Source organism: Acinetobacter sp. B51(2017) (genome assembly GCF_003711395.1).
GTDB lineage: Bacteria > Pseudomonadota > Gammaproteobacteria > Pseudomonadales > Moraxellaceae > Acinetobacter.
Genome location: NZ_PJRJ01000006.1, coordinates 1 through 57,671, shown reverse-complemented (window position 1 = coordinate 57,671; position 57,671 = coordinate 1). Strand labels below are relative to the sequence as shown.

The window sequence follows — 57,671 nt, the reverse complement described above, 5'->3', positions numbered from 1 at the left end:
CAACGTCCATGATGAAATCTGGTCCATTATTTTTGGCATTGTGTTTAAGTTTGACCGCTGTTGTGAGCTCTGCCAAAACAGCAGTGGCGCAGGTGCAACCGAATCGTATTGATTTTCATAAATTAAAACAGACCGAAAAACGCCCGATTGTCGCCTTAGTATTAGGCAGTGGTGGTGCGCGCGGTTATGCCCATATTGGAGCGATTGAGGTACTAGAACGCGAGGGGATTCGACCTGACTTTATTGTGGGTACCAGTGCGGGCAGTTTAGTGGGGGCTTTATATGCCCAAGGCAAAAATGCTGCACAATTACGTGATATTGCCCTTAATATGAAAGCCAATGATGTACGCGATATTCGCTTAGACAAAAAAGGTTTTTTTGACGGTAAAAAAATTGAAGATTATGTGAATCAGTTAGTGCATAACACCCCTCTACATCAGCTTAAAACACCCATGTACGTGGTGGCTACTCAATTACAGCATGGTCAAAAAGTGGTGTTTAATTATGGCGATACTGGGCAAGCTGTGCGTGCTTCAGTATCTATTCCAAGTATGTTTATCCCCACCAATATTGCGGGGATGGAATACGTTGATGGCGGGTTGGTCAGTCCTGTACCTGTTAAAGTAGCGCGTGATTTAGGCGCCGATGTGGTGATTGCGGTAGATATTTTAGCGCAGCCTGCTTATACCGAAACCAATAACGTCTGGGGACTATTTAATCAAAATATTAATATTATGCAGCAACAGCTGGCCCAGCAAGAATTGCAGTATGCAGATATTGTGATTCAGCCTGATGTACGTGAGAAAGCCCATATTTTTGATGTACGTGGACGAGAAGTCACTATGCAAGCGGGGAGTGAGGCAGCTGAGCAACAATTGACCAACTTACAGCAAGTCCTCAACACAAAAAAACAGCAAAGTCTGCAACAGTTTCAAGTTCAATATTGAGTTGTATCACAACACCTAGCCAAGTTTGACTTGGCTTTTTTTGTAACTGAAAAGTCGCACAGCTAACAAAAAAGAGCTGAAAAAATAAACCCTAAAATGCTAATACCTTGATGTATATATATAAATAAAAAAAGATTAAGATTTAATTTGAATCAGTTTATATTTTTAATTTATTAATATATGTCTTTTAATTCAGTGGCTTATATTTACCGTTTACTTAAAAATACTTATACTAAAAATCGATAAAACGTCAAAATATAACGAGGGAAATACGATGACGATGCAAGTCGGAGAGCAAGTCAAACTTGCAAGCATGCCTAATGTGATTTTTAAAATTATTAAAAAAAATACCGATGGATCATTTGAGGTAGAAGCGAAATTGGGTAATCAGCACATTAGCTATGGCCATATTGCCCCTGAAATGCTGCGTCGAGTGCAGTCACCTCATTAAAATTGGTTTTGCGCTTGTTGATCTACGACAGGTGCAACCCTCGTTGCGGTGTAATTATATATTTAACTAAATGATGACATAATTAATATAAATAATGATGATGGTATTTTAGGCAAATTTACCTGATATTTCTGTCAAAGCAGGTATAATGGCCTACAACTAATCTGATTCATCCTTTGTCTTGAGAACATGATGTCCCCACTTGACCAAATTGCTCCAATGTTAGATGACCAATCTGAACTGACCATGACTGTATTAATGACCCCTGATATGGCGAATTTTTCTGGCAATGTGCATGGGGGTACAATTTTAAAGTTACTGGACCAAGTGGCTTATGCGTGTGCAAGTCGCTATTCGGGCAGTTATGTGGTGACCTTATCGGTGGATAAAGTGACCTTTAAAGAAGCTATTCATGTGGGTGAGCTGGTGACATTCTTAGCCAGTGTCAACCATGTTGGGCGTACCTCGATGGAAATTGGTATTCGTGTAGAGGCACAAAATATTCAAAAACGTACCGTGCGTCATACCAATAGCTGTTACTTTACTATGGTCGCAGTAGATGATCAGGGTAAGCCAAAACAAATTCCACCATTAAATTTAGATAATGATTGGAAACGTTGCCGCTTTGAAGCAGCAGAACAGCGTAAGGTGGCACGCTTACAAGAGAATCACCATCCCTCATGTAGTATCTATAAAAAAACAGATCGCTAAACCAAAAAGACCTCTGAAGAGGTCTTTTTTTATGGTAACTGCTGTTTTGTTAGGTTACAATAAAACGATACGTAGCGTTTCGTTTTTGGGGTCAGCATGGACTTAGAAAAAACCAGTCGCCGTGAACTGTGTATTTTAACCGCTGTGGCGGCGGCCTTAAATGAGCATGATTATGCGCAGTTGACCATTGAAAATATTGCCAGTCGTGCTGGGGTAGGTAAATCGACGATTTATCGCTGGTGGAAACATAAGTCTGACTTGGTGTTGGATTGTTTTAAATTACACACCGCTTCTGTGTTTGAACTGGATTTTTCCCAGTCCTTAAGTTTTAATTTACAACAACAATTAATCAAATTAGCCAGTGCCTTACAACATCCTATTGGTCGTGCTGTACTGGCGGTGATGGCACAAAATCGTGAAGCTGCCACTGAATTTTTTAAACAATATTTATTACCACGCCGTGAACAAACCCGTGAGTTAATTGCGCTGGCGATTGCACGCGGTGAAATTGCTGCAGATTATCCATTTGAATTGATGCTTGATACTTTATATGCACCGATTCATTATCAAATTATCTTTTTTAATACCGTTCCTGATCAGCGCTATATTGAAAATTTAGTACATTTGGTCTTAGCGCCAATCCAATTGCCAAAGGCTACAGCAGATGAGTGAGTCACTGTGGAATCGCGCCTTTATTTTATGCCTGTGCAATAACTTATTTTTATTTATTTATTATTTTGCCACCTTAACTATTTTACCCATTTATATCTTGCAGGATTTGGGTGGTACGGTCAAAGATGCTGGTTTAGCACTGACCTTATTTTTACTGTCTTCGATTGCGATTCGACCATTTTCAGGTTTAATTGTTGAAAAATTAGGCAAAAAAATTGCGTTACGTGGTGCGGGCATTTTATTTTTACTGTTTGCCTTTAGTTATCTGTTGATTGATAGCTTATGGTCATTGCTTTTAGTACGTTTTTTACATGGTTTTTGGTTTAGTATTTTAACGACCGTTAATGTACCTGTGGTCAATGAGTTTATTCCCGAAAACCGTAAAGGCGAGGGTATGGGCTATTTTGTCATGTCAACCAATCTTGGCGTGGTGTTTGGCCCACTTTTGGCTTTAACGGCAATTCAATCGATGAGTTTCAATGCCTTATTTGGTCTACTCAGCCTTGTCACCACTATTGGATATGTATTTACTTTAACATTAAAAGTACCTGAACAGAGGCAAGTGACCAAAATCCCTCACAAGCGATTCAGTGTGCATGATGTCGTAGAACTTAAAGTGCTGAGTATTAGTATGGTGGCTTTACTGACTGCTTTTGCCTATTCAAGTATTACCAGTTTTATTACCGCTTTTGCACAAAGTCAGAATTTGCTGCCCTATGCCAGTGTATTCTTTATTGTTTTTGCTGCTTCTATGATTTTGGTGCGACCTTGGGTGGGGAAATTCTACGACCAAAAAGGCCCAAGCTTTGTGATTTATCCATCGTTTATTGCTTTTGCCATAGGTTTAGTCGTGGTGAGTTTTGTGCAAAATCAGTGGGTTTTGTGGCTATCTGCGGTGTTTATTGGGCTTGGCTATGGCTCATTATTTCCTTGTTTACAAACGCTTGCCATTCAGTCGGTCGACAAAGCGCGGATGGGGCATGCCATTTCGACTTTCTTTACCTTATTTGATGTGGGGCTAGCGCTTGGCTCGGTGGTGATGGGCTATTGCATTGCCTATTTTGATTATCAATTGACTTATTTAGCTTGTGCGGTGATTGTGTTGGCCACGTTGTTATTTTACAAGGCCAAAGTTGCTGTCAAACTTTATTTATCTTAAGGGCATACGGCTATGGAATTACGCCATTTACGCTATTTTGTTGCAGTGGCTGAAGAGCTGAATTTTACCAAGGCGGCACAGCGCATGTGTACCGTGCAACCCTCGCTCAGCCAGCAAATTAAAGACTTAGAAACAGAAGTAGGCGTGCAACTGCTGATTCGCTCCAATCGCAAAGTAGAATTGACCGAAGAAGGTAAAGCCTTTTTAAAACAGGCTCTACTGAGCTTAGAGCATGCCGAACTGGCGATTCAGGATGCACGTAAAGTCGCCAATTTACAAAAAGATCAGCTCAATATTGGTTTTGTGCCTGTGGCAGAGATGAAGATCTTTCCCTACATCATGCCCAATATTCGTGCACATTTTCCTGAACTTAAAATTCATTTTCATAGCTTTACTGATGCAGACCAATTTAGAGCCTTAAAGAAAGGTGAGTTGGATATCGCTTTTACCCGCTATCAAGATGAATCCAGTGAAATTGAATGTGTGCAAATTTTTAGTGAGCCATTGGCATTAATTGTGCCCAAAGATGACCCAATTACGCAGCAGCGCCATGTCAGCATTAAAAGTTTTAATGGGCAGAATTTTGTGATTAGTGATGAAGATGCTTCACCACAATTGCATAAATTAATTACCAATTATTTTAAAGATGCCAAACTCAATGTTAATGTGGTGCAGCATTCCACCAATATTTTACTCAATGTCAATTTAGTGGGCATGGGCGTGGGCTGGAGTATTGTGCCTGCTTATGTGATTCCATTATTGGGCGATAAAATTGTGGTGAAAAATACCATAGAGCCTTTACCGATGATTGGTTTGTATGCCAGCTATCGTAAAGAGCATAAAAATGATGCCATTGAACTGATTTTAAAGATCTTAAAAGAGCAATTTTATATGGGCTTCTTCTAACAACAATGAAGCAGATGTCAGCCTAAGCTGCATCTGCTTTTTTAATTTTAAAGCAAAAAAAACCACGCATTGCGCGTGGTTTTTTCGGTTTAACAATTATTTAACATGTAGTTTTGCAAATAATTGTTGGCTGACATGATCTAAAGTCTGTGGAATCGCAAGTGCTGCCACGAAACGGTCTGGACGTAAGATCACGACAGATTCAGTCGTCTTACCAAACCAAGTACGGATGTCTGTACCAATATCACCAACAGTGATTACACCTTCGTAATGCTTACGTTTGTTATTGGGTAACTGTACCGCAGGAATCACTTGGATAAATTTAACACCAAGCTGTTGCCATTTTTGCATTGATGCTTCAGATAGACCCCATTTTGGATCTACGCCCCAAGCGACAATAGCAAAGTCATTGCCAATCACTTCATCAAGCAAGACCTGTTCGCCTGATTCAAGCTGCACTTTTGGCTGAATAAACATTTTGCCTACAGGTGTTTGCTTTTGACCATTATTGATCAAGGCACCATCATGATACTGTGGCATTGGTTTAAAACGCATCTCTAACAGATACTGTTTAATTGGTTTAATGTAGTTCAGCGCATAAGCAATACCGTCACGTACTACACCGTGCCATTTTTTCGGTGGCGCAAGCACGTTACCTGCCATAACTGACAAATCAATCATTGCTTTAGCGTGGTCTTTACGTTCAATTTGGTATGAATCAAGAAGATCAGCACCTACTTTACCTTGTACAACTAACGCCACTTTCCACGCTAAGTTGAAGGCATCACGCATACCACTGTTATAACCTTGACCCTGCCATACTGGCATGATGTGCGCAGCATCACCAGCAAGTAAGATGCGGTCAACACGGAATTTATCCGCAATACGCGCGTTATGTGTATAAACACGTTGACGAATCACTTCGATACCGTCTGTTGTTGGTAATACTTTAGACAGTAATTTGGCAATGTTTTCTGGTTTGCTAAGTTCTTCTTGAGTTTCACCTGGCATGACCATGAATTCGAAACGGCGGATACCATGTGGTAGCGCTGCTGAAACATAAGGACGCACAGGGTCACAGCATAAGTAAATATGTGGTGTTGCCAGTGGGTCGTTATCAATATCAATCACGATCCATTGGTTAGGTGCAGTTTTACCATCAAAACCAATCCCTAAGGTACGACGTACAATCGAGTTACCACCGTCACATGCAATTAAATATTGCGCGCGGATGCTTTCTTCGCTGCCATCTTTGGTTTTTACGTTTAAGGTCACGCCTGATGCATCTTGATTAAAATGCGTTAAGTGGCGTGAAAATAACACTTCAGTTTGTGGGTATTGCGCCAAGCCGTTTAATAAGATGCTATCTACTTGTGGCTGTACAAAGGCATTACGACGTGAGAAACCAAATTCACGCGTCATTGGCTGAATATCAGCAAAGCAATGTCCTTTTGGCGTTAAGAAGCGCATCGCATGATTAGGTGTGGTATGCGGTAGCACTTGATCCACTAATCCTAAAGATTGAATAGTACGTAAAGATTCATCATCAATACCAATCGCACGTGGATAGTCGATTAAGCTGTCCAGCTGCTCAACTACTTTGACTTTGATGCCTTGTTTGCTTAAGTAGTTAGCAATGGTTAAACCCACAGGACCTGCGCCTAAAATGGCAACTTCAGTCGTATATTCAGTTTTGTTTGTAGTCACAGCGAATATCCATTCAATCCATTCACGATGTTGCTATTAAGGGGCTAAAGCAAAAAATATACAAGCTATGCCATAGTGGATAGCTAGACTGGTACTCGTGCTTTTAAATTGATTTTATTTTAATAAGATATTGTTTTTGTGTGTTTTTTATTAAAATTTTATATATCGCTTTTTGATTTAATCATCATTATTTTCTATGGTGAAAAGTTTAAGTGGTTAAAAAGGTCAAATTGCAGAGCACAATTTGACCTTATGTTGAACGCCTTTTGGGGTTTAAGTCTTATTTACTTTGGAGTAAGTAGCGTTCAACTTAGCGCAGCACTTATTCTGCTTGTACTGGCTGTTCTTGCTCAACTGTAGGTGTAATGCTTTCAGGTTGCTCTTGATCAGACACCACGACAGGTGCTGCTGCTTCTGAAGCAGGTTGTTGGCTTTCATTGATTGTGACTTCAGCAAAGCTCATTGTGGTGGCACTTGCAAGTAAGGCTGTTAAAGTTAAGGTTTTGATATTCATGATTTGGCATCCTTGAAAATAAAAAAATAGACGTTGCACTTTATTGTGGGGGCAGCAGTGCAACGCCGCTCATACTACGAGCCTGTATGGGTATCGAGCAATACGAATCACAAAGTTGGTATTTAAGGATTACGTGAAAAATACAATAAAACGCCAGCTGTGTAGTTGTTGTAAATAATCATCATTTTCATCGTGCTAAAATGTATCAAAATATGAAATTTTGTTTAAAAATTAAACTTAAAATTTAATATAACTTAACAAATTACCCCTTTGTGACACTGTTTTGAGAGTATCTTGGTCTATTGAAAATGTAAGTAAATTTTACATGAGTCTGTGTGAGTTGGCATTTTTAGACCTGTATTGCAACTTGAATTAAGTTTGCATAGCATGGGGCAATTTTAAACTTGGGGTCGGGTATGCAAATCGTTGTTCCACAAGCAGTACCAACGCATGTGATATCGGGTTTTTTGGGGGCAGGCAAAACCACATTATTAACCGCATTGCTGCAACAAAAGCCTGAGGGCGAAACGTGGGCAGTGCTGATGAATGAATTTGGGCAAATTGGTGTCGATCAAGCCTTACTACCACAACAAGACGGTTATGCAGTCAAAGAGTTATTGGGCGGGTGTTTATGTTGTAGCAGTCAATTGCCTATGCAAATTGCGCTGTCACGTTTATTAAATGAAGAAAAACCTGATCGTTTATTTATCGAACCTACTGGTCTTGGTCATCCTGCTGAACTCTTAGAACAACTCAGCGAACCGCATTGGCAGGCGCATTTAGCAGTGCGTAGTCCAGTAACCGTTGTTGATGGTTCACGTTTGCATGATGCAACTTGGACTACGCAAAATTTATATCAAGATCAGCTCAAAGCCGCGCAGATTATTGTGATTTCGCATCGCGACCTGATGCGTGTCGAAGATCAAGGTGCGCTACAGGCATTACAACAAGAATATCAAGCTTATGGTCAAACATGGCTAATGGCAGACAAGGGGAATATTCAGTTGGCTGAAATTGATCAAGCTTATCGCGCTACTCAGCGTAAAGTGCAGCCTTTGCTTAAAATCCAAGCTACTTTAGATCCTCAAGCAATGCCTGAAATTAAACAATTGCCCTATCACTATATTGAACACGCACAGGGTTATTGTGTAGCAGGGTGGAAATTTTCTAAACGCTGGCAATTTAATTTTTATGATGTATTAGATTTACTCTGTGAGCAGCAAGATTGGCTCAGAATTAAAGCGATTTTTAACACCGATCAAGGTTGGAAAAGTTTTAACTTTAATCCTGAGCAATTTAATTATCAAAGCAGTGCCGAAAATGTGGATAACCGCATTGAAGTGATTTATCAAAATGAGCGTGACTGGCACAGGTTTGAAGCAGCACTATTGGCCTGCCGTGTCGATGATCAGGCTTAGTTTAATGTGGGATGTCTAATTTATGCCTAGATCACGCAAAAACTCTGCCAAAACGGAAGATTTAGGCCGAAATCGAGTATCCTAGCGGCAATAAAATCAGGAGATTTCGGCAATGGCTTTAAAAGCAACGATTTATAAAGCAGACTTAAATATCGCCAATATGGACGTGCACCAATATGGCGATTATCAACTTACCATGGCACTACATCCATCAGAAACCATTGAACGTTTAATGGTGCGTATTTTGGCCTATGCACGTTATGCCGATGAAGCTTTAGAATTTACTAAAGACTTATTTGAAACGGATGAACCAGCGCTGTGGCAAAAAGACTTAACGGGTCAATTGCAAAAATGGATTGAAGTCGGTTTGCCGGATGAAGATAAAGTCAAAAAAGCCAGTGCGCGCTGTGACCAAGTGGCGGTGATTGCTTATGGTTCATCGGTAGATGAATGGTACAAACGCAGCAGCAAAATCAAAACCTTAAAAAATGTTGAAGTGTGGCAATTGTCTGAAGCGACAACGACTGCGATTCAAGCCTTATGTGAACGCACCATGCAATTGCAATTAAACGTGATGGATGGCGAATGGACTTTAATTGGTGATAATGCCCAAGCCGTGATTGAATGGACACAGCTTAAATAATTTTTTGGCGTTAAGAGCAACTTGCATCTTAACGCCAAGCTTTGTATATCTAAGATAAGAATTAATATAAGAAGAATAATACAATGACAGATGCAGAAATGTATCGTTTACTGTTGGCCTTAGCCATTGGTGCAGTGATTGGCGCAGAGCGTGAATATCGCAGTAAATCGGCAGGGCTACGCACCATGATTATGGTCAGTGTCAGCTCGTGTTTATTTACCATGCTGTCGATAAAAATTGGCGTGGAAAACCCTGATCGTTTGGCGGCCAATATTTTAACTGGTTTAGGTTTTTTAGGCGCAGGGGTAATTTTTAAAGACGAAAATCGCATTTCAGGCATTACCACCGCTACCACCATTTGGATGACCGCAGCTTTAGGCATGGCTGTGGGTGCAGGTTATGAAGTTTTAAGTCTATTTAGCGCCGTGATTGTGATGATGGTATTGGCGATTTTAATTTATGTACAAGAACAAATTGAAGATTTAAACCAAGCGCGGCATTACCGTATCGTCTGTTTTTATAAACAAGAAACCTTAGATAAATACGAAGAATTATTTAAAACCTATCAACTTAAAGTGATTCGTAATACTCAGCATAAAAACCAAAATCGCATTAGTGGACGCTGGATTTTGATTGGCTCGGCAGCAAACCATCAACGCTTAACCGAATATTTACTCAATGATCCTGATATTCAAGAACTGAATTTCTAATCTTGTTTATACTAGACATTTTTATGAGGTGGCTATTATGAGCAACGAATTACAAATTATTGACTTAGTTGAAGGTACAGGTAAAGAAGCAGTGAAAGGCGCTTTAATTACCACGCATTACACGGGTTGGTTAGAAGATGGCACCAAGTTTGATTCATCACTGGATCGTGGTAACTACTTTGAATGCGTGATTGGTACAGGTCGTGTAATTAAGGGTTGGGATCAAGGCATTATGGGCATGAAAGTCGGTGGTAAACGTAAACTGATCGTGCCATCACACTTAGCCTATGGTGAGCGTAAAATGGGCAACGTGATTCCTGCTCACTCAAACTTAATTTTTGAAATTGAGTTATATGATGTAAAAACTCGCGACTAAATGCGTGTTCAGCTAAGGTTGCAGTCGCGATCTTAGCTGTTTTGACATGCGATTCAGTCTAAGATTTATTTAATGCGCGGGCGTAAATACACTTTATTTTGCGCTGTGAGAATCGTTATAGTATCGCCATAAAGTTTTGCGATAAACATAGGTTGCCCAATGGGTCATATGCTCTTGATTTTCGTTGTGATTGTGGTCTTGGCAGTATTTATCTATCACTACTTGCAATTGACCAGTCGTACAACGACCCAAGCACCCTATACACCGCCTTTAAACGCAGCACCTGCGCGTTTAATTACAGATGTTCTCGCGCAAATTTTGTTAGAAAAACAAATTTTATTTGATGATGTAGCCCGCCTGTTTATGCAGCAATGTATCGAACAACGTGATTCACGCGCAGTTTTTGCGATGCGCGATGATTTACTCAGTAAATTACCTAAAGATACACAACATGAAGTGCGGCGTTTAGACCTAGATGAATGGTCGATTTATCTGACTTTTTCCACGCAATCTTATGAATATTATATTGGGCGTTATGGTGTGTTTCAGTTGCATGTGGATCGTTTTGGCGAAGAGCATAAATTGAGTTTATGGAAACCAGAATTTCATCCTGAATACAGTCACCAGCATATGGATGAAAGCCTACAATTGCCCATGGCGCATTTAGAATGAGTGGTTTAGAAATTTTTGCCGTGATTTTAAGTGTGATCGCGGTGTCGTTAACGGTGAAAAAACATCTTTTATGTTGGTTATTTAACTTTATTGCAGCAGCCGTGTACGGCTATTTGTTTTATTGCTATCAACTGTATGCCGAAACGCTATTACAAGGCTTTTTTATGTTGATGGCGATTTATGGTTTCCTGACATGGCAAAAAAACCAACATCAGCCTATAGATGTGAGTCATATTAGTCGTAAAGCTGCCTTTTTACAGATGCTACTGACTGCAAGTTTAGGTTTGACCTTTGGCTTAAGTTTACACTTTTTTACTCAAGCTGCTTTGCCTATCTTAGATGCGCAGTTAGTCGCATTTAGCTTATTGGCTACCTATTGGGCGAGCCGTAAATATCTGGCAACATGGTGGTTGTGGATTGTCTTAGACATCATTTATGTGGGTATGTTTAGCTATAAAGCACTCTATTTAACTGCAATTTTATATGCCGCTTTTGTCGGGTTGGCAATTTGGGGATTAATACAGTGGCGACAAAGTCGCTTAAATTTAGCGCAAAATTAGCGTATATTTCGCGTGGGGAATAGACAACGTAGTTAGGTCATGGCCGAATTTATACCAAGTAACTTAAATCAAACAGATGCCACCAGTGGTGAAAAGAAAGTTTTTAAATTTTTACAACACTTGTTTAGTGATGATGATCGGGTGTGTATTTGGTATGAACCTGAAGCTTTAGGTCGTTATTCGGATTTTTTAATTTGGCATCCTGCTTGGGGCTTACTGGCCATAGAAGTCAAAGACTGGTCGAAAAGTCATTTTATTCACATTGATAAACTGTATTTTTCTGGTACTTTTTATAAAAATGGCCAAGTCACTTCGGTCGCGAATCCTAATGTGCAAGCACGCCAATTTAGCTTAAAACTGATCAATCAATGTAAGCAAAATGCAGCTTTTATTAATCCGCAAGGGCAATATCAAGGCAAATTGATTTTTCCAGTCACCTATGCGGTGTTTTATACCCATCTCACGCGCCATGATGCCAAGGAAATGGAATTACTCCATCCGAGTATTACCCCAGCTCAAAAAGCTTTGTTTAAAGATGAGCTAGAATTGGATCTCAATGATGCTGTGATCCGTGAACAAACTAAACAACGCTTACAGGCTGCTTTTGAAGGTTTTAGTTTTAACTTTCATCCTTTAAGCTATGCGCAAGAAAAAGCGCTGCGCTATATGATTTTCCCTGAAATTCGGGTCAATCATTTAACACAAGACGATTTATTTAAAGCACAAGCCCAAGATTTTAAGGCGCTCGATTTACAGCAAGAAAGTGTCGCTAAAAACATTGGCGAAGGGCATCGGATTTTAAAAGGCGTCGCAGGGAGTGGTAAATCTTTGGTTTTAGCCAGTCGCGCGCGTTATTTACGCCAAATTTATCCGGATTGGAAAATTTTGGTGGTGTGTTTTAACAACACTTTATGCAATCACATTAAAAATATGTTGGGCACAGTACAACATATTGATGTACAGAATTTTCATGGGGTGGTCAAAAGCATTACCCAAGCCAATGTTGGCTTTAAAATGGGCGAAAAATCAGAAGATTATGATCAACGTATTGTCGGTTTATTACAAGACTATTTAGATGAGCATCCTCATACCCATCCTTATGATGCGATCTTAATTGATGAGGGGCAGGATTTTTCTCAAGAATGGATTCAGTTGCTGACCAAGTTAGTCAATCCCAATACCAATAGTATTTTATTTTGCTATGACCCTGCGCAAAATATTTTTAACCGCACTAAGCCAAGTTGGAAGTCGGTGGGTTTGCAGGTGCAAGGTAAACGTCCGATTGAATTGCTAAAATGTTACCGTAATACCAAAGAAATTTTAGACATAGCGCGTGACTTTCTCAATCCTAAACAGATTGGCAGCCTACAAGGCCAAGATATTTATGATCGGGTGCTCAATCCAGATACGGGAGAGTGTCGCAAGGGGCACTATCCGATTAGCCATTATGAGCCTGTACGTGAAACACTACTCAATTCTATTGCCAAAAAAGTTGCGCGTTTAATTCAGCAAGGTACAGCGCCTAAAGAAGTTGCTATTTTAAGAGCCTATGATACCGCGCATAAACAGGATGAACAGTGGCTTAATCAAGCCTTTGCCGCGCATGCGCAGTCGGTGCAGTTAGAATGGGTGACCAGTTCAAGCGCTAAAAAGAAACTCAATTTAGACACAGATAGCGTCAAAGTTTTAAATTTAGAATCCTGTAAAGGCTTAGAGTTTAAACATGTATTTTGCTTAGGTTTAGAGCAGATGCCACGCGCCAAACGTGAAGCAGAAACCGAACGTAAATTGGCGTATGTTGCACTCACCCGCGCACAAGAATATTTATATCTTTTGGCTAGCCAAAAGCAAGGTTTTTATCAAGAGCTACACACTTTGCTAGAGCAGCATCAAAATTTACCTAGCGTGCCAGTACCCACCCAAGTGAAGCTCGACAGCACAGAAATTCAAAGTTCTAGCAAAACAGGCAAAGCTTATCAGCCTTGGGATGAAGATGAAGAAGTACGTTTAATTGATGCTTTTATGCTAGAACAATTGCCGTTAAAAGAGATTGCCAAGCGTCTAGAGCGTAGTGAAGGGGCGGTGTCATCACGCTTAAAGAAATTGCGTTTACTGGAATAAAATGCTTATTGATTTTTATCAAAAACCGATTGCACACTTTCTACAAGTGGCTGAGCGTATTAATCAATACAAAAGATTTAACGTTAGATTGTGTCGCTGACTTTTATGCAGCAACATGGTTGAATGATTTTCCACAAGGCACAACGTGGCATGCCAGTGGTTTAGATGACGGCGCAGAACAATTCTACGCCGTGATTGAATTTCGCGGTTATCGTTTAAGCTTTGACGTGGCTGAAACTACAGTGCTTCAGCTGCAACCGCCGCAGATTTTTCAAAGCGTTGACGATAAATTAAAGCAGTAAATACGCTGACCAAGCACACCACCCAAATGTAGTACATTGCGCCAATATTGCTATACAGGCTTAACCATTGCACCACTGGCAAGGTTAAACCGCCAGCAATGGCATACGCCAGATTATAAGAAAAAGAAATCCCTGAAAAACGAATATGAGCAGGGAACATTTTCACTAAGGCATAAGACACCATGCCCACCGTACCCGAAGCCAAACCTAGCAGCATATACAGCATAAAAATCATATTTGCACTGGCATGACCTAAACTTTGATAGAAAATACCGGCAATACTGGCGACAAAAATTGCGCCGACCAACAATACTCGGCCAGCACCAAAACGATCTGCCAAAATACCAGCAGCAACACAGCCTATCATTTGCATAACAATCGCTAAACTTTGCAAACTAAAGGCTTGGCTACGGCTATAACCAAAATGGGTGGTGAGTAAATGAGGCATGGTTAAAATCAGCACCACTACACAAGCGGTTAAAAACCAAGTCATTAACATACCAATGCCGACAGCAGTTTTATGGGTGGCCAATACTTGTTTGACTGGCAATTCTTTGGCCAATTGTTTTTTGGCTTGCATGGCTTGAAATACTGGGGTTTCTTTTAAATAGCTGCGTAAATACATGGCCAATAAACCAAATACTCCACCGACAATAAAGGGAATACGCCATGCCCAATCATAAATTTGGCTTTCGCTAAATTGCAGCGCAATCCATAACGACATTAATGCACCCAGTAAAATTCCTAAAGACAAACTGGCGGTTAAAATGCCATTGGCAAAACCAACTTTAGACGCAGGTACATGCTCTGACACAAAAGTCCAAGCCGCAGGAATTTCCCCGCCAATGGCAATGCCTTGTACCACACGCATGAGCAATAATAACAGCGGTGCTGCATAGCCAATACTTTCAAAAGTTGGCATGATTCCAATCATAAGCGTTGGTAAGGCCATAAGTAAAATAGATAAACTAAATAATTTTTTACGCCCCAGCAGATCACCACAATGGGCCATCACGACACCGCCTAAAGGACGGAAAAAATAACCTGCGGCAAAAATACCATAGGTATTGAGCATGGCCCAAAATGGGCTTAAGCCGTTGGGGAAAAACAACTCAGAAATAATCTTGGCGTAAAATACATAAATGACAAAGTCATAAAACTCTAAAGCGCCCCCTAAAGAGGATAAGCCAAGGGTGCGACGATCTTTTGCGTCCATGCAGATTCTCTAGCGATCATAGTGTTTGGCATCATGCTGGATTATTTTTTAGACGACAACTGTTTTTTTATGAGCTCGTCAATTGCCAAGCCACTTGATTACGGCCCAATTTTTTGGCTTGATACAGCAATAAATCAGCATCATGTAAAGCTGTGTCAAAATCATCGGTATGCTCAAAACAACACACGCCAATGCTGATACTCGTCTGAATGTGCTGTTCGGCAACAGATAAAGGCTGATGATAAATCATGCTGCGTAGGCGTTCTGCGGTATGTAAAGCAGCCTCATTAGGAGCAGCCAAAATCACTAAAAATTCTTCACCGCCTAAACGAATAATACGGTCGCTATGACGTAAGGTCATACGCATAATGTGACTAACATGCTGTAAAGTCAAATCACCTACCGCATGACCATATTGATCATTAATTTTTTTAAAATGATCTAAATCACACAATAATAGTGCATAGGGGGCAGGCGGCAGCTCCCGAAAGAGCTTATTGGGGTCATGCAGCGCACGGCGATTTAACAGACCTGTTAATGGATCAATATTACGTTCATATTTTAAGGCTCGCATGGAGTCATGTACTGCGCAGCCAGCCAATAATGAGAAAATCGCCATGCTAAAAAATAAAATAGTAAATTGTGTGCTGGACCAAAATAAGGGCAGGTAATTGCTCAACAAAGCGGTGGATGACATTAAGACTAAAAATATGATCTGTATACTTAAAACCACCAAGAGGACGATCATCACCATTTTTAACCAATGATCCAGCCAATTGCGTGACTGTGCGTGAACAAGTTCTTTTATGTTATTGGCGAAGATTAGAGTTGTTGCGATTGCTATGGCGATTAAACGGTATTGTAGGCTGTAATGTATGTAGTTGAAATATAAAAATATTGGGGTTGAAAGTACAATAATAATGCCAATAAAGGACCAACGAATGTTGATCTGAAAGCGCAGATAAATACTGTGCGTCATGAGAGCAATCATCAACAAAAACCAAGTACATAACCAAGGTAAAACGTGAATCATTTGGTGAGGAATAGCGATTGCTTGTGCGATTTGTAACAGCCCTGCCATAATAATCACACAGGCAAAATAACGCACATAAGCCACAATATACTTACGCTGTCCTAGCCATAAAATTACACCACCTAAACAGAGTAAAAAGCTGGGAATAATAAAACTAAAGACCGATAATTGCGACGCAAGCATTATAAAGATAGAGGCAATAGAAAGCTTGTGGAGTATAGCAACAAAAAGTGTAGAAAATACGAAGCTTCAAATAAAGCATTGTCAATGGACTTAAATGGGTAAAGCCCCAATGACCAAACCGCTTATGTCATAAAATTGTAAGCCTCATATGGCAGTGCTTGGCACAAGCAAACCCAACGTTTATGTTAAAAGTAAAGCCATCATGGTCTCTTAATATGCAAACGCCAGTTCCTGATTATTTAACCCATGTGTTAAGCCAATGTGCAGCCAACAGTCAAGGCGCTTTGGCGGACTATATTCCAGAGTTAGCACAAGCCAATTCCAAACATCTGGCTTTGGCATTGTCGACGGTCGATGGCACCATTTATGCAAGTGGTGATGATACGGTGGAATTTACCATTCAGTCCATGTCTAAACCTTTTGCTTATGCTTTGGCGCTACAAGAATTAGGCTTAAATGCAGTATTAGATAAAGTTGATGTAGAGCCTTCTGGTGAGGCATTTAATCAAATTTCTTTAGATCCTGTGACCAAACGCCCTAAAAATCCAATGATTAACTCTGGCGCTATTACGACCCATGCTTTGATACCGATCCAACAAGGTGAACAACGCGCTGAAAAACTACGCCAATTCTTAAGTCGCTTGGCAGGGCGTGAATTATGCTTTGATCTTAAGGTGTATGAATCAGAAATTCAGAGCGCTTTTCGTAATTTATCTATTGGTTATATGCTGCGTACTGTTGGGGTATTGGCACAAGACCCACTAGAAATAGTATACGGCTATATTAAACAATGTGCGATTTTGGTGACTGTCAAAGACTTAGCACGTATGAGCAGTGTGCTGGCCAATGGCGGGATTGAACCCCTGACAGGCGAACGATTACTCGATGGCGCCGTAGTACGCCAAGTGTTAAGTGTGATGCTGAGCTGTGGTATGTATGACTCAGCAGGCGATTGGCTGAGTAGTGTGGGTATTCCGGCCAAAAGTGGTGTTGCCGGGGGGATTTTTGGGGTATTGCCTGGACAAGTAGGAATTGCAGTATTTTCCCCAAAGATTGATACACATGGTAATAGTGTGCGTGGGGTGAAAATCTTTGAGCGTTTATCCAATGATATGGGGTTGCATCTCATGCAGGGTACACCATCGGCACAAACGATCTTACAAAGCCGTTATGTACTTGAGCAATATCAAGATGTGATCGTGTATGAACTACGTGGTGTACTGCAATTTACTGAATCTGAAATGTTATTACGGCGTTTGCAAAATGAACCTGCAGGCAACTCGACGATTCTTTTAGACCTGACCAATTTAACTTTGGTGCACAATGTGGGTGCAAGGATGTTGTTTGAAGGTGTTAAACGTTTACACGCAGATGGGCATACTGTAAAAGTGGTGGATTCGGAAAATATTTTGAGCGAAGCTCAGCTTAAAGGGCATAAGCGAGAAGTGGTGAATGAAGCATTAGAAAAGTATTTAGCGAAGTTTCATTCATAAACTCCCCCTTTGGTAAAGGGGGAGTTTGCTAGGATTGAATCTTACTTAATGTGTTCAGCAATATCGCTAAAGATTACGCCTAAACCATGCGCACCAGCATCTGGATAACCTAGACTACGATCCCCGACGGTTCCTGCACGGCCCATACGCGCCACAATCTCTTTGGTTGATTCTGCACCGGCCACAGCAGCTTGTGCACCTAACACAAAATTTTCTTTAAATGATTTGTCTGTATTTGCTGACCAAGAATCAGCACAAGGCACTAAGGCATCAATTAGGGTTTTATCCCCAACAACAGCACCCCGCCCAAATGAACGTTCGCCTGTGGTTTGAATCCCTTGAACTGCCGCTTGTAGCATCTCTGCAAAATCTGCCACGTTTAATGTAACTTTGCCTTTTACTGCTTTACTTGCAGCGCGGAAAGCAGAACCCCAAATTGGTCCTGATGCACCGCCACAGTGCTGCATAATAATCATCGAGCAGTTTTGTAAGAAGTCATCCATATTTTCGGCTTGTACCAGTTCATGCCACTGACGTTTAAGTTGTTTAAAACCTTTTGCCACGCTCATGCCAAAGTCACCATCACCGGCATGCGCATCAAGCTCGCAGAATGGCACTTCATTTTTAATAATGCAGGCCGCCATGACATCCACCACATAACGCAGATTTTCAATACTGAATTGCTCATTGCTAATCACGGCATGTTCGGCTTGCGTTTCCACTTGAGTATTTACAGTGCTTTTTGCTTTTGTATCTTGTTGTGCAAATGCTAAAGGCTGTGCTTTTGAACCATCCATTTTAAAGGCAGGGGTATTCGCTTCTGCATCTAAATAGTCTTTCAGCTCATCATCTAATGCCAACAACGATACCGATGCACCATTCATGTCGATGCTGGTCATGTAGTTGCCCACAAAAGTACGGTAAATTTTGATGCCTTTACGTACAAGGTGTTCACACACATCGTTATTAAATACATACAGTTCTTGCATTGGCGTTGAACCAAAGCCATTGACCAAAACAGCCACTTCACTTAGCTCAGGACGGTCAAGGAATAAGTCATCGACAATGCGCTGTGCGAGTTCTTTGGATGGTAATATTTTTTCACGACGGATGCCCGGTTCGCCGTGAATACCCACTCCGTATTCCATTTCATCATCGGCAAGGGTGAAGGTTGGGGTGCCTTTAGCAGGAACAGTACATGAGCTATAGGCAAAGCCTAAACTGGTCACGCTATCTGCTGCTTTTTGCGCGACGGCTTTAACTTGGTCAAGTTCTAAACCTTTTGATGCTGCTGCACCTGCAATTTTATGTACAAAGATCGTTCCTGCAACGCCACGACGACCCACTGTATAGAGGCTGTCTTTGACTGCAATATCATCAGCCACTTTGACATAATCGACTTTAATACCATCTTCAGTGGCTAAAGCTGCACCATTCTGGAAATTCATCATATCGCCAGAATAGTTTTTGATAATCATCAACACGCCTTTATCTGTTGCGACGTGTTGTAAGGCTGTATAGACCTGAATTTGCGATGGAGATGCAAAGACATCACCACATACGGCAGCGTCTAACATGCCTTGACCCACAAAGCCTGCATGTGCAGGTTCGTGACCGCTACCACCGCCACTGATCAGCGCAACGTTATTATGCTTTTGTTTTTTTGAAATGATTTTGTGTGACTCGGTAAATTCAAGTTCTGGGTGCGCAAGGACAAAGCCTTTGCACATTTCCACAACCAAGTTTTCTGGGTTGTTGATGAGTTTTTTCATGCAATGATGCCTGTATCTTTATTGGGGAGAGTTCTAAAGTGCTTATTATTATAGAAATGGCATCACTTTGCTGACTGAAATATGTAAAAACGGATGACTTGGGTGTGATGGGTTAGAAAAGGGGCGGTTTTTGATGTGTATATTGATGACAAGAATCCCCCTAAATCCCCCTTTTGCAAAGGGGGACTTATTCTCAAATTTAATGGAGGTATTGGATTCATGACGTCCCTCTCTTTTCCCTTGCACCATATATGGCTCTGGGCTAGGGGAGATTAAAAATAAAAGAGAATAAAAATGAAGCCCTACAATAAAAACTTAAAACAAGCCTCACGTGTTTTACGCAATAACATGACTGATGCTGAAAAGCTGTTATGGTCACGACTTCGCAATAAGCAAATTTTAGGTTTGCAGTTTTATCGCCAGAAACCTTTATTAAATTAACCCGAATCATGGATAAGCCTAGTTTCACATCATTGTAAATTGAGGCTTATTCTGATGGCAGATTTGATAAGCACAGAGTGATGCATAAATCCCAGCGAAATAACCTGAAATGGAACGATGGCGACTGCTTACTAGGTTGTATTGTTGCTTCAATAAGCTAAAGATCGTCTCTATTTTATTGCGTTGTCTCAGCATAAGCTCATCCTCTAATGAGAGTTCTAATGGTCGCATGTTCTTGCGATGATACGTAATCAATTCAACACCTTGCGCTCCTAGCTTATCTTTTAAAATCTCACTGATGTAGCCACGATCTCCAAAGATCTTACCGATGTATCCTTGAGCGAGCTTCGGAAGAATCTTGATATCTGAAGTATGACCATTCGAGAGTTGGGTCCGAATAAATTGCCCCTGAGCATCCACCAGTACATGCAATTTGCATCCATAGAACCAACCCATTGAGCTTTTACCTCGTGTGGCAATTTGTTTTAAAGATTTATGACGTTGAATACGCTGATTTTTACATACGGGTAGAGTTGTAGAGTCAACCCAAGCATACTTTGTTTGAGTCTTAGAAGTTAAAGAAATATGCAATGCCTGAAGTGCGAGTTGATGTTGGTTGATCAAATAAACGATCCGCTGATAGGACGGTAAACCTTTAAAAAGTTTGGAGTAAAAGCGCTTTATCATTCCATAAAAGGCTTTGAAATGATGAGGTTGAGAGTTTTTATACCAAACTGCGATAAAGATAATTTCAGATAAGCATAGAACACCTGATCGCTGTCTGACTTTAGGATTTTCTTGTTTTAGATATTGCCAATAGATGGCTTCATTTTTCTGAAAAAAATCATCAATTGTGCAGAATAAAGTTGTAAACTCGAACATAGGATGGCTGGTTGAATGGTTTGTGTCGTAACTCACTTATCAACTCAGTCATCTTTTTTTTCAACTGCATTTCTTATCCATGATTCGGGTTAAATTACATTGTGGATTTTTACTGTCCTGCTGCAAATTTATTGATTGAGTGCGATGGTAGTCAGCATTTTACGGAAGAAAGGGGAGGCATAAATCAAATATGAGGTGGCATCTTAGCTTGCTGTTATTAGCATGTAATAGAGGTTGGTTAACTATTTATAGTAGAATTGACTAATATTATTCATTGGCATTTTATAATAAGGTCTAAAGGGTATTTCAAAATATCCATATAGTGCAGAGGGCGTATGAAAACCAGTACACAAGAAACAAAGTCAATCGAAGATATTGTAAAGTTAATAGATAATAAAAAATTAGTATTACCTGAGTTTCAGCGTGATTTTAAGTGGCCATTAGAGAAAACAGAAACGCTTTTCGACTCAATACTAAAGGATTTATTTATAGGTTCACTCATTGTATCTAAACCTGATTTTGATCTTGCATGTCGTGACTTTGATCTAAGAGAGCGTGGAAAAAGAGAAAGAAAGCCAAGATCTAGACAATATACTAAAGATGAATTTGATCAAGAAAATATTTATACACTATTAGATGGTCAGCAACGAGTCACTTCTATTTATAGAGCTATGAAAGGCATGGATAGAGTTTATGTCACATTTAAAGATAGTGAATTGTTGAGAAATTCTGATATATGGGATGATAGTGCAAAAAAAATAAAAAAAGGTGTTGAAATATCATTTGATCAATATATTGATGGTGTTACATCTGTAAAGCCAGTAGATAAGACTTTTTATATATGTTTAGGGGATATTTATAATAACATTGATGAGATGCAGGATGAATTTCAAGAAGCTGTAATAGATCCAATTATAGATACTATCGGTATTAATTTTGACCAAGAGGTAAAGAAGATTTATAAAGTATTTGGAATTAAATTTTGGAATGATTTTAAAACAGATGTTTTTAAAAAAACGAATTTGATTTCAGTTCAATTGCTAAATATGGATTTAGAAAAATTTTGCTTATATTTTGAAAGAAGTAACTCACAAGGTTTAAACTTATCATTTACAGATATTATAACGGCTAAAATTTATTTGACTTTTAACTTGCGAAGTGCTCTCAAAAAACTAGAAGAAGAACAATATTTTCAGGAAAATTTAGTAGATCCATTGGTTCGTTATATTAATTTTAAAGTTAATGGTGATGTAACAAAAAAATCAATATTAAAAGAATTGAATGGTGAGGCCTTTACTGATAATTGGGATGTAACAGTAAAAGATGTAATTCATGTCCAAAAATGGTTGGAAGATAATCATTGGGTTTTTAAAGTTGAAAATATACCGTATAAAACCATGTTGTTGCCATTGTTGAGTTTTATTCAAAACCTTAAAAATAAAGACTTTTCTCAGGCTAGCAATCAACAAATTGAGCTTTTGAAATTTTGGTTTTACGCCTCGATCTATGATAATAGATATGGCGGAGCTAGACATGGTTCTACAAATGTTGTACTAAAAAAAGATTGTGAAGTTTTACGTGATTTAGCAAAAGGCATAGTTATTCCCACTGAATATTGGAATAATTTTAAAATTGAATTTAGTTATGATGAGTTTCTAAATATTGATGCAAATAATAATACAAAATTTTTAACTGTAAATTATCTTATGTGGAATTTAAATAAATTTAAGAATTTGGAAAATAATGCAAATATTTCTATTTCGGAAAAAATTGATGTGCATCATATTTATCCGGTTAAATATATTGATAAAAATTTTGCAGAAAATTCTTTTGAAGATGAGCGAGTTGATACGGTGCTTAATAAAATTAGAATTAATAAGATTTCTAATATTAAAATTAAGGATAAGTCACCTAGTACATATATGAATGAATTGATACTGCATAATTCTATTGAGGATGGTAACGGTGGATATACCGAAGAAAGTATAGAGAATGCTAAAAACCAACTTATAAGTAGTTTAGAGACTCATTGCATTCCATTTAGTGAAAGTCTAATTAGTAAAAATGATGAGCCAAAGTTTGAAGATTTTTTAAAAGCTAGATATCAACTTTTTGAAAAATATTTGAAATCTTTACAAGATGCACATCTCAATATAAAAACTGGCAGAAGTGTGATTTGGTCTTAAAAAAATCCCCTCGCTCGAGGGGATTTTTCTTTTCTAAATTATCGTGACTCTTAAACCACTGAGTCATCCAAATTTGGCGCTAACCAACGCTTTGCTTCATCCAAGGTCCAACCTTTACGCTTCGCATAATCTTCTAACTGATCGCCAGAAATTTTACCTACGTTAAAGTATTCGGTTTCAGGGTTTGCGTAGTAGAAACCGCTGACAGATGAAGGTGGCCACATCGCAAAGCTAGAAGTCAGGTAAGTACCCATCTTCTCAGTTGAACCCAACCAGTCAAACAATGGCGCTTTTTCAGAGTGTTCAGGACAAGCAGGGTAGCCCGGTGCAGGACGAATACCCACATACTTCTCTTTAATCAAATCTTCATTGCTTAACTGTTCATCGGCTTGGTAGCCCCAGAACTCTTTACGAATACGCTCATGTAAATGCTCAGCAAAGGCTTCAGCAAAACGGTCACCCAAGGCTTGAACCATAATCGCGTTATAGTCATCACCTTTGGCTTTGTATTCTTGTGAAAGTTCTTCTGCACCAAAGATCGAAACCGTGAAACCACCCAAGTAATCTTGAATTGCCACAGGCTCAGCTACATTTTCATTTCGCTCTTGCGCTTGGGCAAAACATTGTTTTGCATATCCAAGCTCAGGTGCAACAAAGTCAGCTAAAGAATAGTTCGCTTTACCTGTCACTTTGTCAGATTGCTGACGAAGATGCTCGAAGGTATGGGTGACATTACCATTTTCATCAGTTACCGCAACCGTATCTGCTGCCACACGGTTCGCAGGGTAAATGCTGAATGTTGCACGGGCATCAAAGCGTTTATTTTCGATAATGTCTTTGAGCATTTCTTGCGCTTGCGCATACAAGTCACGCGCTGCTTCGCCCACCACTTCATCTTCAAGGATTTTTGGGAATTTGCCCGCCAAGCTCCACGAAATAAAGAATGGTGTCCAGTCGAAGTATTCAACCAAAGTTTCTAAAGAATAGTTGGTGAATGTTTGCGAACCAATGAAGTTCGGTTTTACAGGTGCATTCTTGTCGAAATCAACTTTGAAATTGTTTTCTACCGATTCCGCATAAGACAACTTCGCCGCTTTCGGTTGCTTATTGGCAAGACGTGTACGGATTTTTTCATAATCCGCAGCATAGTCGGCTGCCAATTGCGGTTTCATATCAGCAGATAAAAGCTGGGTTGCAACACCCACAGCACGAGATGCATCAGCGGTGTAGTACACGCCATCATTTTGATATTGCGGTGCAATTTTTACAGCGGTATGCGCTTTAGAGGTTGTCGCACCACCAATCATCAGTGGAATGTTAAAGCCTTTACGTTGCATTTCTTTAGCAACAAAGACCATTTCATCCAATGACGGTGTGATCAAGCCTGATAAACCGATGATGTCAACTTTCTCATCAATGGCTGTTTGTAGAATCTTCTCACACGGTACCATCACGCCAAGGTCTACGATGTCATAACCATTACAACCAAGTACCACACCCACGATGTTTTTACCAATGTCGTGAACGTCGCCTTTTACTGTTGCAAGTAAGATTTTACCTTTGGCTTCAGCTTGAGTTTTTTCAGCTTCAATGAACGGGTTTAACCAAGCCACAGCTTGTTTCATCACACGCGCAGATTTCACCACTTGCGGTAAGAACATTTTACCTGCACCAAAGAGGTCACCGACCACGTTCATACCAGCCATTAACGGGCCTTCAATTACATCTAAAGGGCGCGCTGATTTTAAACGTGCTTCTTCGGTATCTTCATCAATATAGGTGGTAATGCCTTTTACTAGGGCATATTCAAGACGTTTTTCAACGGACTCGTTACGCCATTCAAGGTTTTCTTCAGCTTTTTGCGCACCAGCTTGACCACGGTATTTTTCAGCAACTTCTAATAGTTTTTCAGTGGCTTCTTGACCGCTTGCCCCTTGGTTACGGTTTAATACCACATCTTCAACGGCTTCTTTCAGTTCAGCATCAATGTCATCATAAATCGCAAGCTGACCTGCGTTGACGATCCCCATGGTTAAGCCTTGTTGAATACCGTGATACAAGAACACCGCATGGATCGCTTCACGCACAGGTTCGTTTCCACGGAAAGAGAACGATACGTTTGAAATACCACCTGAAACCATGGCATTTGGTAGATTTTGTTTAATCCAACCCGTAGCTTCAATGAAGTCCACGCCATAGTTGTTGTGTTCTTCGATCCCTGTTGCTACCGCGAATACGTTCGGGTCAAAGATAATATCTTCAGAAGGGAAACCCACTTCGTTGACAAGGACATCATAAGAACGCTTACAGATTTCTTTCTTACGCTGTGCTGTATCTGCCTGACCATTTTCGTCAAATGCCATGACAATGACTGCTGCACCATACTGACGGCAGAGGCGAGCACGTTCTACAAATTCGTCATAACCTTCTTTTAAGGAAATTGAGTTAACAACTGCCTTACCTTGTACACATTTTAAACCTGCTTCAATGATCTCCCATTTAGAAGAATCAAGCATGATTGGCACACGAGAAATATCAGGTTCAGAGGCAATCAGATTTAAGAAATGCACCATCGCCGATTGCGAATCGAGCATTCCTTCATCCATGTTGATGTCGATGATCTGTGCGCCTGCTTCAACTTGTTGACGGGCAACATCTAAAGCTTCGGTAAAGTTTTCTTCTTTAATTAAGCGTAAGAATTTTTTAGAACCCGTCACGTTGGTACGTTCACCCACGTTCACGAACAATGAGTCTTTGGTGATGTTAAATGGTTCTAAACCACTTAAACGACATGCAGGTTCAATTTCAGGCACTTGACGTGGGGCAATGCCTGCAACTGCTTGTGCAATGGCACGGATATGATCAGGCGTGGTACCACAACAACCACCTGTGATGTTGATTAAGCCACTTTCCGCAAATTCTTTAATAAATGCCGCAGTTTCTTCAGGGGTTTCATCATAACCACCAAAAGCATTGGGTAAACCTGCGTTTGGATGTGCTGACACAAATGTATCGGCAACGTCAGAAACCGTTTTTACGTGTGGACGCATCGCATCAGCACCAAGCGCACAGTTAAAACCGATAGAAATTGGCTCTGCATGGCGCATCGAGTTCCAGAACGCTTCAGCCGTTTGACCTGTGAGTGTACGACCTGAAGCGTCGGTAATCGTACCTGAAATCATAATTGGCAGTTCATAGCCGATTTCTTTAAATACTTCTTTTACCGCAAAGATCGCAGCTTTAGCATTTAACGTATCAAATACCGTTTCAATCAAGATGATATCAACGCCACCTGCAATTAAGGCTTTGGTTGATTCGATGTAGTTTTCTTTTAACGCGTCAAAAGTAATATTACGGAATGCAGGATCATTTACGTTTGGCGAGATTGATGTTGTACGAGATGTTGGCCCAAGTACACCTGCCACAAAACGTGGTTTTTCAGGCGTTGAATATTTGGCACACGCTTCTTTTGCCAAACGTGCCGCTGCAATATTGATTTCAGCAACCAAATCTTCCATGTGGTAGTCAGACATTGAAACGCGGGTACCGTTAAAGGTATTGGTTTCAATGATATCTGCACCTGCTTCTAAATAAGCTTCATGGATGCCTTGAATAATCTGTGGCTGAGTTAAAACTAAAAGGTCGTTGTTGCCTTTTAAGTCAGATGCCCAATCGGCGAAGCGTTCACCACGGTAGTCGGCTTCTTCGAGTTTGTGACGTTGAATCATGGTGCCCATTGCACCATCAATAATCAGGATGCGCTTGGCAAGAAGCTCTTTTAAGGTGGCGAGTGTGGACATACAAAACCCCAATCCGATGGAATAGAAAATCGACAATATAGTAGCAGAATTCATCAGAAATTGAGCAGTATTCAAATTAAGCAGTTGAATTGCTATACAGAAATCGTCAAGAAATGAATTTTTTTCATGTTGTTGTCATATTTGCTTGTTAGATTGCTATTCCAGCAAATACGCTTGGCCGTTTTAGCGCAGTAATTTTAGAAACAAAAAAAGGAATGAGCATGTTTAGGCTTCAATTTTAACCGTTTGTCGATAATTTATACGACATGCAGTAAAACTCGACAATCGTAGTCAAAATAGCCTGCGAGTGGAGTCGCTTTGTCATATAATTGTCACAATTTAATTGAACAATACGGGGATCCTTGAATCCTCTATTCCTGCTTGCATGAATTCTAATCAAACTCCCCAAGATTCAGCATCATCTTTGCCCGATCAACCGAGCAATGTACATGCGCCTACACCGAAATTCTTTATGCCGGTGTTTTTGACTCTGATTGTTTCTACGCTAATTTATATTGGCTTTCAACTGTCTGCAGATTTAGCTCATGTTCCGGCATTGGGTTTATATACGGTGATTTTATTGGCCAGCGCCTTGTTTATTGCGTTGGGCTTTGAGTTCGTCAATGGTTTTCATGACACAGCCAACGCGGTAGCAACCGTTATTTATACCAACGCTTTACCCGCACCTGTGGCGGTGATGTGGGCGGGTTTCTGTAATTTCTTAGGGGTAATGGTTGCCAGTGGCGCCGTGGCTTACGGAATTATTGCTTTATTGCCAGTCGAACTGATTATGAATGTCGGTTCTGGAGCAGGCTTTGCCATGGTTTTTGCCATGTTGATTGCCGCAATTTTATGGAACTTAGGCACATGGTTCTTAGGTATTCCAGCATCAAGTTCGCACACCTTAATTGGTTCGATCTTGGGTGTGGGCATCATGAACTACATCTTGCATTCAAGTAGTGGTGCTTCAGGTGTAGACATGGAGCAGGTGATGAAAGTGGGTAAAGCCCTGTTATTCTCACCTTTAATTGGTTTTGCTTTTGCTGCTGTGTTGTTCTTATTGGTAAAAAAAATCTTTAAGAAACAAATGGAATTATTCCAACCGCCTGTGGGGAATAAGCCACCGCCACCTTTAATTCGTGCTATTTTGATCTTTACCTGTACGGGTGTAAGTTTTGCCCACGGTTCAAATGATGGTCAAAAAGGTATGGGTTTAATCATGCTGATTTTGATTGGCTGTGTACCTCTCGCTTATTCACTCAACAAAAATGTCGATAGTCAGCACATGCAATCTTTTGGTCAATTGTCTGCACAAACAGCAGCAGTGATTTATCCAAATCATGAAGATATTGCAGATGAAAAAGCGCGTGCCATCATTACGCAGTATGTACAAAGCAAAGAAATCACGCCAGACGTCGTGCCTGCGCTTGCAAGCTTAACCGATCATTTGGGTGAAAAAGTTGGTGCCTATCAAAATATTAAAGATGTACCTGAAGCATTAGTTTCTGAGTTACGTAATGATATGTACTTAAGCACCACAGCATTTAAACGTCTTGATAAAGCAGAAGCTTTACCAGCGATGAGTACAGCACAACAAAACACGGTGGATGAATATCGTGACAACCTAGATTCATTCTTACAATACATCCCAACTTGGGTAAAAGTTGCGGTTGCTTTGGCATTGGGTCTAGGAACCATGGTCGGCTGGAAGCGTATTGTCGTGACTGTCGGTGAGCGTATTGGTAAAAACCATATGACTTATGGCCAAGGGATGTCGGCTGAATTAGTTGCCATGTCAACGATTGCAGCAGCAGATGGTTTTGGTATGCCTGTATCAACCACGCATGTTTTAAACTCTGCGGTGGCAGGTACCATGGTCGCCAATAAATCAGGTTTAAACTTTAATACCATTAAAACCATTCTTTCTGCATGGATCTTTACTTTACCTGCAACCATCTGTTTATCAGGCGTGTTGTACTGGTTGTTGCTTAAAGTCTTTTAAATCAGAAATATAAAAAAACGCAGCTTTGGCTGCGTTTTTTTATGGCTACAACAAAGATTTAAAGCTGCTCTATTTATGAAATTTAGATAAGAGTTGAGAGGGTAATTTGTCTTTAGCCATACCGTAGACAGCTGCAAAGGGGAGGGCAGTACGGGCTAAATACGCCACACGCCATAAGCCGCCATGATGAGCACCTGACATCATGAGTTCTAAAGGATGTTTAAGCTTGGTTGTCGGCTGCGCCACAGAATCTAGGTTACGTAAATCATGTACCCAAAGGGCTGCCATTAACGCATTGGTGGTTTCTGGAGAAAATGCTTCTACATCAAATAATTGAGCACCATCAAATGCAGCTTTGAGTAATGGATTTTTTACCACTGAATGCGTGGTGGTAGAGGGTGCAATGTTAATACTCACCACTTGTCCTTGTGCGCGGGCTAAGGTGGCACGCCATTGTTGTAAGCGTTTAGCTAAAGCATAGTTTGGCCCTTGCTCAATCACCAAACAGTCGCTAATGCCATATTGTTGGCCGTTGTCTGAGCTGAACAGACGATGATCATTGGCTTTAAAAAGATACTGACGACTGATGAAAGCCAGTGCCTTGCTGAGTTGGCTATGGATTTTAGAACGCTGTTGATATTTGCTTTGGGATGCAGCAATCACTTCAGGCGGCACGGCATAGACATCTGTGGGTGTACACATAAACATTAAGCTGGTATTGGGCTTTTGTGCACTCACTTCGCTCATGATGCTATCCATGGCAATCGACACTCGCACATGCTTTTCACCATCTAAATAGGCAATTGCAGCTAAATCCAGTGAGTTTGGCTGTTGCACTAGCCATTTAATAATCTCTGGAATTTCACTGAGTAAATTGGCACCTAAATGCGCAGCTAATTTGGGATCATCGGCTTGAATTGCCTGATGACTTGGCGCATATAAAGTTGCATTACCAGCCTGTACCGTATTTAAAATACGTTGCCAGACTTTAGGGGTAGGTAAATCCAGCGCCACGATATTGGCTTTCCATTTACATAGCCATGTTAATGGGCCTGCTTCAGAACCCGCACCAAACAGCACCATGGTACGATCCGATAAATCAAACCATTCTGGATGGGCAACACACAGGCGCATGGCATCGGCATGACTTGGCTCAACAATGCCAGCAGCTTGCCAAGCATCGAGCTGTTTTAATAGCGCATCGCCTTGTAATTTTTGACCTTGATAAGGCACGTACCATTCAGGCGCAGCATGACTTTGCCCTTTTATAGTAACGGTATGTAGACTCTGTGCATTTAGCTTAATGGCATCTTTAAGAGAATAACGTTCACCATAGCGATAAAAATCAACACTGCTACGTGCTTTTTGTAAGCCGTGTTCGGCAATTTTTAAGGTGTGTTCAGCATTTAAAATGCCTGCTTTAACTAAGGCTTTAAAATACTGCGGATAATGCTTACGCCAATTTTTTTCTGCTAAGACCGCTTGAGCGGCTTTGTTATCCACTAAGGATAAGGCTTCGGCAATAATGTCTTTGCCGACTTGTGTACTGCTTGGTTTTTGGGTTTTTTCATCAATTGGAAATTGTAAACCATCTAAGGGATGCGACATAAAAATCTCGTTATATTCAATTCTATATAGATTATATTAGCTAGACCTATGGTTATGTGGGCTGGCATTTTCAATCAGATTGTAGAGAAAAATGTGGACTTTCGCGATGGAAAAACCCAGATCTAGTGCATAATTTTTTTAAGTATGGGTATCAACAAAAAAGTGATTAAGCCGCTTGACCTAATCACTTGAATTTATTTGATTAAAATAATTTATAAAAATGGAATTTGACTAAGCTTTCTTAAGAAATGTCCAATTAAACGCGGTTCAATAATAATGGTCATAATGATGCCGTAAGCGGCGCCCCATAAATGCGCACTATGATTGACATTAGAATTGCCACGTTTACCTGACCAAATGCTATAAGCCACATACAGCACAGCAAAAATAATCGCAGGTACAGGAATAAAGAACACAAAGATCAATTTCCATGGCTCAAATAAAATATAGGCAAATAACACCGCAGATACCGCACCAGAAGCGCCAAGGCTGGCCCAGCGATGGTCATTTTTATGCTGTAAATAACTCGGAATAATGGCGGCAATCAGCCCGCCTAAATAAAACAGCACAAAGCCTAAATCAAAGACATACTGGCGATAAAACTGTTCAATGATCGAACCAAAGAAAAACAGCGTGATCATGTTAAATAACAGATGTGCGCCATCAGCATGAATAAAGCCGTGGGTAATAAAACGGTCATACTGGCCGCGTTGCATAGCAGGGGGCCAAAAAATCAGACGATTCATCAAATTTTGATTTGAAAACGCCAAAAGCGAGATCAGCACCGTAATTAAAATTAAGGTGACGGTATGATTAAAAGGTAAATCCAACATAGAGTGCAGCGCTACCAAGACGATTTAAATAACATCATGCCATTAAAACAGCAATTTGCCGTAATATAGACAATAAATCCGACAATTTTGGTTGATTTTTTTTAATTACCCCGCATCTTCAGTTAAAATGAACGCTTCAGCTTGAGGAAAGATTGTTATGTCGACTGAGAACAGCAGCACAGTAGCCGCAGAAGAAATTCCAAATTTATTAATTACGCCTTCTGCACAAGAGTACCTTCGTGATTTATTGGCAAAACAAAACACGCCGGGTATTGGTGTGCGCGTTTTTGTTGAGCATCCAGGAACACCGCGTGCTGAATGTTGTATGGCATATAGCGCACCAGATGAAGTGGTTGCAACAGACTATGTGCAACAGTATCCAGATTTTCCAGCTTATGTGGATTCCCCATCAATCCCTTATTTATTAGATGCGGTGATTGACTACAACAAAGACCGTTTTGGTGGTCAATTAACTTTCCGTGCACCAAACTCTAAAGTGCCACGCGTAGGGCCAGATGCATCGGTCGAAGAGCGTATTACTTACGTTTTACAATCAGAAATTAACCCAGGTTTAGCAGGTCACGGTGGTAACTGTGCACTGGTGGAAGTGGTTGAAGATGCTGAACATGGCTTAACTGCAGTACTTAAATTTGGTGGTGGTTGCCAAGGTTGTTCGGCAATTGATATCACTTTAAAGCAAGGTGTTGAAGTGACTTTAAAACAACACGTCCCTGAGCTTGCTCGTGTGATTGACCAAACGGATCACACGCAGTCAGAAGGCGCTTATATGAAATAAGCTTTGCTAGTCAATCAATAGCTCCATCATTGGAGCTATTTTTTTTGCTTAAAATTTAAAGGCTAATGATAATAATTATCAAAACCAATTTACAAATGATTCTTGTTTGTTACAATGCGCAACAAATTAAACATTATCTCTTCATAGAATTCTGAGTAAAGCGCACATGAACCAGCCGTTAATACAATCAACTTTGGCTTTTGCCGTACTTTCAGCCATGGGTGTTGTGGCAAACGCACAAGAAACAGCAGCAAAGCAACCTGTAGAATTAGATACCATTGTTGTGACCACAGCAGGTGGTTATGAACAAAACATTGCAGATGCTGCTGCGACGATTTCAGTGATTACTGCAGAAGAATTAGAAAAAAAATCTTATAGTGATGTCACAGATGCATTAAAAAATGTACCTGGTGTGTTTGTACAAGGTGGCGGGACTAACCAAACTATTTCCATTCGTGGTATGGGTTCATCTTACACACTGTTTTTAATTGATGGTAAGCCCATGAATGATGGGAGTTTGCTGACCACCAATGGTGGGGTGCAAGGTGCATCGGTGAATTTTTTACCGCCAATCGAAGCGATTGAACGTATTGAAGTGATTCGTGGGCCATCTTCATCTTTATATGGTTCAGATGCCATGGGTGGTGTGATCAATATTATTACCAAAAAGCATCAAGACAAAATGACAGCCAGTATTCGTACTGAATACATCAAAGCCGCTTCGTCTAATCAAGTGAATAATGATGCCACCAATACTAGTGTGTATGTCACAGCACCCCTCGTTGCGAATTTATTGTCGATGCAGGTGACAGGCGGTGTACAGACCATTGAAGAGAGTTCACTTCAACGTACAACCACTGAATCTGGTGAAAGCGAGCCTGATTTTAATAAAAAAAATATTGCAGCAAAATTGATTTATACCCCAAACAGCAACAATACGTTAACGGCTGAAATCTCAAATACGCAGCAGCAACGTACCCATAACCCAGGCATTAGTTTGTTGCCAACAGCATCACGTACCTATTCAGAATTAGAAAAAAATAACATCAGCTTAAATCACGAAGCAAAATACGATAAATGGGTCAGCAGCTCCTACTTACAATTCGACCAAGATGAAAATAACTCAATTACTGGGCGTACAATTGATAAAATACAAAATCCAGGGGGGATTTTATTTGAAACCCTTACTGCCAATACCCAAGGGACGTATTTCTTTGATGAGCATGCCCTAACGCTTGGTGGACGTTACCTAGAAGAAAACTTAGAAGATGGTGCGACCAACCAACAAGCAAATATGGCAGGTAAAGTAACGAAAATGGATCGCTACCAGTGGTCATTATTTGCAGAAGACACTTGGAATGTGACCGACAAATTGGCATTAACATTCAGCGGTCGTTATGACGAAAATGAGTTCTTTGGTGATAACTTTAGCCCTAAAGCCTATGCAGTATATAAAGCCAATGATAATTTTACCGTGAAAGGTGGAGTGATTTCGGGCTATAAGGCACCAAGCTTACGTAGCTCATCCCCACAATATATGCTCAATTCCATGGGTGGGGCAATTATGCCAAATCCAGACTTAAAACCTGAAACCAGCTTAACCTATGAAACTGGCTTTGCCTTTGAAAATCGTGATTTAGGTCTATTGGCCAGCTTAATGGTCTATCAAACTGAATTTAATGACAAAATTACGCGTTCGTCACGTGTTGCGGGCAGTCGTTTGCCAACAGAGGCTGAAGGCGGTAAACCATCATATACTCAAGACGAAATTGATGACTTTGTTGCTAACAGTGAGTTCTATCAAGATAACCCGAGTTTCCCATATAGTGCTACAGGTTATACCTATAATTATAATGTGGATGAAGCACAAATCCGCGGACTTGAACTGACCACAGATTACTTTATTACAGACTATTTGAAATATCGCCATTCATATACCTATACCAACAGTGAGCAAAAAACCGGTGCTAACAAAGGTAAACCACTGAATGATCTACCTAAACATATGTTTAATGCAGGACTGGATTGGGATGTGAATGATCAATGGTTACTTTGGACACAGCTCAACTATCGCGGTAAAACAGTGGGCGATAATGCCACACCTGACTATACCTTTGTTGACCTTGGTGCAGTGTATAAATACAGCGATAAGCTGAAACTTTCGATAGGTATTTACAACGTGCAAAATAAAAACGTGTTGGAAGATGGGAATGACTGGGTGTTAGATGGTCGTCGTTTTAGCTTTGCAGTAAATCTAAGCTTCTAATTAAAAGTGCTAAATATGGGGCATGTTGCCCCATAGGTATGCCTGAAACGCTTAGTTTGAGAATGAATCATGCAAAAACAAAATGGTTATGTGATTGATACCCTCTATCCGAGTTTCTTTTATAAAGAAATGACCCCGTTATGGTTAAGTACAGTGGTCAAATTTTTAGGCTTTGTTGCACCTCAAGCAGAGCAAAATTTTAGCTACTTAGAATTGGCCTGTGCCACAGGCAGCAATTTACTTCTGTGCGCAGCGAATTATCCTCAAGCAAAATTTGTTGGTATTGATTTTAATCCACTGCATATTGCACAGGCCAAAAGCAAGGCAAAGCAATTAGGCTTAAGCAATGTGGAGTTTATACACTGTGACTTTGCAGAATTTTTAGCAACTCAGCAGCAGCAGTTTGATTTTATTGTCAATCATGGCACTTATGCTTGGGTTGCAGCCGAACAACAGCAGAATATTTTAGCCATTGTGCATCAGTTCCTAAAGCAACAGGGCATCTTTTATCTGCACTATATGTGTTATCCAGGATCTGCTGCGCTGCACTCGATTCAAAAGCTCTTACATGTGGTTGCTGAAAATAGCATAGAGCATCATTTGCAGATTGCTAGAAAATTGTGTGGTGATTTATATCAAGCTGGTGCTTTTGTCAATCAGCCTAAAATTGAAGCGGCATTGCAGAGTTTGGCACAAAGTGATGCCTATTTGGAACATGAGTTTTTAACCGATCATTGGCAGCCTTTGTATAGTGTGGATGTACATCAACAAGTCTATCAGCAGGCAGGACTAAACTATGTAGGCAGTGCGCATCCTTGTGAAAACTTAGACAGTATTAGTATTCCAGCCAAAATGCAGCCCCTGTTGCAACAGACGCAAGCCCCAGCACTCAAAGAATATTTAAAAGACTTAGCGCGTGATGCCAAGCAGCGTGTTGATATTTTTCAGAAAAATCCGTGTGCATTGAGCCCACAACAACATGTACAACATTTAAATGAGTTGCAATTTAAACTGCTCGCCAGTGCCCCGTTGCAGGGGCTCAGTCATTTTCAGACCCCAATTGGTCAGATTCAAGCACCGCAAGCACTCATTGGGCAAATGTTTGCACAATTACAGCACAAACACTGTAGTTTTCAGGACTTTTTAAGCTTGGCTGAGTTTGCACAGCAGCCCATATTTTTAATGGAAACCTTATTTTTGCTGATGCAAGCAGGCTACATTCATCCTGTACTTGATTTAAAAACATCAGTACAAGCCGAGCAAGTGTCGCAAATAAATCAATATTTAACACAATGGGGTATTGCATGGCAGTTACTACCCGAATGCGGCACGGCAGTTTGATTGAATATGCGATAAAAAATCCCTGCTGAAACAGGGATTTTTGCTTAAAGGTTTAACAATTTTTGCGTATGCTCGGCATAATAAAACTCACGTAATACTAAACGGCTGCGTTCACGTAAATAACCTGAGTCAATCATCTTGCCAATGATAAGTTGCAATAAAGCCGTTAGTTCGTTGCTGACTAAGGCTTGGTCAATATTTAAATCACGCAATAACATATCTAAACTGTGCTGTTGATTGCGGCTATACCATGCATATAACCCATCATGTAACTGCTGTTTGAGATAGTCAGTTTGTCGTATGTGATCCCAAATCTCATGTCCTAAAGCCACAGTCTTGGGTAAATCTTGTACTTCTATATAGTCACGTAACACTGTTAAAGGCTTAGTTTTGATTTTATGCCACAGACCTGCTTGAAAATGATACAGCTTATCATCATCAAAATGTTGATTGAGCACGCTTTCACTCATTTGACTGAGTTTTAAAATATTACGCTGTAGATACTGCTGGATGGTGTTATCTAGGTCTTGGTCGGTTACAGTTTCTAGCACCGAACGTCCCATTTTCATAAATTGCGATACGCCCGGCATATTTTTCACCATCGAATTATCTAAATAATCCTGAATGGCATGTTGAATCAATTGACTCAGCATGGCAGAAAAGGCTTGGTTATTTACCACAGTTTTAATGAGACGTTGGCGATGACTACGTTTGCTCGCCACATATTGTGCAAGTTGATCCACAGTAAGTACCGAAATGACGTCTTGAATTTGGGTCTTTTCGTTGCTCGGATGAATTAAAAAGAAACGAATATGCTCGGCAATTTGACTGACCAATTGGCTAGAGGCAGGGGTATTTAAAAGTTGTTGTTGCAGGAGCTGATGAAGCGCTTCAAATGACCAAAGGTCAGCCAAAGTCTGTTTTCTAAACCATTGATAAAAGCCTAAAAATTGCTGTTCTATAGTGCTGCTTTGCGCAAAATGCTGGTCTAAAAAATCAAGCTGAGCATCAATCAATTGCTCAAGCAAAGGATGGGTGTACATACCGTCTCTACAACCAATTTAAATTGGGCTAAGAATGACAGTACCAAGCGTACCTTTCAATGCTTTTGGCATAGATCAAGCAACTAATTTATATATTTTAGGCAAAACCAATCTAATGAAAAAACGCTAATTTTAACATTAAAAAGTCGTTTTAAATTAAATAAAACTTTAAATTTTAAACGATTAATTTTAATTTTAATTTTTTGTAACAGATTATATAAAAATTAAACAGCTAATCATTTTTGCAAGTGACATTCAAAATTCATGCGTTTACACTAAACGCAACGTCAACATTGGTGGTAGAAAATGCTTACAGCAGAAGAAGCTTTAGAACGCTTAAAAAAAGGAAATCAGCGTTTTGTAAATGGTGAAACCAACCATCAAAAATTACTTACTCACCAACAACGTGCTGAAATGGCAGAAAGCCAAGAGCCATTTGCGATTGTATTGGGATGTTCAGACTCCCGTGTTCCAGCTGAAATGGTATTTGACCAAGGTTTAGGTGACTTGTTTGTGATTCGAGTGGCAGGTAACATCGTCGCGCCGTCGCAAGTGGGTAGCGTAGAATTTGCAGCAGACAGTTTTGGTTGTCCTTTAGTGGTGGTACTCGGTCATAGTCATTGTGGTGCGATTCATTCCACCATTGAAGCACTGCAAAATCCATCACAACCGCCTTCTGCTAATTTGATGTCAATTGTCAACCGTGTACGTCCATCTGTTGAAATTTTGATGCAAACAGAACTTAAAGATGATTTAGATAAATTATCGCATCATGCTGTACGTGCCAATGTTTTTGGTTCAGTCAATCAATTGCGTCATGGCTCTGCGGTGATTGAAAGTTTAATTTTAAAAGGTAAATTAAAAGTTGTAGGTGCAGAATATTCACTCGAAACAGGTGAAGTGACGTTCTACGATTTCTAAAGCACTTGATACTTTGAATCGTTTAAAGCAAAAGCCAGACTTAAGTCTGGCTTTTTTTATAGCGCTTTTTGAATATAAGGATAAGCATTTTTTAATAAAACTGGCTGAGCTTTGACATTGGGATGTATCAGATCATGTTGCATCAAGCTTTTATTGCCTGCGACACCTTCTAAGAAAAATGGCATTAAAGGCACTTTGTAGTTTTGACTCACCACTTTATAGTTATTTTCAAAAGCTTGTGTATAGGCTTTGCCATAATTAGGTGGAATTTTCATACCCAAAATAATCACTTTGGCCTTGGCTTGTTGGCTTTTTTGTACCAATTGATTGAGATTTTTTTGAATATTTTGTGGCGGCTGACCACGTAATCCATCATTCCCTCCCAATTCAAGCACCACAATATCAGGCTTGTGGGTTGTGAGAAGTTTGGGTAAACGAGCCAAAGCACCGCTCGTGGTTTCACCACTAACACTTGCATTGACCACTTTATGTTGTTTCGGATACTGTTGATTGAGGCGTTGTTGTAACAAATGTACCCAACCTTGTTCGGGGCGCATACCATAAGCTGCACTGATACTATCACCCACAATCATGACTGTTTTTGCGTGAGCAGCATCTACACTGAGTAAAGCGATAGCCAACGCAATGATTTTTCGCTTATTTTGCATAATAGGGATTCTATGACTTCGTTACACCATGATGCCACTATCATGCCACAGGCACTTATTTCTGCACAGAATTTGACACAAAATATACACCTTGGCAGTCAACAGGTGAGCATTTTTTCTCATCTCAATCTCAGCATTCAAGCTGGTGAGCAAGTGGCAATAACTGGCCGCTCTGGCTCAGGTAAATCCACTTTACTGGGGATTTTGGCGACGCTTGATCAAGCTTCAAGTGGTGAGTTATATGTGTGTGGTGCAGCGATTCATCAGTTAAATGAAGAACAACGTGCCAAGGTGCGTTTACAGCATATTGGTTTTGTATTTCAGTCTTTTCAATTGCTTGGGCATTTGAGTGCTTTAGAAAATGTGTTACTGCCTTTGCGTTTGCAACCAAATTTTGACTATCCTCAAGCCGAACAACGTGCGTTGATGCTACTTGAAAAGGTAGGTTTAGCGCGTCAAGCACAGCAAACGCCAAAGGTGCTTTCAGGCGGTGAGCAACAACGAGTCGCTATTGCGCGTGCCTTAGTGAGTGAACCTAAAATTATTTTTGCTGATGAACCCACGGGTAATTTAGATGGTCAAACTGCCCGAGAAATTGAGCAATTATTATTTAATCTTAACCGTGAATTGGGCACCACTTTAATTTTGGTGACTCATGACACGCAATTAGCAGCACAGTGTCAGCGCCATTTCATCTTAAAAGATGGGAAATTGTCTGAACGTGGGGAGCGCGAATGAGTTTATTTCGACCGCTCTGGCAACAAAGCCGTAAAAGCACAGGCATCTATTTACTGTTTGTCGCCTTGATTTTAGCGATTAGTGCCACTACAGCCTTAAAATTTAGTCATCAGCAGATTCAAAATGCAGTGGCCTTACAAGCTGCGGAGTTATTGGCAGCGGATTTAGTATTAAGCGATCAAGCCCCGCTTGATCCAGCATGGCGTGAGCAAGCCAAGCAATATGACTTAGATCAATCCGAAGCGATGCTTTTTAGCTCCATGGCGCATACCGACGCAGAATTTGTCATGGTCAATGTAAAAGCCATTCAAGACAATTTTCCCTTAAGAGGTACTTTAAGCAGCCAACCAAAGCGTGCATTACAACAAGGACAAATTTGGCTTAGTCCTCGGGCGCAAGACCTGCTGAAGGTGAAGTTAGGGGAATGGGTGAATATTGCTGATGCTCGGCTGCAATTTACCGCGGTAATTGTCCAAGATTCTAATCAAGAACTAGGCTTTTCGGGTTTTTCACCCACTGTCATTATTCATCAGGCTGATGTGGCATACACCAATGCGATTCAAGTGGGCAGTCGGATTGAATATCGCTTGTTATTGTCGGGTCAACCCGAACAGACACAGGCATTTGGGCAGGCAGCACAAGCCAAGATTAAGCGTGCCGAGCAAGATCAAAGCAGTAGCTTACGTCTACGTAATGCCAGCGAAAGCAATAGTCGCTTGATGCGTCCAATTGAAAATTTAGACACCTTTTTACAACTGGCCAATATTTTAACCATTTTATTGTGTGGGATCGCCATTGCCTTAACCAGTCAGCGCTATGTGCAACAGCAGCAAGAACATATTGCGTTAATCCGTTGTATGGGTGCATCTAAACAACAGATTTTAAAGGTGTATTTATCGTTATTGGCGTGGGTGTTTGTCTTGGCAGTGGCTGTAGGTGCACTACTTGGTATCCTCATGGGCTTTGGTTTATTGCAATTGATGCTCAATCTAATGCCGCATTTAAGTATTGAGTTTTCAGCTTTGCAATTAGTTAAAGGACCATTGCCAATTGCGATGTTTACCAGTTTAGTGGTGTTACTTGGTTTTGTACTGCCAAGTTTATGGCAATTACTTAATACTGCGCCTATTCGGGTGTTACGTAGTGAAGAGAAAAGCCTGAGCCAAATGCGTAGCACCTTGATATGTGGTGGTTTAAGTTTAATTCTGTTTAGCGTGTTGCTGACGCAAAATATTGGCTTAAGTGTGTTGGTCATTGGGGCTTTAGCAGTGGTGTGTGTGCTGCTGTATGGTCTGATCTATGCTGCACTCAAGCTACTGCAACAGCGCAAAACTCGCTTGAGTGCTTATATCCGTCAAGTGCCGCAGATGGCATTACAGATCACAGCGTTGGCGTTGGGTTTAAGTTTGATGAGCGTATTAATGGTGCTAAAAACCGACTTAACCGAACGTTGGCAGCAGCAATTACCTCAAGATACACCCAATCAGTTTGTCTATGGTTTACCGCCAAGTGAGCTTGCAGATTTTAAAACGCTATTACAACAACAGCAGTGGAGCAGTACGGCACTGTATCCGAATATTCGTGGGCGATTAATTGCCAAAAATGGGCAAGCCTTTACGGAAGCAGACCGTAAAAAAAGTAACACCTTACGCCGTGAATTAAATTTAACTCAAGCGGCAACTTTGCCAGCAGACAATCAAATTATTCAAGGTCAAGCGAGCTTTACTGCGCTGAATCAAGTGTCTGTAGAAATCAAAACTGCCGAGGAATTGGGAATTAAGCTGGGCGATCGTTTAACATTCAGTTTGCCTGAAGGGGATCTCACAGCCGAAGTGATTAATCTACGCAGCGTAGAGTGGGAAAGTTTTAGTCCAAACTTTTTCTTTATTTTTACACCAAAGAGTATGGATGCTAATGCGGGTAGTTATTTAGGCAGTTTTTATGTACCGCCAGAAGATCAATCGCAACTGATTAATGTGATTCAACGCTTTAGCAATACCGTATTTATTGATGTGAGCTTAATGCTAGATGAAGTAAAACGTTTACTCGATGTATTGCTCAATATTATTGGGGTATTGGCATTTTTGGTGGCGATTGCTGGACTACTGGTATTACTGGCCTGTTTAAACTTGATGTTGGATACGCGTAAGCAAGAAGTGGCATTATTACGTGCTTTTGGTAGTTCTAAGGCACAGTTGAAACGGATGCTGAGCATAGAAATCGGTTTTATAGGTTTGCTGGCAGGGATTGCTGCTTGTATCTTGGCAGAAGTGATCAGTGCGATTGTGGCGTATAAAATGGGCATCACATGGCAGTTACATATCAGTCTTTGGCTGATCTTACCCTGTACGATGACCGTCATTTGTGCTGTGATCGGGCGCTATCGTTTAAGTTATTTGGCTGAAATCGCGCCCTTAACCGCACTACGTGATCTTAAAAATTAAATTGTTGTCGCATCGCTGCCAGTAACTCTTGCCAAAGTGGTGCGACTACCTCTAACAGCAGTAGACAATAGCTGTATAAAGCCCCGCACAGCACAATGCCTAAGCCTAGCCCAAACCAAGCCAATACAGGTTTGTTGAAGCGCACAGAGAGATACCATGCACCACCTAACACTGCGCCCATCAGCATGCCGCCGATGTGTGCAGCGTTATTAATTCCTGCGGTCATCCAGCCAATAAACAGGTTGATCCCCATCACCAGCATTAAGGTTTTTTTATCTAAAAGAAAACGTTGAGCTTTCATGACAGGCAGTAGTGAGATGACAGTTAAGGCTGCCCCTAAGCCCATCACTGCACCTGAAGCACCTGCACCCACTTTGGGGAGTTGCTCGGCATTGAGCGCAGCATTTTGTAGCATCGACAGCGAGTTTTGCAAATCTAAAAAGCCACTCAGTAAGCTGCCCATCAAGCCTGCCAAAATATACAAGCTTAAGAAATACACTCGACCAAACATTTGCTCGGCAATATTGCCAAATAAATATAAGGCCCACATATTCAGCATTAAATGAATCAAACCAAAGTGAAAAAACATACTGCTCAAGAGGCGAAAGGGTTCCACTAAAAAGCTCAGAGGCGCATAATCTGCTCCCCAAGCAAGGGCATCTTGAATACTAGGACGACTGGCATCCATCCCTGTGGAAATTTGCCATAAAAACAGCGCTACATTGCTGGTGATTAACAGAGCAGTCAGCCACCACAGCTGTAGATTGACATGGTGTTTGACGGTAGGTGGGGAAAGTTTGCTCATCTTGGAATTGTGCTATTTTAGTCTTATGTTTGAGCTTATCACGAAAATTTTATCCTGCAGGGGAAATGCAGCAGCATGAAAGCCTTTATTGTTCGTACACTTCTTATTTTGATCAGTTTTGTGCTGCTGATCCAATTGTGGATCTTTGCTAGCCTAACATGGTGGCGTACGCATCCCGTTGAAACTACCATGTTTATGCGCCTTGATTATTGGTCTAATCCCAATGAACCTATTCAACATGAGTGGCGTGATTATGATCAAATCAGTGATTATGTCAAACGCGCGGTGGTGGCAGCTGAAGATGGTAAGTTTTTGCAGCATAAAGGCTTTGATTTTGATGGTATGCAAAATGCCTTAGCACGCAATAAAGATCAAGGTAAAGTGGTAGCAGGGGGGTCGACCATTTCACAGCAACTGGCGAAAAACTTATTTTTATACAATAAGCGTTCTTTTGTACGTAAAGGTCAAGAAGCAGTGGCTACTTTTATGATGGAACGGATGTGGAGCAAACAGCGTATTTTAGAAGTGTATTTAAACTCGGTGGAGTTTGGTGACAATATTTATGGGATTGAAGCCGCTACACAGCATTATTTTGGGAAAAGCTCACGCAGCCTTAGCCGTGAGCAAGCGGTGTTTTTAGCCTCGATTTTGCCCAATCCTAAATATTACCAAAAGCATCGTCATGACCGTCGCTTAAATGCGCGTAAACAAATGATTCGTAAATATATGCGTTATAGCCAAATCCCTTAATGGTTTAACTGTTGCAAAAAAGCGCAATTTGTTGCGCTTTTTTTTATCTTATTGTCATAAATTTCAAGCATACTAGTCGAAAGATGATTTCAAAAAAAATAGGCGCAGTTGAAATATGACGACTTCAGTAGACACCTTGCCAAGCCCTGTGGAATATAGCTATAACGATCGCTACATTAACCGTGAGCTATCTATTTTAGACTTCCATTTACGTGTCCTTGAACAAGCGGTGGATCCTTTGCATCCATTGCTTGAGCGCATGAATTTTTTGCTGATTTTTTCACGTAATTTAGATGAATTTTTTGAAATTCGAGTTGCGGGTCTAATGGAGCAGCTTGATTTAGGCAATGAAAGTTTAAGCCCAGATGGCTTAACTCCTAAGCAAGTGCTAGAACAGATCTCAAAAACTGCACATGAAGCCATTGAACGCCAATATCGCATTTTAAATCAAGAAATTTTACCTAAGCTGCGTGACGAAGATATTTGCTTCTTACGCCGTGGTGAGTTGACTCCAGCCCAATCAGCATGGGTCAAAAAATATTTCCAAGAGCAAGTTGCGCCTGTTTTAACCCCCATTAGTTTAGATCCTGCGCATCCGTTCCCGCGTTTAGTCAATAAATCACTCAACTTTATTGTAACTTTAGAAGGTAAAGATGCTTTTGGTCGTCAAATTGACCTTGCGGTCGTACCTGCACCGCGCTCGCTGCCGCGTGTGGTACGTTTGCCAGATGAACTCACTGGCGGCAAAGAGCATCATGTGATGTTGTCAGCGATTATTCATGAGCATGTGTCAGATTTATTCCCTGGTATGACGGCAACGGGTTGCTATCAATTCCGTGTCACCCGTAATGCCGACTTAGCCTTAAATGAAGACGTCGAAGATTTAGCCAAAGCTTTAAAAGGTGAGCTGAGTTCACGTCGTTTTGGTCGTGCGGTACGTCTAGAAGTGACGCAGAACTGTCCAAAACCTATTTATGAATATTTGCTCAATGAGTTTGATCTCGAACCTGAGCAATTGTATAAAGTGGATGGGCCAGTCAATTTGGCGCGTTTATTATCGAATTTTAAACGTCCGCATTTACGTTATGATACGCATGTGCCTGTAATTCCAAGGGTACTCAAAAAAGCCGATAACACCTTTAGCGCGATGCAAAAGCAAGATATCTTGCTGCATCATCCATTTGAATCATTTTCACCAGTCATTTCTTTATTACGTGAGGCAGCGCGTGACCCACAAGTATTAGCCATTAAACAAACGCTATACCGTAGTGGCCCAGATTCTGAAATTGTACAAGTCTTGGCAGAAGCGGCACGTAACGGTAAAGAAGTTACTGCTGTGATTGAGCTACGTGCGCGTTTTGATGAAGAATCCAATATTGCTGTTGCCAATGTGTTACAAGAAGCGGGTGCTGTGGTGGTATATGGCATTGTGGGTTATAAAACTCATGCCAAAATGATTTTGATTGTGCGCCGTGAAAATAATAAATTGGTGCGTTATGTGCATTTAGGTACGGGTAACTACCATGCTGGCAATGCGCGTATGTACACTGACTATGGCTTAATGACCACTGATAAAGACTTGTGTGAAGATGTACATCGCATTTTCCAAGAGCTGACCGGCATGGGCAAAATGGCCAAACTGAAAAAGTTATTACATGCGCCATTTACTTTGCATGCACAGCTCATTCATTTTATTGATGAAGAAATTGCCAATGCTAAAGCGGGCAAGCCTGCGCAAATTATTGTCAAAGTCAATGCCTTAACCGAAGTACAACTGATTAATAAACTGTATGAAGCATCGCAAGCGGGTGTACAAATTGATTTAATTATTCGTTCTATTTGTTGCTTACGCCCAGGCCTAAAAGGTTTATCAGAAAATATTCGGGTACGTTCGATTGTGGGGCGTTTCTTAGAACATACCCGTGTTTATTATTTTAGCAATAATGGTGATGCACGTATTTATTGCTCAAGTGCTGACTGGATGGATCGTAATTTATTTAATCGCGTCGAAGCCTGTTTCCCTGTAGAAGATTCTGTATTGAAAAAACGGATTTATCAATATGGTTTGCTCAATTATCTTAAAGATAATCAACAAGCTTGGGATTTACAAAGCGATGGCACTTGGCTGCGCTTTAAAGCCAAAGACACCGATGTGGCGCATAATGCTCAGCGTGTGTTAATTGAGCATATCCAATAGTCCAGCATTCTTAGGGTGTTAAAATACCCCATTTAAGGGATGGTGAGCTTGATTTTTTATTTATAAAATCATGATTCCTCTTATAAATTCTGGCATATAAGAGGGCATTCCATCTCTTGAATGAAGGTCGTTGAGATTGGGTATTCAAGTTAGGCTTGTTTAGACACAAGCCTTTTTTTATGCATAAAAAAAAGGAGCCGAGTGCTCCTTCTTTTGGGTCTTTGGCTTAGCGTAAATCTTGAGTGATTTTTTGCAAAATTTGTAATAACACATCAAATTCGCTTTGTAGCGGGGTGCTCTTACGGGTAACCAAAGACAAGGTACGGCTTGGACCCGCTTCAATCGCTTTCACGCTTAAGTCTGGATTGGCTTTAATCATGGTGGTATGTACCGCAATTGCAGGCAATAAGGTAAAGCCTAAGTTTGCAGACACCATTTCAACCAAAGTCGGTAGCGAGCTGGCTTTTAAGCGATGGTCATTTTTACGTTCACCAATTGGACAAGCACTTAAAGCGTGATCACGTAAACAATGACCTTCTTCAAGTAGCATTAAACGCGATAAATCGAGTTGATCCAGTGAATTGGCATTTAAAGCATGTTGATCGGCTTTGTTACACACTAAATATAATGTTTCACGCGCCACTTCAGCGACTTTTAAACCACGGGTATCAAACGGCAATGCAAGCACCACCATATCTAAATTACCGTGTTCAAGTTTTTCAACAATTTTTTCGCTTTGAGCTTCGTGTAAATGCAACTGAATTTTTGGCAGTTGTTTATGTACTTCATCTAACAATTGCGCCAAGATAAATGGGGCAATGGTTGGAATAATACCTAAATGTAAGTCGCCAGTTAGCGGCTCACTCATCTCACGGCTTAAACGCATTAAGTCTTGAGCATCAGCCAGTAGAACACGGGCGCGTGCCACAACTTGTTCGCCGAGTGGAGTTAAACGTACATTTTGACGATCACGTTCAACGAGGACGCCACCAAGTAAGCGCTCTAATTCCATGATCCCGCCAGACAGGGTTGACTGGGTCACAAAAGATCGACGCGCTGCTTCAGTGAAGTGCAGCGTTTCAGACAGTGTAACAAGGTATGACAGCTGTCTTAAGGATGGTAATGCAGCCATAGTGTCCTAATTAGATTTAAAGTGATGAGCAAATAATCCGCTAAGATATGGAATAAAATGCGGAGGGATATCATGCCCCATTCCTTCAATTAATTCAAATCTAGCGCCTGAAATTGCTTTAGCAATGGCTCTACCGTGCGCTGGTGGCAATAAACGATCCTGCGAACCATGAACCACTAAGGTTGCTTGATGAATCTGCTGATCCAGTTTAAGTAAAGAACCGGTACATAATATTGCGAAAAACTGTTGAAGTACACCAGTTGGATAGTAACTTCGTCGGTAGAGTTTTCGCACCGTTTGAACTGCCTCGACTTGGTTTAGGTAGCCGGGCGAGCCGATCATTTTAAAGATTTGTAGATTATGGTCAATAATATCATCTTCAGCATTGGATTTGGGACGTCCAATTAAACTAAATAATTGCTTAGGAAAAGGCGGTGGCAGTAGGGGTTGATTGTTGCTAGTAAACAACAGTCCTAAAGCTTTGACCTGTTCTGGATAGCGTGCTGCTAAAATTTGCGCAATCATACCGCCCATCGAAGCACCCAACACATAGACTTGTCCGAGTTGCATTTTATCAATGAGCAGGGCAACATCATCAGCCATATCATACAAATTATAAGGCGCACCTTGATTCTCAAGCCCCAAGGCAAAGCGTCCCATAAGTTTAGGCAGACTTAAAGCTGGGCCTTGATAATGCACTTTGGAGGATAAACCAATATCGCGATTATCAAAGCGAACCACCCGAAAACCTTGGTCAATAAGTGACTTACAGAAAAAATCTGGCCAATAGAGTAACTGCGCACCGAGTCCCATGATCAACAGTAACACTGGATCATTGGCTTTACCGCCCACTTCGACATGCAACTCAATGCCATTGCCTAAATCGACTTTGGTCTCTTGCATAAAAGAAGTATAAGGTGAGGCTTTAAACTTCAGTGCATCAGTCATTGGCAATGCTCCTTAAAGCGCTGCAGGAATCAGGTCAGGCACAAGTTTGCTTAAGCTTAAACGTTGTTTGCCTGCGCTTGCACCCAATAAGACAAAGCCACGTAAAGTGTCGTTTGCATCTATGGCTTTGGCAATTAAGCCATCTTCTTGGGTTTCGATCGTCCACGACACCTCAACCTCATGCGGTATAGGTAATACGGTTAAAGGCGCGGCTGGCGTTTTGACTGCCACTGGCATTGCAGGGTAGTGAACTTGCGTGGTAGTGCCGCTTAGGGTTTTCGCTAAAGCTCGTGCTTGTTGCATAATTGGCATGACATACGGTAATAAAGTACCGTGAACTTCGGCACAGTCACCCACGGCATAAATATCTGCAACACTGGTTTCAAGTTGGGTATTCGCCACAATACCGCGGCTGACTTGAATGCCTGCTTGTTCAGCAAGTTGGGTATTGGCACGTAAACCAATGGCTGATAACAGCACATCAGCATCTAAAACTTTGCCATTGGCAAGGCTGACCGCATAGGCATCTGCATGTTGATCAATGGCATTCACGGTAGTGCCAAGTTCAAAACCAATACCTGCCTGTTGTAATTTTTCTTGGAAGACTTGTGCAACATCGCTTGGTAGTAAACGCGCCAATGGTTGCTCGGCTAAGTCAATCACAGTGGCTTGATGACCACTTTGTTGTAAGTCATTGGCAAATTCGCAGCCAATTAAACCTGCACCCAAAATCACCACGCGCTGTGCAGTTTTTTGATCTAATTCAGCACGAAAAGCTGTGTAATCATTGAGGTTATTCACTACATGTAATTGATCTGCAGCATTGCCTTGTAGGGGGACACGGATGGGCGTGGCACCTAAGGCTAAAATGAGTTTGCTATAGCTTTGCTGAGTGGTTTGTCCTTCTTTCTCTAAGCTTAAGCAATGTGCTGCCGTATCAATCTGTTTAACCCAAGTATGATTTAAAATCTGCATATTGAGCTGATTGCTCATTTTTTCTGCATCACCAAGCGCAATTTGTGCAGGTGCTTTATTGCCGACTAAAGCATTGGATAAAGTGGGCTTGGCATAGTTACGTGCGTCATCGGCACAAATCATCATAAGCGCTGTGTCTGGATCGAGTTTACGAAACTCACGCGCTACAGCATATGCTGCCATACCTGAACCAATGATGACGATGGGATGCATAAATTAATCTCTCTTTAAATAGGAAAAACAAAAAAAGACCACAAGGATGGTCTTTTTATGGTTGCTTAGAGTTCAACCATTTCAAAGTCAGCTTTTGATACGCCGCAATCTGGGCAAGTCCAATCATCTGGAATATCTTCCCATTTAGTACCTGCTACGATGCCATCTTCTGGCCAACCGAGTGCTTCGTCATAAATCCAACCACATACGATACATTGATACTGCTTCATCTGACTCTCCAGTGCTGACCAACATTGGGTCAGCGAAAAATAAAGATCGTTATTATAAGGCTATTTATAGAAATTCTTACGCGCTAAAAGCATCAAAGTAAAGTAAATATACGTTTCAATGCCTTTTTAGCGCTAATATTTGTAAAAACCATGCAATTGTTTAAGGGAGATAGCGACCAAGATACAATCAAGTGCGCTTGAGCGTGAATATTTAGACTAAAGTCGCGCAGAAAAACCCATTAATTTTAGCTATAATTTAATAATATAGATATATTGTTAATATTTATTTAAAAAATAATATAATTAAATCAATAAATTATAAAAAAACACTGATTTTTAATTGAGCGAATTTAATTTTGATGCTCTAGCTATGCCTAACAATTGGCGTTAAAATTCGGCACGTTCTTTCTTATTATTGATTATTTCTCCCATGAGCAATTTATCTACAACGTTGTGGTCTCATATTCGTACAGTGCAAGATTTCCCAAAACCAGGGATTAAATTCTTTGACTTAACTCCATTATTTATGAGCAGCATTGAGCCATTAACTGATGCCTTAATTGCCAGTATTCCAGCTGAGCAACTTGACGCAGTAGATAGCTTTGTAGCAGTAGAAGCACGCGGTTTTGTGTTAGCCAGCTTATTGGCACAGCGCTTGGGTAAAGGTCTTGTTTTAGTACGTAAAGCAGGTAAATTACCGCCGCCTGTAGTTGGCGTGGGTTATAGCTTAGAGTATGGCTTAGACCGTTTAGAAATGTCTGCTGAAGTACCAGCACAAAAAATTATTATTGTTGATGATGTGCTTGCGACGGGTGGCACTTTAAAAGCAGTGAAACAATTGGCAGAAAAATGTAATCACCAAATTTTAGGTGCGAGTATTTTCCTAGACTTACCTGATTTACATGGTGATTTAGGCTTAAATATCTGGTCAGTATTAGATGATAAATCTCAGCCACAACAAGACGTTGCTTAATCGACTTAAATTAAGTATGGAAAAAGCCTTGCATTGCCAAGGCTTTTTTTAGGCCTGTTGTAACAGCTGCATTTGTTTAATCAAGACATTGATATTTTCAGGACGCGCCAAACGGTGATGACCACCTGCCACGGCTGCCACTTGCATATACGGCTCTAATTGCGCTTGTACAGCATGCATATCTAAAATTTCATCATCTAGCTCTAAATAAGCCAATTGTAAAATATCATGCTCTAAATCGTGTTCGCTGATAGCAGGATAATCGTCACGAAAACTAGGCGCGAGACTAGGATTGGCAACTATAGCTGGAGTTTTGCTCCAAAAGGACATTTTTAGCGCCCAATAACCACCTAAGCTATGTCCAATAATTAAATCGGGTTTTAAGGTCTCAATTAAATCTTGATAAAATTGATAAACACTGTGAAAGCTCAAGGCGCGATAATCGACGCTTAAACAAAATTTATGATCAGAATCAATCGCATAAAATTTAGTGGACTCTTTGGATGAATCTAATCCATGGAAAAATAAAATTTTGGGCTGTGGCATTGTCATTGTCTCAACGAGAAAATACGTGATTGTTCATTTATTTCTTTGATCTTATTTTAGGTGAGTTTTATGTTTTAAAAAGTTCACATTTGGTCTTATAGACTTTAGGCGAAGCAAAATTTTAATTGCATGCGCCTGAACACTTACGCAATTTCTTGTAAATCTGCTATGCTATGCAACTTCTATTTTATTGCTATTTCGAGGCAGAGATGACGCAACAAAACGCTCAGTCGACTTCTGAACAAACCATTTCCGAAAACGATTTAATTGCACAGCGTCATGCCAAGTTAAAACAAATTCAAGACAAGGCACAAGAAACTGGTACGAGCCCTTGGCCAAATACCTTTAAACGCGAACATTACGCACAAGATTTACAAGACCAATTTGCTGAAGTGTCTAAAGAAGACATCGAAGCAGGTGAAAAAGTCTATGTATCGGTTGCTGGGCGTGTGATGCTCAATCGTGGTTCATTTATCGTGATCCAAGATATGACAGGTCGTATTCAACTTTATGTGGCACGTAAAGAATTAGATGCAGATACTGTTGCAACGATCAAAGGCTTAGACTTAGGCGATATTATCGCAGTGAAAGGTTATATCGGTCGTTCTGGTAAAGGTGATCTGTATGTGCATATCGAACACTTTGAATTATTAACCAAATCATTGCGTCCACTTCCAGACAAATTCCACGGTTTAACCGACACAGAAGTTAAATACCGTAAACGTTATTTAGACTTAATTGTGAATGAAGAAACTCGTAAGACTTTTGAAATCCGCGCTAAAGTAGTTTCAGGAATTCGTGCTTTCTTAACAGAACAACGTTTTATGGAAGTTGAAACACCAATGATGCATGTGATTCCAGGTGGTGCGTCTGCGCGTCCATTTGAAACGCATCATAATGCTTTAGATATGCCACTGTTTTTACGTATTGCGCCTGAGCTGTACTTAAAACGTTTAGTGGTAGGTGGTTTCGAGCGCGTATTTGAAATTAACCGTAACTTCCGTAACGAAGGTGTATCAACACGTCATAACCCAGAATTCACCATGATTGAATTCTACCAAGCTTATGCTGATTATAAAGATTTAATGCAGCTGACTGAAAATATGCTTGAGAAGTTAGCCATTGATATCTTGGGCTCAACTGATGTGCCGTATGGCGATGAAGTATATAGCTTTAAAGGTCCATTCAAGAAAATCTCAATGTTTGATGCGATTCTTGAACATAACCCACAATTTACCCCTGAAAATGTGAATGACCGTGAGTTCTTGGCTAAATTTGTACAAGAAGAACTCAAAGAGCAAGTAAAACCTGGTTTTGGTTTAGGTAAGTTACAAACGATCGTGTTTGAAGAAACTGTAGAAACCAAGCTTCGTCAACCGACCTTTATTACTGAATATCCAGCAGAAACTTCACCACTGGCACGCCGTAATGATCATAACCCACATATTACTGATCGTTTCGAGTTCTTTATTGGTGGTCGTGAGTTAGCGAATGGTTTCTCAGAATTAAATGACCCAATTGACCAAGCGGAGCGTTTCCAAGCACAAGTTGCAGAGAAAGATGCAGGTGATGATGAAGCAATGCATTATGATGCTGACTTCGTTGAAGCGCTTGAATATGGTTTGCCGCCAACAGCTGGTCAAGGTATTGGTATTGACCGTTTAGTGATGTTATTTGCTAATGCAGCAAGTATCCGGGATGTGATTTTATTCCCGCATATGCGTCACAAACAGGCATAATTGCCAATATTGCAGTCTGATAACATTAAAAAAACCCGCCATGTGCGGGTTTTTTTAGCACTGTGCTATTTACCAATTTATAACACTGTAGCCTTAGAGATACTTCAAATCAAATTACATACATGATTTGATATATTTTGTATGCTTTATGATTTTATTATTTATGAAGTGTTACTAAATAAAATATATAGAATAACTTTAATAACAATACAGCCAAGTCAATAAAATAAAGTAGATGATGAATTTATGATGATAAAACAGTTAATTATTGCTCTGAGTCTAGGTATTTTGTGTGGTAGTCAGGCCTATGCGCAAGGACTACTTTTTAATGATGCAGAATTACGTGAGGACTTAAACTGGTTGAATCAGCAAGGTGTTATTCAAATCAGTACCTCAACTTGGCCGCTGAGTGGCGATGAAGTGCAACGTGCCTTACAACAGGCTCAAGTACAAAATCCGAGTCAACAAAAAGTGCTACAGGCAGTGCAACAGCATCTAGCTGGGCAAAATACAGGATTTAAACTGCATGCTTTAGCTGAAACTGAACAAAAAAATCTGCCACAAGCTTTTGCAGATGATGCTAAAGCCCAGTATCAATTGGGCGTAGAAGGCAATTTTTCTGGAGAACACTGGGCAGCTAAACTTAAGGTCAATGCAGAAAAAGATCTACAGATTGACCATGATCAAGACTTTAATCTAGAGGGTTCATATTTAGCTGCTAAGTTTTGGAATCAATGGCTGATCGCTGGGCAAATTCCAAGTTATTGGGGCCCAGGGCATGATGGTAGTTTAATTCGCGGTGATGCGAGTCGTCCTGTATATGGGGTGACTATGCAACGTGCCGAGCAAAGTGCTTTAAGCACGCCATGGTTGGCTTGGCTTGGCCCTTGGCAGTATCAGGCTTTTGCTGGTCAGCTAGATGATTATCGCGCCATTCCTGATGCAAAACAGATTGGTTTACGTTTTAGTGCTCAACCTTTGCCTTATTTAGAATTAGCAGCATCACGGGCTATTCAATGGGGCGGTAAGGGGCGTCCAGAGAGCTTAAATTCGCTTTGGGATGCTTTAGTGGGTAATAAAGATAACGGTGGCACAGGTGAACCTGATCCCTCTAACCAAATTGCAGGTTTTGATGCACGCTTGAACTTAAAGCAGTGGACTGATCTGCCTATGAGTGTTTATGGGCAATATGTCGGTGAAGATGAAGCAGGTTTATTGCCATCTAAAAAAATGTATTTGGCGGGTGTAGATTATTCTGCGAGTTTGGCCAATAAACCTTATCAAGTATATGCCGAATGGGTAGATACGCGTACCAATGGTGAAGTGCGTGGAATTTCATATAACCATAGTCGTTACACCGATGGCTATTATCAACATGGTTTCCCTCTTGGACATGCCTTAGGTGGTGACGCAGAGATGATCTCGCTAGGTGGTCATATGCATATCGATGCATTAAACCGTGTGAGTGGCCGTGTCTTGTCAGCCAAGCTGAATCAATCTAAGCGTGACACCAATCAAGCCTTTAATCAAGAGGATCAACTACATGCTGTAGATGTCACATGGCAGCACCGCTTGCATGCCGATGTACCATTGAATATTAATGCATGGGTCAGTGACTCTGACCAAAACGGCAGTGATGTCGGAGCATCGATTGGTATTGAATTACCTTTAGATCGCCAGTTATTCGGTTATTAAGCAAAAGCCCCAGACTTGGGGCTTTTTTCTTTAGAGCAGAGCTGTTTGAATACGCACTTTCATATCTAAACTTTGCTGCACAATATAGTCTTTAATCCACTTTACTTGTTGACCGCGTGGATTGGTCTTAGTGGCTGTTTGAATAAATGCCAGCTCAGGACGATTGAATAATTGTTCTGTTAATGCATGTTCGAGTTGAGCTGAATTAGAAAACAGTGGCAATTCGAGCAAGTAAAATGCTTTAGGATAGTTATAAAAGGCATACAGCAAGTTAAAGGCTTTTTGTTCGCCTTTTAAATTTCCTGCGCCAATTTCATAACCACGATCTTGGTTACTGTGGGTCACACCGATTAAAAAGCTAAGTTGTTGTTCGACAAGTTTGATAGCGAATTGCAAGCCAATTTGATCGCTGCTGCTTTCATGCTGGGCAAAAAAGCTTAAGGTTTCGCCTTGATCAGTTAAAGGTTCTTGTAACACTAAGATATGTTGTTGATGTTGATAGATAAAGCCAGCCAATTGAGCTGCTTCGATTTTATGTTTTAAAGTCTCTAAATCATAGTTCAACATAGGAGAGAATAACCGCAAAAACAAAGTTAAACCCTAATTTAGGTAGATTTTTGCACTTTGCCAATCGTTAGAGGCAAAAAAGCTTGAGTTTATGGCTTAAATTTAAGTGAAAAATCAATAATAATAAATGGCTTGAGTATTGAACTGGATCATAGCTATAGATCGGCTTTTAAAAACTGTTTAACTTAAGTTGTTCTTTCATAAAAACTTATACGGTATATCAGTTTTGTTCTATATGATGATTTTGCATATCAATATCATAAAACAAGCAATCGTTATGAAAAGTAAATCACTATAATGGGCAAATATCTTTAAAAGTGTAATAAGTACACATATTCTAAGCTGGTGTTGTCCATGTCATTAAATGAGGAAAGACTTACTCATCTTAAACAGCTTGAAGCTGAGAGTATTCATATCATCCGTGAAGTTGCTGCCGAATTCGAAAATCCGGTGATGCTGTATTCAATCGGTAAAGATTCAGCAGTGATGCTGCATTTAGCCCTCAAAGCGTTCTATCCTGCCAAACTGCCATTCCCACTACTGCATGTAGATACGGGTTGGAAGTTTAAAGACATGATCACTTTCCGTGACAATATGGCCAAACAGCATGGCTTTGATTTGATTGTGCATCAAAACAAAGAAGGGAAAGATGCAGGCATTAACCCATTTGATCATGGTAGTTCGAAATATACTGATATCATGAAAACCCAAGGCTTAAAACAAGCCTTAAACAAGTATGGTTTTGATGCTGCCTTTGGTGGTGCGCGCCGTGATGAAGAAAAATCCCGTGCCAAAGAACGTGTGTATTCATTCCGTGATGCAAAACACCGTTGGGACCCGAAAAACCAACGTCCTGAACTTTGGAATCTTTACAACGGTAAAGTCAACCAAGGCGAAAGTATTCGTGTATTCCCATTATCAAACTGGACTGAGCTTGATATTTGGCAATACATTTATTTAGAAAGTATTCCATTGGTGCCATTGTATTTAGCTGCCGAACGTCCTGTAGTGGAACGTAGCGGTACTTTAATTATGGTAGATGACGAACGTATGCCTTTAAAAGAAGGTGAAGTTCCACAAATGAAATCGGTGCGTTTCCGTACCTTGGGTTGTTACCCGTTAACAGGTGCAGTGGAGTCAACTGCCAATACCTTACCGGAAATTATCCAAGAAATGCTGCTTGCGACGAGTTCTGAACGTCAAGGTCGTATGATTGACCATGATGAAGCAGGCTCGATGGAAAAGAAAAAGCAAGAAGGTTACTTCTAAGTATCTTCAAATCTTCCCTTAAAAAATCTTCCCAAACCCCTCTTTTTTCAAAGAGGGGCTTCAAAGCGGAGCAAAGTCTCCCTTTATCAAAGGGAGCTTTAGAGGGATTTAAGATTTAACCGATTTCTAAAGAATAGGTGGAGTTTGAGCGATGTCTCATCAATCAGCACTGATTAGCCAAGATATCTTGGGCTATTTAAAACAACATGAAAATAAAGACTTATTGCGTTTCTTGACCTGCGGTAACGTCGATGACGGTAAGTCAACGTTAATTGGTCGCCTGCTTTATGATTCAAAATTGATTTATGAAGATCAATTGCAAGCCGTAACGCGTGACTCGAAAAAAGTCGGCACAACGGGTGATGCACCTGACTTGGCTTTACTTGTGGATGGTCTACAAGCAGAGCGTGAGCAGGGGATTACCATTGATGTCGCGTATCGTTATTTCTCGACTGAAAAACGTAAGTTTATTATTGCCGACACTCCGGGGCATGAACAATACACCCGTAACATGGCAACAGGTGCATCGACCTGTGACCTTGCGATCATCTTGATTGATGCACGTTATGGTGTTCAAACGCAAACCCGTCGTCATACCTTTATTGCAAGCTTACTTGGCATTAAGAACATTATTGTTGCGATCAACAAAATGGACTTGGTGGAATTCTCTGAAGCACGCTTCAATGAAATCCAAGCAGAATATGCGCAGTTCGTGAACCAACTAGGCGACCGTAAGCCATCAAATATCATCTTTACGCCAATTTCTGCATTAAATGGCGATAACGTGGTGAACAAGTCTGCAAATACGCCGTGGTACACAGGTGAGACGTTAATGGGTTCTTTAGAATCTGTTGAAATTAACCGTACCTCAGCGAAAGCAGATTTCCGTTTCCCTGTGCAGTATGTAAACCGTCCAAACCTCGACTTCCGTGGTTTCTGTGGTACTGTTGCGCTTGGCGATATCGCTGTGGGTGACAAGATTGTTGCTTTACCATCGGGTAAATCTTCAACAGTAAAAGAAATCGTAACCTTCGATGGCAACCTTGAGCGTGCTGTTGCAGGTCAAGCGGTCACTTTAACGCTAAATGACGAAATTGATATTTCTCGTGGTAACGTGCTTGTACGTGCAGATCAAGCTGCACCTTATATCTCACGTTCGGTGAATGCGACTGTAGTTTGGATGGCGGATCAACCGCTTGTGATTGGTAAGTTATATAACTTAAAAGTGGGTACGCAAACTGTTCCTGCAAAAGTTACGGCTATTAACTACCGTACCAACGTCAATACATTGGAAAAAGTTCAAGTTGAAAACTTGGAGCTAAACGCGATTGCCAATGTAACCGTTGAATTTGATGCGCCAGTGGTATTTGACCGTTACCAAGACAGCCGTTATACAGGTTCGTTTATCTTCATTGACCGTTTAAATAACGTGACGATTGGTGCGGGTATGGTCGAAGAAGCTGTGGAATGGACTGCACATAGCAACCCTGTGACAGCAGAAGATCGTGCTGCACGTTTAGGTCAAAAACCTGCTGCGGTAACTGTGTCGAAAGCTGCACTTGAAAATGTACAAGCTTTAGAAAGCTTGTTGCTGCAACAAGGTGTTGTAGCGATTGCCAAAGCAGGTCTAGATGCTGCGCAAGTGGCATTGCTCCGTGAAACAGGTGTTGTTGTGGTTACAGATGCAACTGAAGGTACAGATGCAACTGTTGCTGTTGAAGCCGTTGAAGAGCTTGCTGAGAAGATTGTTGAGTTAGTTCGTCTATAAGACTGAATTGATTTAAAAGAAACCCGCTGAAAAGCGGGTTTTTTCATTGAATTGGTAAATACCTACCGTTTATTCGTTAGAAGTTTTAATTCCTAAATCCTCTAGTGTTTGCCAGCTAAAGAAAAAATTTCTATATGTTTGATATGCGAACCTTGGTAGATCATCTATATAAAAGTTGTCTAGGTGGTCTGAAGTATATATTTGAATAGCCACCAAAATTCTAGACACACGTAACCATCTTTTGATGGGCCTTTTCATAATCTAATGGAGAACGCTGACCATTGGAACCATGCCTGCGTTTTGTATTGTAGAACATCTCAATATATTCA

At 40.6% G+C, this 57,671-nt stretch carries 48 protein-coding genes and 2 pseudogenes; 32 read left to right on the top strand and 18 right to left on the bottom strand.

Annotated features, from left to right (window positions below; translation table 11 throughout):
- Window positions 1-8 precede the first annotated feature (8 nt).
- The 6 genes from CYK47_RS04480 to CYK47_RS04460 all read left to right on the top strand — a co-directional run bounded on the left by CYK47_RS04480 (window position 9) and on the right by CYK47_RS04460 (window position 4,846).
- Window positions 9-947 (top strand): patatin-like phospholipase family protein, encoded by a 939-nt coding sequence (locus CYK47_RS04480; protein ID WP_122899331.1) that lies wholly within the window; start codon window positions 9-11, stop codon window positions 945-947.
- A 274-nt stretch (window positions 948-1,221) separates the two neighbouring features.
- Window positions 1,222-1,398 (top strand): lipocalin/fatty acid-binding family protein, encoded by a 177-nt coding sequence (locus CYK47_RS15440; RefSeq protein ID WP_164709147.1) that lies wholly within the window; start codon window positions 1,222-1,224, stop codon window positions 1,396-1,398.
- A 192-nt stretch (window positions 1,399-1,590) separates the two neighbouring features.
- Entirely contained in the window at window positions 1,591-2,109 is a 519-nt protein-coding gene (locus CYK47_RS04475) for an acyl-CoA thioesterase (RefSeq protein WP_122899329.1), read from the top strand.
- 96 nt (window positions 2,110-2,205) lie between these two features.
- The gene (locus CYK47_RS04470; RefSeq protein ID WP_122899327.1) at window positions 2,206-2,781 is read left to right on the top strand and encodes a TetR/AcrR family transcriptional regulator; all 576 of its coding nucleotides are present in this window, start codon (window positions 2,206-2,208) and stop codon (window positions 2,779-2,781) included.
- Window positions 2,774-3,940, top strand: a complete 1,167-nt coding sequence (locus CYK47_RS04465) for an MFS transporter (RefSeq protein ID WP_122899325.1) — start codon at window positions 2,774-2,776, stop codon at window positions 3,938-3,940. Before CYK47_RS04470 ends, CYK47_RS04465 begins: the two co-directional genes overlap by 8 nt.
- Before the next feature lie 12 nt (window positions 3,941-3,952).
- Window positions 3,953-4,846: a LysR substrate-binding domain-containing protein gene (locus tag CYK47_RS04460; RefSeq protein ID WP_122899323.1), complete on the top strand. Its 894-nt coding sequence runs from the start codon at window positions 3,953-3,955 to the stop codon at window positions 4,844-4,846.
- A 96-nt stretch (window positions 4,847-4,942) separates the two neighbouring features.
- On the opposite strand, the gene CYK47_RS04455 is transcribed toward CYK47_RS04460, so the two are convergent.
- Entirely contained in the window at window positions 4,943-6,553 is a 1,611-nt protein-coding gene (locus tag CYK47_RS04455; protein WP_122899321.1) for a bifunctional 3-(3-hydroxy-phenyl)propionate/3-hydroxycinnamic acid hydroxylase, read from the bottom strand.
- Window positions 6,554-6,875: 322 nt separating this feature from the next.
- Window positions 6,876-7,067, bottom strand: coding sequence for a hypothetical protein (locus CYK47_RS04450; RefSeq protein ID WP_122899319.1), 192 nt, complete (start codon window positions 7,065-7,067; stop codon window positions 6,876-6,878).
- Between the two features lie 416 nt (window positions 7,068-7,483).
- On the opposite strand from CYK47_RS04450, the gene CYK47_RS04445 reads away from it, so the two are divergent.
- From CYK47_RS04445 to CYK47_RS04410, 8 genes are all read left to right on the top strand, one after another.
- The gene (locus tag CYK47_RS04445) at window positions 7,484-8,485 is read left to right on the top strand and encodes a CobW family GTP-binding protein (protein ID WP_122899317.1); all 1,002 of its coding nucleotides are present in this window, start codon (window positions 7,484-7,486) and stop codon (window positions 8,483-8,485) included.
- A gap of 112 nt (window positions 8,486-8,597) precedes the next feature.
- Window positions 8,598-9,128 carry a YaeQ family protein gene (locus CYK47_RS04440; protein ID WP_122899315.1) on the top strand — a complete coding sequence of 177 codons (531 nt, stop codon included), beginning with the start codon at window positions 8,598-8,600 and terminating at the stop codon, window positions 9,126-9,128.
- An 83-nt stretch (window positions 9,129-9,211) separates the two neighbouring features.
- Window positions 9,212-9,838 (top strand): MgtC/SapB family protein, encoded by a 627-nt coding sequence (locus tag CYK47_RS04435; RefSeq protein ID WP_122899312.1) that lies wholly within the window; start codon window positions 9,212-9,214, stop codon window positions 9,836-9,838.
- Between the two features lie 37 nt (window positions 9,839-9,875).
- Complete coding sequence (locus CYK47_RS04430; protein WP_122899310.1) at window positions 9,876-10,214, top strand: FKBP-type peptidyl-prolyl cis-trans isomerase; 339 nt, start codon at window positions 9,876-9,878, stop codon at window positions 10,212-10,214.
- 159 nt (window positions 10,215-10,373) lie between these two features.
- Complete coding sequence (locus tag CYK47_RS04425; RefSeq protein ID WP_122899308.1) at window positions 10,374-10,886, top strand: hypothetical protein; 513 nt, start codon at window positions 10,374-10,376, stop codon at window positions 10,884-10,886.
- Window positions 10,883-11,446: a nicotinamide riboside transporter PnuC gene (gene pnuC, locus CYK47_RS04420; protein ID WP_122899306.1), complete on the top strand. Its 564-nt coding sequence runs from the start codon at window positions 10,883-10,885 to the stop codon at window positions 11,444-11,446. The genes CYK47_RS04425 and pnuC overlap by 4 nt, the downstream gene beginning before the upstream one ends.
- A 39-nt stretch (window positions 11,447-11,485) precedes the next feature.
- Window positions 11,486-13,567, top strand: a complete 2,082-nt coding sequence (locus CYK47_RS04415) for a 3'-5' exonuclease (RefSeq protein ID WP_122899304.1) — start codon at window positions 11,486-11,488, stop codon at window positions 13,565-13,567.
- Between the two features lie 50 nt (window positions 13,568-13,617).
- Window positions 13,618-13,869 carry a hypothetical protein gene (locus CYK47_RS04410; RefSeq protein WP_353653405.1) on the top strand — a complete coding sequence of 84 codons (252 nt, stop codon included), beginning with the start codon at window positions 13,618-13,620 and terminating at the stop codon, window positions 13,867-13,869.
- Here the strand turns inward: CYK47_RS04410 and CYK47_RS04405 are convergent.
- Together CYK47_RS04405 and CYK47_RS04400 are read right to left on the bottom strand one after the other, a co-directional pair.
- A complete protein-coding gene (locus CYK47_RS04405; RefSeq protein WP_122899300.1) occupies window positions 13,805-15,085 on the bottom strand; it encodes an MFS transporter in 1,281 nt (426 codons plus the stop codon). The two genes, CYK47_RS04410 and CYK47_RS04405, sit on opposite strands and share 65 nt — an antisense overlap.
- A 67-nt stretch (window positions 15,086-15,152) precedes the next feature.
- Complete coding sequence (locus CYK47_RS04400; RefSeq protein ID WP_122899298.1) at window positions 15,153-16,301, bottom strand: GGDEF domain-containing protein; 1,149 nt, start codon at window positions 16,299-16,301, stop codon at window positions 15,153-15,155.
- Window positions 16,302-16,516: 215 nt separating this feature from the next.
- Between CYK47_RS04400 and CYK47_RS04395 the strand changes: the two genes are divergently transcribed.
- The gene (locus CYK47_RS04395) at window positions 16,517-17,794 is read left to right on the top strand and encodes a glutaminase (protein WP_122899296.1); all 1,278 of its coding nucleotides are present in this window, start codon (window positions 16,517-16,519) and stop codon (window positions 17,792-17,794) included.
- 41 nt (window positions 17,795-17,835) lie between these two features.
- Here the strand turns inward: CYK47_RS04395 and dhaK are convergent, their stop codons facing one another.
- Complete coding sequence (gene dhaK / locus CYK47_RS04390) at window positions 17,836-19,566, bottom strand: dihydroxyacetone kinase subunit DhaK (RefSeq protein WP_122899293.1); 1,731 nt, start codon at window positions 19,564-19,566, stop codon at window positions 17,836-17,838.
- A 294-nt stretch (window positions 19,567-19,860) separates the two neighbouring features.
- Between dhaK and CYK47_RS04385 the strand changes: the two are divergent.
- A pseudogene (locus CYK47_RS04385) lies at window positions 19,861-20,004 on the top strand (DUF559 domain-containing protein); the annotation flags it as partial.
- Between the two features lie 27 nt (window positions 20,005-20,031).
- Here CYK47_RS04385 and CYK47_RS04380 read toward each other — a convergent pair.
- Entirely contained in the window at window positions 20,032-20,889 is an 858-nt protein-coding gene (locus CYK47_RS04380; protein WP_122899291.1) for an IS982 family transposase, read from the bottom strand.
- 89 nt (window positions 20,890-20,978) lie between these two features.
- On the opposite strand from CYK47_RS04380, the pseudogene CYK47_RS04375 reads away from it, so the two are divergent.
- Window positions 20,979-21,059, top strand: a pseudogene (locus CYK47_RS04375) (DUF559 domain-containing protein); the annotation flags it as partial.
- 165 nt (window positions 21,060-21,224) lie between these two features.
- The gene (locus CYK47_RS04370) at window positions 21,225-23,075 is read left to right on the top strand and encodes a DUF262 domain-containing protein (RefSeq protein WP_122899289.1); all 1,851 of its coding nucleotides are present in this window, start codon (window positions 21,225-21,227) and stop codon (window positions 23,073-23,075) included.
- 50 nt (window positions 23,076-23,125) lie between these two features.
- On the opposite strand, the gene metH is transcribed toward CYK47_RS04370, so the two are convergent.
- Window positions 23,126-26,875 (bottom strand): methionine synthase, encoded by a 3,750-nt coding sequence (metH, locus tag CYK47_RS04365; RefSeq protein WP_122899288.1) that lies wholly within the window; start codon window positions 26,873-26,875, stop codon window positions 23,126-23,128.
- A gap of 385 nt (window positions 26,876-27,260) precedes the next feature.
- On the opposite strand from metH, the gene CYK47_RS04360 reads away from it, so the two are divergent.
- Window positions 27,261-28,877, top strand: coding sequence for an inorganic phosphate transporter (locus CYK47_RS04360; protein ID WP_122899286.1), 1,617 nt, complete (start codon window positions 27,261-27,263; stop codon window positions 28,875-28,877).
- A gap of 69 nt (window positions 28,878-28,946) precedes the next feature.
- Here the strand turns inward: CYK47_RS04360 and CYK47_RS04355 are convergent, their stop codons facing one another.
- Together CYK47_RS04355 and CYK47_RS04350 are read right to left on the bottom strand one after the other, a co-directional pair.
- Complete coding sequence (locus CYK47_RS04355; protein WP_122899284.1) at window positions 28,947-30,485, bottom strand: hypothetical protein; 1,539 nt, start codon at window positions 30,483-30,485, stop codon at window positions 28,947-28,949.
- Window positions 30,486-30,697: 212 nt separating this feature from the next.
- Entirely contained in the window at window positions 30,698-31,318 is a 621-nt protein-coding gene (locus CYK47_RS04350) for a rhomboid family intramembrane serine protease (protein ID WP_122899282.1), read from the bottom strand.
- Window positions 31,319-31,475: 157 nt separating this feature from the next.
- On the opposite strand from CYK47_RS04350, the gene nfuA reads away from it, so the two are divergent.
- From nfuA to CYK47_RS04335, 3 genes are all read left to right on the top strand, one after another.
- The gene (gene nfuA, locus CYK47_RS04345; protein ID WP_122899281.1) at window positions 31,476-32,114 is read left to right on the top strand and encodes a Fe-S biogenesis protein NfuA; all 639 of its coding nucleotides are present in this window, start codon (window positions 31,476-31,478) and stop codon (window positions 32,112-32,114) included.
- Window positions 32,115-32,280: 166 nt separating this feature from the next.
- Window positions 32,281-34,380 (top strand): TonB-dependent receptor domain-containing protein, encoded by a 2,100-nt coding sequence (locus CYK47_RS04340; RefSeq protein WP_252150245.1) that lies wholly within the window; start codon window positions 32,281-32,283, stop codon window positions 34,378-34,380.
- 69 nt (window positions 34,381-34,449) lie between these two features.
- Window positions 34,450-35,721: a class I SAM-dependent methyltransferase gene (locus CYK47_RS04335; protein ID WP_122899279.1), complete on the top strand. Its 1,272-nt coding sequence runs from the start codon at window positions 34,450-34,452 to the stop codon at window positions 35,719-35,721.
- A gap of 44 nt (window positions 35,722-35,765) precedes the next feature.
- Here CYK47_RS04335 and CYK47_RS04330 read toward each other — a convergent pair whose 3' ends face one another.
- On the bottom strand, window positions 35,766-36,764 hold the full coding sequence (locus CYK47_RS04330; protein ID WP_122899277.1) for a hypothetical protein: 999 nt from the start codon (window positions 36,762-36,764) through the stop codon (window positions 35,766-35,768).
- A 306-nt stretch (window positions 36,765-37,070) separates the two neighbouring features.
- On the opposite strand from CYK47_RS04330, the gene CYK47_RS04325 reads away from it, so the two are divergent.
- Window positions 37,071-37,685, top strand: coding sequence for a carbonic anhydrase (locus CYK47_RS04325; RefSeq protein ID WP_122899275.1), 615 nt, complete (start codon window positions 37,071-37,073; stop codon window positions 37,683-37,685).
- A 56-nt stretch (window positions 37,686-37,741) separates the two neighbouring features.
- Here the strand turns inward: CYK47_RS04325 and CYK47_RS04320 are convergent, their stop codons facing one another.
- Window positions 37,742-38,353 (bottom strand): arylesterase, encoded by a 612-nt coding sequence (locus CYK47_RS04320; protein ID WP_122899273.1) that lies wholly within the window; start codon window positions 38,351-38,353, stop codon window positions 37,742-37,744.
- A gap of 12 nt (window positions 38,354-38,365) precedes the next feature.
- Here CYK47_RS04320 and CYK47_RS04315 point away from each other — a divergent pair, with 12 nt between their 5' ends.
- Both CYK47_RS04315 and CYK47_RS04310 read left to right on the top strand, forming a co-directional pair.
- The gene (locus CYK47_RS04315; RefSeq protein WP_122899271.1) at window positions 38,366-39,091 is read left to right on the top strand and encodes an ABC transporter ATP-binding protein; all 726 of its coding nucleotides are present in this window, start codon (window positions 38,366-38,368) and stop codon (window positions 39,089-39,091) included.
- Window positions 39,088-41,535, top strand: a complete 2,448-nt coding sequence (locus tag CYK47_RS04310) for an ABC transporter permease (RefSeq protein WP_122899269.1) — start codon at window positions 39,088-39,090, stop codon at window positions 41,533-41,535. The genes CYK47_RS04315 and CYK47_RS04310 overlap by 4 nt, the downstream gene beginning before the upstream one ends.
- Here the strand turns inward: CYK47_RS04310 and CYK47_RS04305 are convergent.
- Window positions 41,525-42,340 (bottom strand): rhomboid family intramembrane serine protease, encoded by an 816-nt coding sequence (locus CYK47_RS04305; RefSeq protein ID WP_122899267.1) that lies wholly within the window; start codon window positions 42,338-42,340, stop codon window positions 41,525-41,527. The two genes, CYK47_RS04310 and CYK47_RS04305, sit on opposite strands and share 11 nt — an antisense overlap.
- Before the next feature lie 75 nt (window positions 42,341-42,415).
- Here CYK47_RS04305 and mtgA point away from each other — a divergent pair, with 75 nt between their 5' ends.
- The gene (gene mtgA, locus CYK47_RS04300; RefSeq protein ID WP_122899265.1) at window positions 42,416-43,090 is read left to right on the top strand and encodes a monofunctional biosynthetic peptidoglycan transglycosylase; all 675 of its coding nucleotides are present in this window, start codon (window positions 42,416-42,418) and stop codon (window positions 43,088-43,090) included.
- 115 nt (window positions 43,091-43,205) lie between these two features.
- Window positions 43,206-45,287: a polyphosphate kinase 1 gene (ppk1, locus tag CYK47_RS04295; protein WP_122899263.1), complete on the top strand. Its 2,082-nt coding sequence runs from the start codon at window positions 43,206-43,208 to the stop codon at window positions 45,285-45,287.
- A gap of 226 nt (window positions 45,288-45,513) precedes the next feature.
- Here the strand turns inward: ppk1 and oxyR are convergent, their stop codons facing one another.
- The 4 genes from oxyR to rubA form a co-directional block, all read right to left on the bottom strand.
- On the bottom strand, window positions 45,514-46,419 hold the full coding sequence (gene oxyR / locus CYK47_RS04290) for a LysR family transcriptional regulator OxyR (RefSeq protein WP_122899261.1): 906 nt from the start codon (window positions 46,417-46,419) through the stop codon (window positions 45,514-45,516).
- A 6-nt stretch (window positions 46,420-46,425) separates the two neighbouring features.
- Window positions 46,426-47,367: an alpha/beta fold hydrolase gene (locus CYK47_RS04285; protein ID WP_122899259.1), complete on the bottom strand. Its 942-nt coding sequence runs from the start codon at window positions 47,365-47,367 to the stop codon at window positions 46,426-46,428.
- A gap of 12 nt (window positions 47,368-47,379) precedes the next feature.
- Window positions 47,380-48,555 (bottom strand): NAD(P)/FAD-dependent oxidoreductase, encoded by a 1,176-nt coding sequence (locus CYK47_RS04280; protein ID WP_122899257.1) that lies wholly within the window; start codon window positions 48,553-48,555, stop codon window positions 47,380-47,382.
- Between the two features lie 65 nt (window positions 48,556-48,620).
- Entirely contained in the window at window positions 48,621-48,785 is a 165-nt protein-coding gene (gene rubA, locus CYK47_RS04275; protein WP_122899255.1) for a rubredoxin RubA, read from the bottom strand.
- A gap of 430 nt (window positions 48,786-49,215) precedes the next feature.
- On the opposite strand from rubA, the gene CYK47_RS04270 reads away from it, so the two are divergent.
- Window positions 49,216-49,758, top strand: a complete 543-nt coding sequence (locus CYK47_RS04270) for an adenine phosphoribosyltransferase (protein ID WP_122899253.1) — start codon at window positions 49,216-49,218, stop codon at window positions 49,756-49,758.
- 48 nt (window positions 49,759-49,806) lie between these two features.
- Here the strand turns inward: CYK47_RS04270 and CYK47_RS04265 are convergent, their stop codons facing one another.
- Window positions 49,807-50,310 carry a YqiA/YcfP family alpha/beta fold hydrolase gene (locus CYK47_RS04265; RefSeq protein WP_213072421.1) on the bottom strand — a complete coding sequence of 168 codons (504 nt, stop codon included), beginning with the start codon at window positions 50,308-50,310 and terminating at the stop codon, window positions 49,807-49,809.
- A 203-nt stretch (window positions 50,311-50,513) separates the two neighbouring features.
- Between CYK47_RS04265 and lysS the strand changes: the two genes are divergently transcribed.
- Both lysS and CYK47_RS04255 read left to right on the top strand, forming a co-directional pair.
- The gene (lysS, locus tag CYK47_RS04260; protein ID WP_122899248.1) at window positions 50,514-52,043 is read left to right on the top strand and encodes a lysine--tRNA ligase; all 1,530 of its coding nucleotides are present in this window, start codon (window positions 50,514-50,516) and stop codon (window positions 52,041-52,043) included.
- Window positions 52,044-52,292: 249 nt separating this feature from the next.
- Window positions 52,293-53,738: a capsule assembly Wzi family protein gene (locus CYK47_RS04255; RefSeq protein WP_502697047.1), complete on the top strand. Its 1,446-nt coding sequence runs from the start codon at window positions 52,293-52,295 to the stop codon at window positions 53,736-53,738.
- A gap of 30 nt (window positions 53,739-53,768) precedes the next feature.
- On the opposite strand, the gene CYK47_RS04250 is transcribed toward CYK47_RS04255, so the two are convergent.
- The gene (locus CYK47_RS04250; RefSeq protein WP_122899245.1) at window positions 53,769-54,305 is read right to left on the bottom strand and encodes a hypothetical protein; all 537 of its coding nucleotides are present in this window, start codon (window positions 54,303-54,305) and stop codon (window positions 53,769-53,771) included.
- A gap of 354 nt (window positions 54,306-54,659) precedes the next feature.
- Here CYK47_RS04250 and cysD point away from each other — a divergent pair, with 354 nt between their 5' ends.
- Complete coding sequence (cysD, locus tag CYK47_RS04245; protein ID WP_122899243.1) at window positions 54,660-55,574, top strand: sulfate adenylyltransferase subunit CysD; 915 nt, start codon at window positions 54,660-54,662, stop codon at window positions 55,572-55,574.
- Between the two features lie 151 nt (window positions 55,575-55,725).
- A complete protein-coding gene (cysN, locus tag CYK47_RS04240; protein ID WP_122899241.1) occupies window positions 55,726-57,342 on the top strand; it encodes a sulfate adenylyltransferase subunit CysN in 1,617 nt (538 codons plus the stop codon).
- The last annotated feature ends 329 nt before the right edge of the window (window positions 57,343-57,671 follow it).

Bases quoted from the DNA above. Each gene is read 5' to 3' on its own strand.
- CYK47_RS04480 (WP_122899331.1), top strand. From the start codon at position 9: ATGATGAAATCTGGTCCATTATTTTTGGCATTGTGTTTAAGTTTGACC.
- CYK47_RS15440 (WP_164709147.1), top strand. From the start codon at position 1,222: ATGACGATGCAAGTCGGAGAGCAAGTCAAACTTGCAAGCATGCCTAAT.
- CYK47_RS04475 (WP_122899329.1), top strand. From the start codon at position 1,591: ATGTCCCCACTTGACCAAATTGCTCCAATGTTAGATGACCAATCTGAA.
- CYK47_RS04470 (WP_122899327.1), top strand. From the start codon at position 2,206: ATGGACTTAGAAAAAACCAGTCGCCGTGAACTGTGTATTTTAACCGCT.
- CYK47_RS04465 (WP_122899325.1), top strand. From the start codon at position 2,774: ATGAGTGAGTCACTGTGGAATCGCGCCTTTATTTTATGCCTGTGCAAT.
- CYK47_RS04460 (WP_122899323.1), top strand. From the start codon at position 3,953: ATGGAATTACGCCATTTACGCTATTTTGTTGCAGTGGCTGAAGAGCTG.
- CYK47_RS04450 (WP_122899319.1), bottom strand. From the start codon at position 7,067: ATGAATATCAAAACCTTAACTTTAACAGCCTTACTTGCAAGTGCCACC.
- CYK47_RS04445 (WP_122899317.1), top strand. From the start codon at position 7,484: ATGCAAATCGTTGTTCCACAAGCAGTACCAACGCATGTGATATCGGGT.
- CYK47_RS04440 (WP_122899315.1), top strand. From the start codon at position 8,598: ATGGCTTTAAAAGCAACGATTTATAAAGCAGACTTAAATATCGCCAAT.
- CYK47_RS04435 (WP_122899312.1), top strand. From the start codon at position 9,212: ATGACAGATGCAGAAATGTATCGTTTACTGTTGGCCTTAGCCATTGGT.
- CYK47_RS04430 (WP_122899310.1), top strand. From the start codon at position 9,876: ATGAGCAACGAATTACAAATTATTGACTTAGTTGAAGGTACAGGTAAA.
- CYK47_RS04425 (WP_122899308.1), top strand. From the start codon at position 10,374: ATGGGTCATATGCTCTTGATTTTCGTTGTGATTGTGGTCTTGGCAGTA.
- pnuC (WP_122899306.1), top strand. From the start codon at position 10,883: ATGAGTGGTTTAGAAATTTTTGCCGTGATTTTAAGTGTGATCGCGGTG.
- CYK47_RS04415 (WP_122899304.1), top strand. From the start codon at position 11,486: ATGGCCGAATTTATACCAAGTAACTTAAATCAAACAGATGCCACCAGT.
- CYK47_RS04405 (WP_122899300.1), bottom strand. From the start codon at position 15,085: ATGGACGCAAAAGATCGTCGCACCCTTGGCTTATCCTCTTTAGGGGGC.
- CYK47_RS04400 (WP_122899298.1), bottom strand. From the start codon at position 16,301: ATGCTTGCGTCGCAATTATCGGTCTTTAGTTTTATTATTCCCAGCTTT.
- CYK47_RS04395 (WP_122899296.1), top strand. From the start codon at position 16,517: ATGCAAACGCCAGTTCCTGATTATTTAACCCATGTGTTAAGCCAATGT.
- dhaK (WP_122899293.1), bottom strand. From the start codon at position 19,566: ATGAAAAAACTCATCAACAACCCAGAAAACTTGGTTGTGGAAATGTGC.
- CYK47_RS04380 (WP_122899291.1), bottom strand. From the start codon at position 20,889: ATGTTCGAGTTTACAACTTTATTCTGCACAATTGATGATTTTTTTCAG.
- CYK47_RS04370 (WP_122899289.1), top strand. From the start codon at position 21,225: ATGAAAACCAGTACACAAGAAACAAAGTCAATCGAAGATATTGTAAAG.
- metH (WP_122899288.1), bottom strand. From the start codon at position 26,875: ATGTCCACACTCGCCACCTTAAAAGAGCTTCTTGCCAAGCGCATCCTG.
- CYK47_RS04360 (WP_122899286.1), top strand. From the start codon at position 27,261: ATGAATTCTAATCAAACTCCCCAAGATTCAGCATCATCTTTGCCCGAT.
- CYK47_RS04355 (WP_122899284.1), bottom strand. From the start codon at position 30,485: ATGTCGCATCCCTTAGATGGTTTACAATTTCCAATTGATGAAAAAACC.
- CYK47_RS04350 (WP_122899282.1), bottom strand. From the start codon at position 31,318: ATGTTGGATTTACCTTTTAATCATACCGTCACCTTAATTTTAATTACG.
- nfuA (WP_122899281.1), top strand. From the start codon at position 31,476: ATGTCGACTGAGAACAGCAGCACAGTAGCCGCAGAAGAAATTCCAAAT.
- CYK47_RS04340 (WP_252150245.1), top strand. From the start codon at position 32,281: ATGAACCAGCCGTTAATACAATCAACTTTGGCTTTTGCCGTACTTTCA.
- CYK47_RS04335 (WP_122899279.1), top strand. From the start codon at position 34,450: ATGCAAAAACAAAATGGTTATGTGATTGATACCCTCTATCCGAGTTTC.
- CYK47_RS04330 (WP_122899277.1), bottom strand. From the start codon at position 36,764: ATGTACACCCATCCTTTGCTTGAGCAATTGATTGATGCTCAGCTTGAT.
- CYK47_RS04325 (WP_122899275.1), top strand. From the start codon at position 37,071: ATGCTTACAGCAGAAGAAGCTTTAGAACGCTTAAAAAAAGGAAATCAG.
- CYK47_RS04320 (WP_122899273.1), bottom strand. From the start codon at position 38,353: ATGCAAAATAAGCGAAAAATCATTGCGTTGGCTATCGCTTTACTCAGT.
- CYK47_RS04315 (WP_122899271.1), top strand. From the start codon at position 38,366: ATGACTTCGTTACACCATGATGCCACTATCATGCCACAGGCACTTATT.
- CYK47_RS04310 (WP_122899269.1), top strand. From the start codon at position 39,088: ATGAGTTTATTTCGACCGCTCTGGCAACAAAGCCGTAAAAGCACAGGC.
- CYK47_RS04305 (WP_122899267.1), bottom strand. From the start codon at position 42,340: ATGAGCAAACTTTCCCCACCTACCGTCAAACACCATGTCAATCTACAG.
- mtgA (WP_122899265.1), top strand. From the start codon at position 42,416: ATGAAAGCCTTTATTGTTCGTACACTTCTTATTTTGATCAGTTTTGTG.
- ppk1 (WP_122899263.1), top strand. From the start codon at position 43,206: ATGACGACTTCAGTAGACACCTTGCCAAGCCCTGTGGAATATAGCTAT.
- oxyR (WP_122899261.1), bottom strand. From the start codon at position 46,419: ATGGCTGCATTACCATCCTTAAGACAGCTGTCATACCTTGTTACACTG.
- CYK47_RS04285 (WP_122899259.1), bottom strand. From the start codon at position 47,367: ATGACTGATGCACTGAAGTTTAAAGCCTCACCTTATACTTCTTTTATG.
- CYK47_RS04280 (WP_122899257.1), bottom strand. From the start codon at position 48,555: ATGCATCCCATCGTCATCATTGGTTCAGGTATGGCAGCATATGCTGTA.
- rubA (WP_122899255.1), bottom strand. From the start codon at position 48,785: ATGAAGCAGTATCAATGTATCGTATGTGGTTGGATTTATGACGAAGCA.
- CYK47_RS04270 (WP_122899253.1), top strand. From the start codon at position 49,216: ATGAGCAATTTATCTACAACGTTGTGGTCTCATATTCGTACAGTGCAA.
- CYK47_RS04265 (WP_213072421.1), bottom strand. From the start codon at position 50,310: ATGACAATGCCACAGCCCAAAATTTTATTTTTCCATGGATTAGATTCA.
- lysS (WP_122899248.1), top strand. From the start codon at position 50,514: ATGACGCAACAAAACGCTCAGTCGACTTCTGAACAAACCATTTCCGAA.
- CYK47_RS04255 (WP_502697047.1), top strand. From the start codon at position 52,293: ATGATAAAACAGTTAATTATTGCTCTGAGTCTAGGTATTTTGTGTGGT.
- CYK47_RS04250 (WP_122899245.1), bottom strand. From the start codon at position 54,305: ATGTTGAACTATGATTTAGAGACTTTAAAACATAAAATCGAAGCAGCT.
- cysD (WP_122899243.1), top strand. From the start codon at position 54,660: ATGTCATTAAATGAGGAAAGACTTACTCATCTTAAACAGCTTGAAGCT.
- cysN (WP_122899241.1), top strand. From the start codon at position 55,726: ATGTCTCATCAATCAGCACTGATTAGCCAAGATATCTTGGGCTATTTA.